Here is a 57671-nt window from a genome sequence, read left to right as displayed (position 1 = left end):
GTTGATTGCTCTGGCGGCCGCGCTGGGGACGAATCGAAGATCCGCAATTGCTTTCTGAACTTTCTCCAGAGTTTCCTTTTTCACAACACCCGGTTCGTTCAGCACCCGGGATACGGTTGCGACCGATACGCCCGCTGCTTTCGCAACATCTCTGAGATTTGTGCGTTTTTTCAACGTCGGGTCTTTTTGTGTCACGTGGTATCGCGCCTATTTTTTCTACCTTCAACGAAAGTGTTGACATATGTAACTAGTTTCATCAACCTCTGTAACTAGTTTCATAAATGAGAATCCTACGGCAACATGCATGGTTCAGCTGTCCTACACGAGTTCACGAATGCCGGGTTTGTTAGCCCGGGACGCAGATTCCCGGGCTTTCCGAAGGCCTCGGGTGTCCGAGAATATGTGCTGGCGCCACGCGACGCGCACCGTGTTGAAGCCGCCGAGGGCGACCTGCTGTCATTTGAGGCGACATCGCAGGGTTATCCGCTGGACATTGTTGCGTTTGCCGATGGGAGGCCTGCACTTGCTCGACTGAAACTGCAAGCGAACGGAGCGGTTGATCAGGGTGCATTCAACAGCGACCCTTATACGGGTTGGATTGGTACAAATGGCGGAGATCCAAGGCAGGAAGTCGCGTGTTTCAGGCTAATGGCCTCATCAGAACCGCTGGTGTTGCGTGTCGAAAAACGCGTGACAGTTTGGTTGATCAGGCCAGCGCTCATTTCTGGCTTGGTTGAGGGAACCGATACCGGATGCGTTACGGTCTCCCATCAATGTGCAGCCTCAAACCAGCCTCAGCTGCCGCCACTTCTGGGAGATGTCCGGGACGAGTTTACTGTACCGAGAGGAACGGCGCTGGCTTACGAATTGAAAGCGGGCGAATTCGTTCAGATCATCGACGTGGAAGGGCAGCAATGCTCGGACTTCATGGTGCTTCGTTCCGATGAGCTGGAACATGGAGTCGAATGGATGATCGACTCGACGGCGACGCGATCAATGGTGCGACGCGCTTATCCTGGCCCGGGGTTGCTGGACAAGTTCTACGATCGTGAGATGCGACCACTTCTCAATGTGGTGCAGGACACCTGTGGGCGCCACGACACTTTCGGTCTGGCCTGCACCGCCCGAGGTTATGAAGAGCGCGGCTTTCCCGGCCACGTGAACTGTTCCGATAACATGTCCAATGCGCTGGCGCCTTACGGTGTCGCGCGTCGTTCGGCCTGGCCGCGATCAATTTTTTCTGGAACACATGGGTTGATCCGGCGACGCATCACATTCTGACCGAGGAGTCCTATTCCCGCCCCGGTGACTATGTCGCCATGCGCGCAATGGAGGACCTAGTGTGCGTTTCGACCGCTTGCCCGGACGACATTGACCCGATCAATGGCTGGAACCCGACAGATGTGCACGTCCGCATCTACCGCCCAGAAACGCCGATCCGCCGTGCGGTTGCCTATCGTGAAAAGGAAGATGCCCCGATGTCGATCAGTCAGGAATCCGCATTTCATGATCGGCTGGCCCCGTTGACCCAACAATTCGTGCCTGCACGTGATCTATGGGCACCAGTCAGCTTTCCGGCGCACGGCACCTTGGGTGAATACTGGGCCTGTCGTGAGGCCGTGACAGTTCAGGACATGAGCGGGTTGCGCAAATTCGATATTGTTGGCCCGGACGCCGAGAAACTGCTGCAGCAGGCAACAACTCGCAACGTGGCGAAGCTGCCGGTCTGGCGTGGGTCTTACACGTTGATGTGTGACGAAGGCGGCTCGGTTATCGATGACGGCACGCTTTTCCGTCTTGCGCCCGAAATCTTCCGTTGGTGCTGCGGATCCGAGGAAAGTGGTCGTTCGCTACAGGCATTGGCGACGGATATGGGCCTGCAGGTTCGGGTGCACGCGATGCGGAACGCGATGCCAAACCTTGCCATTCAGGGGCCAAAATCCCGCGATTTACTGCGCAAGATCGCCTTCACTCAGCCACACGTGCCTTCGCTGGACCACCTGAAGTGGTTCGGGGTCACAATTGCCCGGCTCAATGATCGCGATGGTGCGCCATTCATGCTCTCACGCTCGGGTTATACCGGGGAACTGGGTTACGAAGTCTTCTGTTCCAAGACCGACGCGCTAGCGATCTGGGATGCGGTGATGGAGGCGGGTGAAGAGTTTGGGATCACACCCATGGGCTCGGCTGCGCTGGACATCATCCGGATCGAAGCCGGATTGGCCGCGGCAAATGCCGAGTTTGCGCCAGGCGTCGACGCGTTCGAGGCCGGTTTGGACTTCGCGGTCGATCTGAACAAGGCGAGCTTTACGGGCAAATCTGCGCTTGAGCGAAACGCGCGAGAGCCGCGCCGCGTGCTCAAGGGATTGTTGATCGGGTGCGATGATGTGCCTGCTCATGGCGCTTCGGTCTTTGCTGGCGAACGGCAGGTGGGCGTGGTCACTTCGGCCATCCGATCACCGATGCTTGAACACGCGATCGCCATGGCGCGGCTGTCGGTTGAGCATGCCGAGAACGGCACGCAACTTGAAATTGGGCAACTCGACGGGCGGATGAAACGCCTGGGGGCAACGGTATCGGACATTCCATTCATAGACCCGCAACGCAAGCGGGCGCGCGTCTGATGGCGCATCCAACACAACGCAACGGGAGAATTTGATATGAAGAAACTGACAACACTCACGGCAACACTGGCTTTCGCCTTGGGTGCTACTTCAGCGTTGGCGCAAGACAAGGTCATGGTGGGCGAACCCAGCTGGCCCGGTGCCAAAATCATGAGCCGCGTCATCGGGCAGGTTATCGAAACGCGTTTGGGCGGAGAGGTGGGCTATGCGCCGGGCGCCAACGCCGTGATTTTTGCCGCAATGGATGGCGGGCGAGGGGACATTGATGTGCACCCCGATGTCTGGTTGCCGAACCAGTCTTCCTTCACCGATGAATACGTCGACCAGAAAGGCACCGTCGCGCTGTCTTCAGGCAGCTACGAGGGTCGGGCGGGGATTTGTGTTCCCAACTACATGGTCGATGATCACAGCATCAAATCGATCTATGATCTGGCCACACCTATGGCCCAGGAATTGTTCGACTCTGACGGCGATGGCATGGGCGAAGTTTGGGTTGGCGCGTCGGGCTGGGCCTCAACCAACACCTTTAAGGTGCGTGTGCGCGACTATGGTATCGAAACGTTCCTGACTCCGACAACCGAAGATGAGACGGTGTTCTATTCCCGTCTCAAGGATCAAATCGACCAGAAAAAAGGCGCCGCTTTCTACTGCTACGCGCCGCATTATGTGCACGCGCTGTATGATGTGACAATCCTTGAAGAGCCCGCACACGACGCGGCCACATACAAGATGGTTCAGCCGGATCAGGACGCGGATTGGTACAACAAATCGCATGTCAGCACAGGCGAGCCTGTGAAAACCGTGACGGTTGCCCACTCCAAATCTCTGGAGCAGCGCAATCCGGCCGCCGCTTCTTTTCTGAGCAACATCAACATGAATGCCGATCAACTCAGCGGCCTAACCTACGAAGTTGTCGTTAAAGGGCGCGAAACGGATGAAGTTGTGGCCGAATGGATCGCCGCGAACGGCGATACCGTCGACGGCTGGCTGGGCCTGAAAACCAACTGATACCCAGCGCCCCCGGCCAGGTTGTCGGGGGCACATTCTGAAAGCTAGACCAAGGTGGGGCCAGTATGACAGCGGATATCGCAATCGATGCGCGCGGCGTGTGGAAAGTGTTCGGAGCACGCGCGCGGGACGCACTGAAGGCCATTCACAGTGAAGGGTTGAGCAAGGCCGAGGTGCTGGAGCAGTTCAACTGCGTTGTCGGCGTCGCTGATGCCAGCTTTGAGATCGAGCGCGGCGAGCTGTTTTGCGTCATGGGCCTGTCCGGGTCCGGTAAATCGACCCTTGTGCGCCACGTGAACCGTCTACTGGAACCTACCGACGGCCATATCTACCTGGACGGCGATGACGTGATGGGCCTGAACGACGACGGACTTCGCGATTTGCGGAACCGCCGCGTCGCCATGGTGTTCCAGAACTTTGGCCTGATGCCCCACCGCACGGTGCGCGATAACGTGGCCATGCCTCTGGAAATTCGCGGCACCGGCAAGGCGCGCCGCTGGGAAGAGGCAGATCGCGTTCTCGAACTGGTAGAGCTCAATGGCTGGGAAGACAAATACGCACATGAGTTGTCCGGTGGCATGCAGCAGCGTGTCGGCCTTGCCCGGGCGATCGCTGCAGACCCCGAAATCCTGCTGATGGACGAACCATTCTCGGCCCTCGATCCGCTGATCAGGAAGCAATTGCAAGACCAGTTCATGGAACTCAGCCACAAGCTCAATAAGACCACGATGTTTATCACCCATGACCTTGATGAGGCGATCCGTATCGGCCACCGCATCGCGATCATGAAGGATGGGCGCATCGTTCAGATCGGCACGCCGGAAGAAATCATCCTCAATCCCGCCGACGATTACGTCGCCGATTTCGTCGCCGGGATTTCCAAGCTCAACATGATCTTTGCGCACTCGGTGATGAAACCGGTCGACGAATTCGAGGCCCATCACGGCGAAGTTCCCAATGACGCCAAAGAGGCCCATCCCGACATGGATCTGTCCGACCTGATGAACCTTTGTGTCGAAGGGCACGGAGTGGTCGCAGTCACCCAAGACGGCAAGACCGTGGGCGTGATCAACCGCGCAGCGCTTATCCGCGCCATTCAGAACAGTCAGGCCTAAGGGGACAACGATGAAACACGTTGATGCACAGCAGGTCAAACCCGAAACTGCCGACCATCTGGAAGGTTTGATCGCTGATTTTGTCGGGCAAAGCCAAGCATATTATCAAAAGACCTTTGCCTATATGATGCAGGCGCCGGGTTATCGGTTCACCTTGAACAAGGCTGCCGCCGTTCTCGGCCCGATCTGGTTCGGCGCGCGAGGCCTCTGGTCCTGGTTCCTGGGCTTTCTGGTGCTTGAAACACTGGCTTACATTCAGGTCGGCTTGGGTCTATTCGGTGATCTGGGGCGGGAGTTTCGCGAACGGGCCGATCAGATCGAACAAACTCTGGCGCTGCGTCGACAGCAGATCGAGGCGGCGGAACAATCCGGCGCTGCGTCGCTGGATTCCCTAAAACGCGCGGCAGAGTCGCTGGAAGGCGCCCTGGCCGGAGCGCAGGAAGCCGCACAGAGCGCTGACTCTACCGGTATCACCTATCTGGCGGTCGGGCTTTTCCTGCTGCTGGCGGTCAAACTCCTCGCGGCGTCGTTGGCCAACTGGACGCTGGAAGGTCAGTTCGCGCGCTGGCGATCGGATTCCAGCGTGGCTCATGGATGGTCCGTGACCCGGATGGTCGTCGCGTCCGTGCTGACCCTGGTTGTCGTTGTTCTCTCTGCCATCAAGTTTGCGCAACCTGATGCGCTGTCTGTTCTAAAGACCTTTCCGACAAACCGGGATTGGCGGCTCAACGTGGGTGACGGCGTACAGGCCGTATTCGAGTGGACCAAAACAGCCGGACGCGGTTTCTTCGATGGGCTGACCTACGGAATGCGCACCCTTCTGGACTGGATCGAAGTGGTTCTGGTCGACACCCCTTGGCCGGTCGTGGGGCTGGTCATAATCATGCTGGCTTATCTTTCCGCTGGCCCGCGCGTGGCAATTTTCACCGGCGCGGCATTGGCTTATCTCGGCCTGCTGGATTTCTGGGAGAAGGCGATGACCACTATTGCCCTGCTGGGGGCCGCTGCGCTGATCTCGATCACGCTGGGTATTCCGCTTGGCATTTACTGTGCACGCCGCCCCCGCGCGTTTGCCATCGTGCGGCCAATCCTGGACTTCATGCAATCGATGCCGTCCTTCGTGTATCTGATCCCAGTTGTCGCCTTCATCGGGTCCGGCAAACCTGCCGGAGTCGTTGCGACAATGATCTTTGGAAGCCCACCGGTGATCCGCTTTACCGTTCTGGGTCTGCAGCAAGTGCCGGACACCGTGCGCGAGGCTGCCCTCGCATTTGGCGCAACGCCGCGCTATCTGCTGTGGAAAGTAGATCTGCCGCTGGCGCACAAGACCATCATGGCTGGCGTCAACCAGACCATACTTATGTCACTTGCCATGGTCGTTGTTGCATCACTGATTGGTGCGAAAGGCCTGGGCGAAGATGTGCTGGAGGCTCTGCAATATGCTGCCGCTGGGCAAGGCATACTGGCGGGTCTGGCAATCCTCTTCTGTGCTCTCATTCTGGACCGCATTGTGGCAGGCAAGAAATGACCACGGCTTTCCGGTAGCACCGGTTTGGCTGCTTCCAGTTTTCGGATCTGGTGGTTCGGCATGTAGGAACAGTGATCGGTTCAGGCATTCACGGCAAGATGCTTGGTCAAGTGAAAACGGACCGGTCACCTATGAGCGGCAAAATATTGATTTGTCGTTGATGTTTTCTGTTATTCGTCAAAACCAAAAGCCGTGAAATCCCTCTAAGTACCGCGTGCGCCAGCTTGACGTCGCGGGGCAGACCAGGGTGTGATAGAGTATACTCAGGTTAAAAAATCTGCTGTTACTTATGTTTAGATGCCAAACTCATCAATTCCGTCGCGGCTTGCGGATGGTTCTTTGCTTTTTCTGGGGCCTGGTACTTTGCCTGAGTATTGCGACATCAGCCGAGGCAAAGCGCGTGGCGCTTGTAATCGGCAACGCACAGTATGACCATGTTTCGGACATTCCCAACTCGGCCAATGACGCCAGGGACGTAGCCGCCGCGCTTGGGCGGATCGGGTTTGTTGTCACCCAAAAATACAACCTCGATTACCGAGACAAGCGGCTTACCCTTCGGGATTTTTCCGAGGAAACAGACGCAGATATGGTGCTGGTCTACTTTGCGGGCCACGGAATCGAAATCGACAATACAAACTATCTGATACCCACAAACGCGGAACTCAGAAGTGACAAGGATGTAGAGTTCGAGGCCATCCGGTTGGAGACAATGCTGAATTCAGTTTCAACGGCCAAAGGCTTGAAACTGGTTCTTGTGGACGCCTGCCGGAACAACCCGTTCGTGTCGCAAATGGTCCGAACCACGGCGACCCGGTCGATTGGCCGGGGATTGGGGCGTATCGACCCGGGCGGCGTGCTTGTCGGGTATTCCGCGCGCAGTGGGACGCTGGCATTGGATGGCGTGGGCCGCAACAGCCCTTACGCGCAGGCTTTGCTGGAGCATATCGAAGTGCCCGGTCTGGAATTGGGAAAGCTCTTCCGCAAAGTGCGGGACACAGTTTTTGACCTGACCGAGGGCTATCAGGAGCCGTTCACCTATGGCTCACTGCCCGGGCGCGACATCTTCCTTGTCCCCGCAGCAGTCAAGGCTCCTAAAGCCGAATTAGAGCAAAGCTCTGCGACCACAGAGCCCCTCCCTGCTGACGAGCGCGAAGACGCGGCTCAACGCGTCCTGCGCGAAGCACTGAAGCTGGAAGATGACAGTGTGAAAAACGGCGCATTGGAAATGATCGCGCAACTCTACCCGAACACGAGGGCCGGACAGTACGCTGGCGAGGTCGCTGGCGCGATTGGCAATCAGGCTCAGCCAAAAACGAAGGCCTCGGATGACCAAAGGAATGCAGGCGACCTGTCCTTGATGTCGAAGAATACAGCCGACCAGGGGGTTCGGGAGAATGCGCTACAAGACATGGCGCCGGAAACCGAAACTGCGTTGAACTTAAGCCGAAGCGACTATCGAAGTATTCAGCGCGGTCTGAATGCTCTGGGCTATTCCGCCGGACCAGTTGACGGGATATTCGGTGCGCGGTCTCGCACGGCCTTGCGTCGCTTTCAGGGGCAAAGCGGTTCAGAGGGAACCGGATACCTGACCGAGAAAAGCTATGCTGTTCTGAAAAACATCGCGAAACCCGAACCGCCACTTTATAGCAATGTGCAGCCTGACAGCCGCGTATCAGTGGCGTTGCCAAGTTCCCGTGCCGAGGCGTCCAGCCCGCTATATGGGGATTATGTCATCGATATCAGCCGGCGGGCGAACCCTAACGGCAAGGACGCAGGATCAGGTACAAAGCTGGTCTTGCGATTACACTTCCGCAAGTCCGCCCACGGGTTTCAGTTGATCAGTGCTCAGGAATTCGCCAAGGGCGGAGCGTCGCGGTCCAAGAGCTATAGCGCATCGCTTTCTGATAGCGGTCAATTGCGCGTGTCCGGCCGCACGAATTACTTGTTCAAGAGTTCGATTGTTGTCGGATTCTCGATAAGTCAGAATCTGCCGCCAGATTTTTCGGCGGGAAGATCGCTGAGCAGTACACAGGGCCGATTTGACAAAAACTGGTTTGTGGACGTCAGGATTACGAAAAGATAACGCTCATCATGGCTGGTCGACTTTATTGGCCTGCACTGTCGGAAGACGTATGCAACCGCAGTTGATACGCGGACGGGAAGGCTTTGGTGCGCCCGCTATGACCAGATTTGTTAATCCCAACGGTAATTGAAGCTGACGCTGATCCGTTCGTCCTCGGCCATGTTCATCGGAACCTCATGGCGCAGCCAGCTTTCCCACAGCAACACGTCCCCCACCTTCGGCTTTACATAGATGAACGGCTGCAAGTCGCGCCGACCACCCTTGAGGCGCGTGGGGGCGGCCATCATGCGGCCGGACCGAGGGTCTTCTAGTTTCAGCGCGCTGGCGCCTTCTGGCATCGCGACGTAAGTTGTGCCTGAGATCACGCTGTGAGGGTGCAGGTGGCTGGAATGCATCCCGCCTTCGGGCAGGATGTTGATCCAGAGGTCTTCCAGCTTCAGTTCGCCCTCGCCCAGATCGAACTCCAGATCCTTGGCAAACGCGGCCACATGGCTGTCCAAAACCTTGACCAGATCGGCAAATATTGGGAACCGCCATGGCAGATCGGTCAGGGAGGCGTAGCTGGTATAACCGGGATAGCCGTTTTCCTCACACCAGTCCTGTCCGGCCTCATCATCCTCGGCGATGACCAAGCAGGAATTTTCCAGCTCTTCCGGATCGATCTTCGGATCGAATTCAGAAAGGGCAGCGCGGTAGAGGCGGGTGACGAAGAGTGAAACAATCTGTGGCATGGGCCGGGCATAACCCAGCCCTTGCAGCAAGGCCAGTTAATGTTTCCAGGGTTACGTCTTAAGGGGCCCTTTGCCACAGCGCGGGATAGGGCGGCCACCATCCGCATAGGCAAGGCACAATACCATCTCGTCCGGTTTCGGCGCATCTGCTACATTCAGTGTCATCGTGTCGAAATGATCGAATGACCACGGGTTGTCCTTGTGTCCCAGCGGCAGATCGATCGCGCAACCTGGTGCACCCAGTTTTACATTTGATGGGATCACAGCCTCGCCCCCGCCAGCCGCCGCGCGCATTGGGGCACCTAGCTTGGGGTGAATCACAGCCCCGCCTTGTTCGAGATCTCCGTTCATACCGACGATGGCCGCCTTGCCGTATGAAACCGGATCTCCGTCCAGCTGCCCAATTGCTTCGGCAGCCAGATCGGCACCAAGCGCTCCGCCGATCTCGAACAAGTCCGATAAGTCTTCTTTAAACTTGCCTGCCAGTGGATTTTGAAAGACGGCCATAGCTGCCACGCGAACGATGGGTGGGCATGGCTGGCCCAGTTGATCTGTGGTGATCACTTCTTTGATAAGCACTTTCTTCCGCAACTGAACCATGGGAACCTCCGGCTAACTGACTGACAGCCTAGGGGTGCCTTCGTATTTCGTCGAATCCAATCACGCGACCGCGAATGCAGTGCATCGTTGAAACAGAAAACCCCCGCCGGTGTCCCGGCGGGGGTCTTTTCAGTCACGAACGGGGTTGCCCCCAATCGCTTACCAGTCTTCGCGAACCACGACGCGGGTCTTGATCGGCAGCTTCATCGCGGCCAGGCGCAGGGCCTCGCGGGCGATGTCGTCATTGACGCCGTCGATCTCGAACATCACGCGACCGGGCTTGACCTTGCAAACCCAACGGTCGACGGAACCCTTACCTTTACCCATACGAACTTCGATCGGCTTTGCAGTGACCGGAGTGTCGGGGAAAATGCGGATCCAGACACGACCCTGACGCTTCATGTGACGCGTCATGGCACGACGTGCAGCTTCGATCTGGCGTGCAGTTACACGCTCAGGCTCGATGGCTTTCAGGCCGTAAGTGCCAAAGTTCAGATCAGAGCCGCCCTTGGCTTCGCCCTTGATCCGGCCTTTGTGCATCTTGCGGAATTTTGTACGCTTTGGTTGAAGCATATCTTTCCCTCCTTAGCGACGACCGCCACCAGCACCACGAGGTGCAGGGCCGTCCTGGAGTTCCTGTGCTTTACGGTCACGTGCCTGCGGATCGTGCTCCATGATCTCCCCTTTGAAGATCCAGACCTTGATCCCGATGATCCCGTAGGGGGTCATCGCTTCGGCATGTGCGTAATCGATGTCGGCACGCAGGGTGTGCAGAGGCACGCGGCCTTCGCGGTACCACTCGGTCCGTGCGATTTCGGCGCCGCCCAGACGACCAGCGACGTTCACCCGGATACCCAGGGCGCCCATGCGCATGGCGTTCTGAACCGACCGCTTCATCGCGCGACGGAACGAAACACGACGCTCCAGCTGCTGAGCGATGGACTCGGCAACCAGCTGCGCGTCAAGCTCGGGCTTGCGCACTTCGACGATGTTCAGGTGCAGTTCGCTGTCGGTCATACGAGCAAGCTTTTTGCGCAGAACTTCGATGTCTGCACCTTTCTTGCCGATGATGACACCAGGACGTGCTGTGTGGATCGTAACGCGGCACTTCTTGTGCGGACGTTCGATGATCACACGGGCAACACCGGCCTGCTTGCACTCTTTGTTGATGAACTCACGGATCTTGAGGTCTTCCAGCAGAAGATCACCGTAGTCCTTGGTGTCGGCGTACCAGCGGCTGTCCCAGGTGCGGTTGACCTGCAGGCGCATGCCGATCGGATTTACTTTATGACCCATTAGGCTTGCTCCTCAACTTGACGCACCTTGATGGTGATCTCCGAGAACGGCTTCATGATCTTGCCGAAACGGCCACGGGCACGCGGACGACCGCGCTTCATGACCAGGTTCTTGCCAACCCATGCTTCGGCGACGATCAGTTCGTCAACGTCTAGGTTGTGGTTGTTTTCGGCATTCGCGATTGCGGACTGCAGGCACTTCTTGACATCCTGCGCGACGCGCTTGTTCGAGAAAGTCAGGTCGGTCAGAGCCTTCTCAACTTTCTTGCCGCGGATCATTTGCGCAACCAGGTTCAGTTTCTGCGGGCTGGTGCGAAGCATGCGCGTTTTCGCCATTGCTTCGTTTTCAGCCACGCGGCGGGGGTTCTTTTCCTTGCCCATGACTTACTTCCGCTTCGCTTTTTTGTCTGCGGCGTGGCCATAATAGGTACGGGTCGGCGAGTATTCACCGAACTTCTGACCGATCATGTCTTCCGAGACGTTGACGGGGATATGCTTCTGGCCGTTGTACACACCAAAGGTCAGACCCACGAACTGGGGCAGAATGGTGGAACGACGCGACCAGATCTTGATGACTTCGTTGCGGCCCGACTCGCGCGCTGCTTCGGCTTTTTTCAGCACGTAAGCATCGACGAAAGGACCCTTCCAAACAGAGCGAGACATAGATTAACGTCCCTTCTTCTTGGCGTGCCGCGAGCGGATGATCAGCTTCTGGGACGCTTTGTTCTTGTTGCGGGTACGCTTACCCTTGGTGTCCTTACCCCACGGTGTAACCGGCGTACGGCCACCCGAGGTACGACCTTCACCACCACCGTGCGGGTGATCGATCGGGTTCATTGCAACACCACGAACCGACGGACGAACGCCTTTGTGGCGCATACGACCGGCTTTACCGAGGTTCTGGTTCGAGTTGTCGGGGTTGGACACGGCACCAACGGTGGCCATGCATTCCTGACGGACCATGCGCAGCTCGCCCGAGCTCAGACGGATCTGAGCGTAGCCGCCATCGCGACCAACGAACTGAGCGTAAGTACCGGCCGCACGTGCGATCTGACCGCCTTTGCCAGGCTTCATCTCGATGTTGTGGACGATGGTACCAATGGGCATGCCCGAGAACGGCATTGCGTTGCCCGGCTTGATGTCAGCTTTTGCCGACGCGATGACTTTGTCACCAACAGCCAGACGCTGCGGAGCCAGGATATATGCCTGCTCGCCGTCTTCGTATTTTACCAGTGCGATGAATGCGGTCCGGTTCGGGTCATATTCGATCCGCTCGACGGTTGCCGCGACATCAAATTTGTTCCGTTTGAAGTCAACGATCCGGTAGAGACGCTTTGCGCCACCGCCGCGGCGGCGTGAAGTGATCCGTCCGGTGTTGTTCCGGCCGCCCGATTTGGTCAAACCCTCTGTAAGAGACTTGACCGGACGTCCTTTCCAAAGCTCCGAACGGTCGATCAGCACCAGCCCGCGCTGGCCCGGCGTCGTCGGCTTGTACGACTTAAGTGCCATGCTTTCTGTCTTCCGTTTAGCAAGTGCAGGGGGTTTCCCTGCTATGTGATAGGCCCCCGTAGGTGCCAAGGGTGTAGGGCCCCGAAGGTCCCCGGTTACAAATATCAGAGGCCCCGGAACGAATCCGAGGCCGTAAGATTGGGTGCATGTAGCAGTGTTGGGGGTAGGTGTCTATAGGGCCCTGCTGATTTTCTGGCACTCGAATTCGGAACCAACTCAGCAGTCAGGGGGCACAGTAAAAACGACGCGGTTGTTTCGCGAGACCAACAATCTCTCGTTATGGATGAATGTCGCGTGCCGTACAACTTGAAGCTAGGACAACCGCGATCCAATTGACGTCCAGCGAAAGGTCGCGCTCGGCCAGCCAGGCCTGCTGCAAACCATAGGCGACCTGTTCCTTGGCGGCCTCACAGTAATAATGCTCACCCTCCTGACGATGATGAATAAGTTCGTGCAGCAGGACAGAAATGTCCTGCGGGTCTTCTGCGCTCCAAGGAAGGACCAGCGTTATCCTCCTCGTTTCAGGATCATAGATCCCGCGGGGCGTGCCGCCAATCATCGAAGCCATCTCACTCGGTTCAGCCAAATCCTTGGTATCAGCAAAAAAGATGCTTGCTGGTGAAGGCGCCCTTGGGAGGTCCGTGGCGGTATCTATCCAGCGGTGAAGCTCTTCCGTCAAATCGTCTGGAACCGTCGGGGTCTCTGCCGCAACCGCGTAGGAAAAGGCAAAAAGAAACTGTGCGGCCACGGCGAGCGTGACACGTCTGAGGAACAGCATTGTTCCCTCCTTCCGACAGATGAGGAATTGCCCCGAGCCTAGTCGACAGGTATTATTGACCGCAAAAGATCGTTTTTCATTGCTTGATGAGGGAAATTCACGCGTGAAGAAACGGCAATTACCCCCGTTCTCGGCCGTGAAAGCATTTGAGGCCGCAGCCCGGCATCTGAGCTTCAAAGATGCTGCGGACGAACTTTGCTTAAGCCCTTCAGCAATTTCGCACCAAATCCGCGCATTGGAGGATTATCTCGCAACTGCTCTTTTTCGCCGGGAAGGTAACAGGATCAGTTTGACCGGCACCGGTCGAGACTACGCAGGCCGGCTGACGCAATTGCTGGACAACCTCGAAGACGGCACCAGCGCGGCGAAGGCTGACGCACATGGTCAAACATTGCGGGTCTTGTCCACTCCGGGATTTGCCGCCCGATGGCTTGTGCCACGGATGGGGCGATTTGAGCACACGAAAGCGGTCAGGCTGCGCATTGCCGAGGGCGCGCCCTCAACAGATTTTGCAACCAACGATGCCGATGTCGTAATCAAGTGGCGCGATGACCCCGAGGTAGGTGTCGATGTCGTGCCATTCCTGAACTCGGCGCGCTACCCGGTCGCTTCACCATCGCTGTTGGAACGCGAAAACATCTCTCATCCAAGGGACCTGTTGCGCTTGACGCTGTTTCGTGACGAAGTTGACGACCAGTGGGCTGAATGGTTCCGTGCCGCAGGCGTTGTTGCCGAGCTTCCGCATGGTGACCCGATTTATCCAAACTGCGAATATGCTTCCACTGCGGCAGAGGCTGGTCTGGGTGTATCGCTTGCCTATGAAGCCGTCATAGGCAGTTCGGTCAACGATGGTCGCCTCGTACGATTGTTCGAGGCCACAACGATTCCATTCACCATCTATGCAATCGCAACGCAACAGGAAAAGCGCGACGACCCACTCGTCAACAGTTTCCGCGAATGGCTGCTCTCTGAGGCCAGGGAAAACGTCGCAAGATCACAACCGATCGAAGCTGCTGAGTAAGAATCCGAGCTCAAGACTTTTTCATTTATTCAGCGTTTTGCCCCATTGTGCAAATTCACAAAATGACTGCAGCTCTGCAAACTTCCCGTAAACCAGAAAACAATACCCCCGCTTTGGCGGGGGCTTTCACCTCTCTCCAAAAACCGGTTCGATCAGAGACCGGAGGGCACGACGATGGTGTTACCTATTTCCAGGGTCACACAGGCTATCTTAAGTCTTTCCGCTTGCCCAACTGTCCGCGGTAACTACCGCTCACCCATACAGCGCCCGCGCCTCGGCAAAGGACAACAGGCGACGGCTCTTTTCATCCCACAAATGCAAACGCGCGTTGGCGAGGCTCTCACGGATGGTCATCCGGTTGCTATTTGCCAGTTCATCATGGTCGCGCAGCACTTCGGTCAGACGGTAGAACGGGATGCGGCTGTACAGGTGGTGGACGTGGTGGATGCCAATATTGGCCGTGAACCACTGCAATATGGATGGCAGGATGTAATGCGAACTTCCGTGCAGGGCGGCCTCGTGCAATTGCCAGTCCTTGTCGGGATCCCATTGCGTCTCTTCAAACTGGTGCTGAACGTAAAAAAGCCAAACGCCGGCCGCAGCGGCAACCAGCGTTGACGGCAGAAAGATCAGCACCATCGGCATCAGGCCACCAAAATAGTAGATCGCCCCCAGCACGGTCAGAATGGCAAGGTTTGTCACCATCGCGCTGACCCAGAATTTCGGAATTCCTGTCAGGCCTAGCGGCAGGCGGTTCTGCAACAGGAACAGATAGCCGGGACCAAAGCCAAACAGGGTGATCGGATGACGATACACGCGGTACCAAAACTGGCTCATCGGCTTCAGTGCGCGGTATTCGTCCACCGTCAGCGTATGGACGTCGCCCATCCCGCGCTTGTCCAGATTACCGGAAGAGTTGTGATGCGTGGAATGCGTACGACGCCAGACGTCATAGGGCGTCAGGGTCAGCACACCGATCCCCCGCCCGACCCAGTCACTGACCGTCCGGTTCGTGAAAAACGCCCCGTGCCCACAATCATGCTGTATGGCAAACAGGCGTAGCAGGAACGCCGCATTTATAACCGAGATTGCAAAAGCCAGCCAATAGCTGACCGACAAAGACGCCCACGCCAACGCCCAAAGCGCGATGAAAGGGATTATGGTGGCTCCAAGCTCGAACCAACTGCGCGGCTGGCTCGGTTCCCGATATTTTGCCAGTGTCGACACCCAATCCCGCGCAACGGTCATATCCGGGTTGTCCCGGGTCGAGAAAGAGGATTGGGTCATGCGCCTGCCATATCTTTTGTTTGTTGCATCCCAGATAGACGACCCTACAGGCATAGCAATCCATTTCTTGTCGAGACGCTGGGTTTGGCGCTCAATTTTTGGTGTCGCCACCTAAAGAAAAACCCCCGCTTTCGCGGGGGTCTTATTGGTTTGTCCAAAGACAGTTCCGATCAGAGACCGGTAGAGATATCGATGGTGTTGCCCTCTTCCAGGGTCACGTATGCTTTCTTGACGTCTTTCCGACGGCCCAGCTGGCCGCGGAACCGCTTGACCTTGCCTTTGGTCACGGTGGTGTTCACCGCCTTGACCTTCACACCAAACAGCGCCTCGACGGCCTCTTTGATCTGCGGCTTGTTGCTGTCGATCGCCACTTCAAAGACAACCGCGCCGTTTTCGGACGCCATGGTCGACTTTTCGGTGATGACCGGCTTGCGGATCACGTCGTAGTGTTCTGCCTTCGCGCTCATTTCAGACGAGCCTCCAGTGCTTCGACAGCCGCTTTGGTGAGCACCAGGGTGTCACGCTTGAGGATGTCATAAACGTTTGCACCCATCGACGGCAGGATATCCAGACCTTCGATGTTGCGCGACGCCTTCAGGAAACCTTCGTTCACGGTCGCGCCGTCGATGACCAGAGCGCGTTTCCAGCCCAGGTTTGCAACCTGTTTGGCCAGAGCGGCGGTCTTGCCTTCGGCTTCGGCGTTCTCGATCACAACCAGTTCACCTGCCTTGGCTTTGGCCGACAGAGCGTGGCGCAGGCCAAGCTTGCGGAACTTCTTCGGCAGGTCGTGGCCGTGCGAACGAGGGGTCGGGCCCTTGTAGATACCACCCTTGCGGAAGATCGGCGCGTTACGGTCACCATGGCGTGCGCCACCGGTGCCCTTCTGGCGATAGATCTTCTTGGTCGAGTAGCTGGTTTCCGAGCGGGTCTTCACCTTGTGGGTGCCGGCCTGCGCGTTGTTGCGCTGCCAACGGACCACACGGTGCAGGATGTCCGCGCGCGGCTCGAGACCGAACAGATCGGCGTTCAGCTCGATGTCGCCGGCTTTGCCGCCGTCCAGTTTGATTACATCAAGTTTCATGCTTCACCACCTTCCGCGGGAGCTTCTTCCGCAGGTGCTTCGGTTGCAGCCGATTTCACAGCAGCCGGGAAAGGCAGGCCTTCCGGTGCTTTCTTCTTGACGGCGTCCTTGACGGTGACCCAGCCCGATTTCGGTCCGGGAACGGCGCCTTTGATGAAGACCAGACCACGGTCGGCGTCGGTTTTGACGACTTCCAGGTTCTGGGTGGTTACACGGGCAGCACCCATGTGACCGGCCATCTTCTTGCCTTTGAACACCTTGCCCGGGTCCTGACACTGACCGGTCGAACCGTGCGAACGGTGGCTGATCGAAACACCGTGCGAGGCGCGCAGACCACCGAAGTTGTGGCGCTTCATCGCACCGGCAAAGCCTTTACCGATCGAGGTACCCGAAACGTCAACCTTCTGACCTGCCAGGAAGTGTTCTGCCGAAATTTCGGCACCCACTTCGATCAGGCCATCTTCAGAGACGCGGAACTCGGCCAGCTTGCGCTTGGGCTCGACCTTGGCAGCGGCATAGTGACCGCGCATGGCTTTCGAGGTGCGTTTTGCCTTGGCAGCACCTGCGCCCAGCTGAACGGCGGTGTAGCCGTCTTTGTCAGCGGTACGCTGTGCAACGACCTGCAGGTTGTCCAGGTGAAGAACGGTCACAGGGATCTGCTTGCCGTCTTCCATGAACAGGCGGGTCATGCCAACTTTTTTTGCGATAATACCAGAGCGCATTCTCATACCCTCCGATTACGACTGCAGCTTGATCTCGACGTCCACACCAGCAGCCAGGTCGAGCTTCATCAGCGCGTCCACGGTCTGGGGGGTCGGATCAACGATGTCGAGCAGACGCTTGTGCGTGCGGATCTCGAACTGGTCGCGGGATTTCTTGTCAACGTGAGGGCCACGGAGAACCGTGAACTTCTCGATCTTGTTCGGCAGCGGGATCGGGCCGCGCACGTTCGCGCCGGTCCGCTTGGCAGTGTTGACGATCTCTTGCGTGCTGGCATCCAGAACGCGATAGTCAAATGCCTTCAGCCGAATACGGATGTTTTGGCTTTGCATATTAACAGCCTTTTATCAGGCGTTGAGGTTGAGAGGAGGACAGACGCGCATCGCCAACCCTCATCGAACCCAAAAGGCGGGAATCACCCCGCCTTGATGTTCTTGTTGAGAACTCGCGCGATCTACAGGGGTGTGAGGAGTTTGGCAAGGGGGAATTGATATCGGCTTGGCTATGGCCGTACCCACTCCGTTGCTTGACAGCAGTCAGCCGAAAAGGTCGTATTTTGGGATTGGTACAATATGATCATATTCGAGTTATTCGTTTGGAGAGGTTGCAATGACCAGACTACTTGTTTCGGCTATCGCCATTTTTGCCAGTACATCCCCGGCATTCGCGCAGTCCAATCGAAGTAACCCAACTGCTGATTACGCTCTGATCAACGGAGAGATCCACACGATGGACGCAGGCAGAAGCGTTGCAACCGCCGTGGGAATAGAAGGCGATGAAATCGTCTATGTGGGCGATGCGGCCGGTTTGAAGGACGTCATCGGCATCGGTACCGAAGTCATCGACCTCAAGGGTAGAATGGCCCTTCCAGGTTTCGTTGATGGGCATATACATGCGGCCGCAGGCGGTTTGATTATGCTTGGCGTGGATCTGCAGACAGATGACAAGGACGAGCTGTTTTCCCGTATCCGCCAGGAAGCCGAAACCAACGACCACGACATAATTCTGGGCTACGGGGTCCGTTTCAACCCATGGACGGACGGAAATCCGACGGCCGCCATGCTCGATGAAATTGAATCTGATCGACCTGTGTTTTTGTGGGCAATCGACGGCCACGCGGCTTGGGTGAATTCCAAGGCGTTGGAAATGGCCGGTGTCGACAAGGACACGCCTGACACAGCGCCGGGTTTTTCGTTTTTTGAACGTGACACCGACGGCAACCCGACCGGGTGGATCGTTGAGGTGCCAGCCCAGATGCAGGTTCTGACATCGCTGATAGACATCAACCCCGAGTTCTTGGCGGATGGCGTTTCGAACTGGCTAAAGCGCTTCGCTGCTGCCGGAATCACCGCAGTTCATGACCATGGCATTCAGGGGATGAGCCAGGAAGAAGGCTTTCAGATGATGGCCGATTTCGAGAAAAACGGAGATCTGCCAATACGCTTCATCGGCTCATTCTACTGGAACGACGGGGCGATTGACCCCCTTCCCGGCACTCAAGAGCTCAGCGAAAAGTTCGACTCCGAATTGGTCAAGGCTCGCTATCTGAAGATCAATATTGATGGTGGGGACGACAAATGGAATGCGCTCTATGTGGATCCATATGCCGACAAACCCGAACTCGAGGTCGAACCGATTATTCCGATCAGATTGGTCAAAGACGCGGTGATCCGCGCCGACGCCGCAGGCTTCAACGTCACGTGTCACTGCTTTGGAGATCTGGCGGTACGAACTCTTCTGGACGCCATTGAAGCAGCAATCGAAGTGAACCCTGACCGTGAACGTGCACACAAGATAACGCATGGCACCCTGGTTCATCCCGAGGATTACGCCCGGTTCGGAGAGCTGGGCGTCATATATGACACGACCGGCGCGTGGATGACCTTTGATCCGCTCATGCAGTCCATTTCAACCTCCAGACTGGGTGAAGAACGCGTGCAGGCGATGTTCCCGGTGAACAGGGTCGCGGACGAGGGTGGTATATTCTCATTCGGTTCGGACTGGCCTGTGTCCGGGTACGTTTCCGAGTATCGCCCGCTTGCCGCCATTGAGGCAGGGGTCACTCGCCAGTTGCGCGGGCGCTCGGATGTTCCGCCGCTGGGCGGAGAAGAGGCCAAAATCCCGCTGCAACTTGCATTGGAAGCACATACGATCAACGCGGCAAAAGGTATGGCATTGGACGGCGAGATCGGAAGCATCGAAGTCGGAAAGAAGGCCGATATTGTAGTGCTTGGGGAAAACCTGTTCGAAGTCGAACCATCAGCCATCTCGGATGTCGAAGTTGTCTACACGATCATGGGTGGCGCACTGACGCACCAGAAATCGGATTGAACCGGAGACTTCCTGAACTGCCTTAATTTCGACGACACGTCGCGGGCCGCCCCATTTGGGGCGGATGCTTCAGCTTGACGATGTGCCGAGTTCAAGCCCGGACTGTCTTTGGTCTTCGGAGAAATTCTGCCAAACGCGGGTGCCGACAGCGTGACCATCATCGCGCTTGGCGACGCACGAAAACTATCCTCAAACTTCAAGCCGGCGCACGTTCGAACCCGACCGTGGCCTCGCCTCCGGTTTCGGGCTGTAAGGTCTCGCAACTCGCCTTGCCGTTTTCTGCCAGGGCGCAACTGATCTGGCGCTGATGGATGTAGCCGTTGTCCTGGCAGGCAAGATTTCCAGGCTCGATCAGGTTCAGCTGACCTTGCGCGAATTGCGCCTGAACCGGACCTTCGCATGTGATCCCATCGTTCGACCGCATGACCTGCTTGCCGTTGCCATTGGTGTCGAAACACATCTGCCAGTCCCGATAGGTGCGGATTTCACCGGAATCGACGTCACGGGTGCGATAGGTGGTGTCAAGCGACCAGCATCCATAGAGCATTTCCAGATCCGCCTCGTTCCACCCCTCATCGTGCAGCGGTCCGGTGGCATCGGGTGGGGCCTTGACGCATTGCAGCGCGGCCAGTTCTCTCTCCAACTGAAAGATACGGCGTTCCAACTCCAGACCGGCTGCTTTCGACACACTCAGTTGCTGCTGCGCGACCAGTTGCGTTTGCGGCTTACAGCCTGTCAGGTCCCGCAGTATCGGGATCTGCAACGCACATGCCTGCAGGATCAGTGCCGCGGAAACACCGGCGAGGCCGACGATGCCGACACTGGCAATCATGACTGGCAGGGTTGATCTGACCGGCATATTCCTTAGCGATACCTAATAACTATCTCAAAAACTCCTCTGGCAGAGTTGCGGATATTAGGCCGTTGGTCAATCCGCCCCTTGCCTGAGCAGAATGACAGTTTTCGTTATTTTGCGGGGCGGGGAAGTCGGATAAACTGAAGCCTGTATTGGTGGAGTTGGGTCGTGACTGTTTTGAGCCGTCTATTTCGAATTTGGTTTGTCTTGTTTCTTTTTGCCGGCACACCGGCCCACGCCCAGCATCAGGGGCACAACAAAACCCGCAGCGTATTGTGGTTCAACGCGATGCCCGATTACAGCCCCGAGGCTGTATCGCGGCACCGTCAGCAAATGGCCCAGTTCCTCGATCAGTATCGCGAAGGCAAGGTTTTCAATGTCACATACGAACGGAACCTGCAGGGTGGTGGCCTGGCGGCGGCTTTGCGGGGCGGGCAATACGATATTCTGATCCTGGACACAGCCAATCAACGCAAGCGGATGAATGCTGAAGACGTGCAGGCCCTGCAGCAGTTTTACGGGGCAGGGCGCCGAACGCTGATGCTGGACGGATCTTTCGCGATCCGGAACATCAATCATAACCCGACCACGAAGTTTCCGGGCCGGAACGGATCAAGCGGGGCCATTCTGATCAATCAGCTGTCGGCGCTGGCCGAGCGGGGCGGCGGCGTTCTGATCGGGACGGACCATAATATCTGGCAGGTCAACGCCAACGCGGCGCTGGGCGCACTGGTGCCAGGCGCGCGCTTCAAGGGGACCACCAACCCGTCAACGGACGGCGACTTCATCGGCACAACGCTGATCGGTGGGCGCGAGTCCGTGAAGGCACTGGATTTGCTGCGGCATTGGGAATCCGTGCCCAATCAGGGTGAGGCCCCGGTCGGCACGTTTCAAGATTTCAGCGGGCAGCAGATCGTGCTGTATTCGCTTGTCGAAACAGCTGACAAACCCGGTGGCGGGCGCAAGCGGCCTTATATCTCTGCCAGCTATTACCCCGGCGACAACCGTATCCCGATCGACAGCGACGAAGAGATTTTCGACAACCTGCCTACACACAAAAGCGGCAGTTGATCAGGTCGCCCCTTCGCGCAGCACTTCAGCGGGGTCCACACGCGCAGCACTGCGAGCCGCAAAAAAGGCGGCGGCCATCACAAACATCAGTGTCAGAACGATGATGACCAGGCTTTGAAGGAACCCCAGAACGACAAGACCGTTTTCTTCGGTCAGACCGCTGTCAAACAAACGCTCGGCCAGATTGCCCGCGATCCAGAACAGTAAGAAACTGACCAGCAAGCCGATCAATCCGCTGACAAATGCCTGAACGACGGGAAACATCCACAGCCTGCGGGGACCGATCCCCAACAACGCCAACGAGGCGAGGGTCTGACGCTTGCGCGCGACCTCACCCCAGAACCCGAAGACCAGCGCGGCGGCCAGACCCAGACTGGCAACCCCGGCTGTCAGCAGCAGTGCCAGATTCAGATTGCGTCCCAGGCTGAGGACGCCGCTGACCTCCGCCGTGCGGGCTTCGGTCTGCACGCCAAACCGCTGTTCCAGCCTTGATTGCAAGGCCGCCAGTTCGGTGATGTCGCGGGCAAAGACGCGCATTCCTTCGAATTCGGGCTTGCGTGCAGCGATGTCGCGCCCTTCGGTTATTCCATGTTCGGGCAGGGCGTATTCGTCATAAAAGGCTTCGACCAGATCCAGCACCTCGATATTGGCCAGAACGGACCGGCCGGACAGCGCGGAATCCGGAAGGATCACGACAAGTTCCAGCGGCAGCATCAGTTGCCGCTTCCGTTCTGTTGCCTGCGTGAAAATCTGCACGGTGTCGCCAACGGAGAACTCGAGCTGACGTGCCAGACTGGCGCTGAGGACCACCTGGTCTGCGCCCAGTTCAAGGTCCTTTGGCAAGGTCGGGTCACCTGAGCCCGACGGAACCAGAACCGCGTCCCTCTTGGCGACGGCCCCTTCCTTTCGGACATTGACGAAATCAAAGATCGACCGGGTTTTGGCCGTGGCAAAGGCCGTCTGTTCCCAGCCCGCCACCTCGGCTACGTCGCTTTCAACAAACGCGCTGTTTCCGGTGGTTTCGATCCGCAAGGTCGCCGGGTCGTTCAACAGCCGCCCGATCAATGCGTCATAAACCCCGTTCTTGACGCCGAAGATCACCATGAGCGGTACCAGGACCCCGGCAAGAATTGCGACATTGCAGATCAAATGTACGCGTTGGCGCAACAGGTCGCGCAGGGCCAGCTCGATCATCAATCTCATGCCGCGTCCCCCGCTGTCGCCACTCCGGTCTGGCCGTGTAGTTGGCTGATGACGTTGGACTGGTTCGCCGGATCCACCAATCCAAGGGCGATCCGGCGGAGCGAAAACTGGTCCAGAAGGTCCAGATCATGGGACGAGATGATTACACCGGCCCCGCCCGAAATGGCCATATCGATCAGCAACCCCATCGCGGTCGAGGCCGCCCCGGGGTCCAGCGCTGCGGTGGGTTCGTCCGCGATCACAAAGGCAGGGCGATGCGCCAGCGCACGGCAGATGGCAACACGCTGACGCTGACCGATGGACAACGCGCCGGGATAGAGCGCGGAAATTTCCGAGATGCCCAATCTTTGCAGCAACTCGCTGCACCATCCCGGATCATCCATACCGACAATCTTTTGCGACAGCGCAACATTGTCAGCCACGGTCAGAAACGGCAAAAGGCCGCCGCTTTGTGGAACGAACCCAAACATCGTCCCGCGAATTTCCGCGGGCGACATGCTGGGATTGTTCCAGACGCCGCCAAAATCCAGCCCATCCTCACCAACTCCGATCAGAAATTTCTTCGCCGTTGATGGACGCCGCAGCAACCCGAGTGTCTCAAGCAACAGGGTCTTGCCCGTGCCGCTGGGGCCGGTCAGGCCTATCGCTTCTCCCGAGGTCAGGCTTAGACCCGGAACATCCAGCGTAAACCGACGTTCCTGATCGCTCAGGCTGACCGAGACACCTTCAAGAAGCAGCTGAGCCGACACGGGTCAGGGCAACACGTCAAAGGGCATGGCAAAGACATGCTCGCCGTCAGGCGCGCCCTCGTAAAGTGCAGTCCAGACGGTGCTGTCAAACAGCCACTTCCGATATTGGGTCAGTTTCTGGCGCATGCCATCGATCACGCTGCGGCGGAACATGGCGCTTTCGGCCCAGCGTTGCTCGCTCATGCCCAGAACCTGGCTTTGATAGGGCAGACGGTCCAGAAACTCCATCGCGCCGCCCAGCGTGTCGGCGTTTGCGTTGACCAGCAGGTCCGGGTTCTGCGCCATATCCGCGATCAGGCCCCGAACCTGCGAGAAGAAATCAAGCGACTGTTCCGAGCTTTGCGCGGTTTCGCCAAAGCGAACCAGATTGTCCAGAAACTCGGCCATGCTGGCCATCTCGTTCTTGGTCACCAGCAGGCGCGGTTCGATGGCAAGCCGGTCGGGTGCTTCGACAGCGCGATTGGACAGCCAGCCCTTGATCACGTCAGGGGCTTGCGTGCCTTTCTGTTCGCCCAGCCAGGCCAGTTGCATGGCGCGGCCCAGTTCGACCAGGCCTTCGCCAGCCTCTTCCGGGTTGAGCACTGTTTTTTCGCCCCGGACGATACGGACATGGTCGGTCAGTGCGGTCACCAGCCGGGTGACGACGCCTTCGAATGCCTGTTCCGAGCCGCCTTCGATGGGGAAATAGTACTCCCGTCCGGCAAAGCGCGAAAGCTCACGGTATTTGGCGGCGGCATAAGCGTGATTGCCCTGCCCGTTGGGGGTTTTGAGGTGCAGCGTCATGACGACGATATTGCGGCCTTCGGCGTCTTTCTGCAGTTCGACGGTTCCGATCTCGGACCGCGCGTTCGGATCCCGCGGGTCCTTCGGCCCAGCGTCGGTCACCAGAATGACATAGCGCGCATCGATCTTGTCGCCGTCACCCTTGGACAATTCCCAATCAATCGTATCAATCGCATCCTCGACGCCAGCAAGGCTGTCTTCGTTGAAACCGGGCGAATTGGCGCGGGCCACATAGGTTGCCTCGCCAATCGCAGACAGAACCGGGCTCTGATCCTGACGCCGTTCCACATCCATCAGAGTTTTGGTGCGGTATTCCAGTTCTGGTACAGCTTCGGTGTTGTCGCGAAATCCGATCACTCCGAAGTTGACCAGCTTGCCGATTTCAGTGCCCTCAATCTGGCGCACTGTGTTCTGCAGAACGCGCTGTGTGGCCGCGATGTAAGGCTCCATGGACTGTGTCGTGTCCAGAACAAAGACGATGCCCACGTCAAAGGCCGCCGGATCGCCCTGCAGTTCCTGTGCGCCAGCCGTATCCTCTTGTTTCGGGACCGAGGCCACCTGCATCAGCAGCACCTCGTCATAGGTCAGCGGATGCAACGCTTCGGTGAAATCGAGGATCGGCATCAGATACAGTTCGTCGCGGATATTGACGAATTCCTGTGGTTCGACCGAGACGACACCATTCTGACCGTCAACAACACCGGCCGAGGCTTCGGCGACCAGACGTTCCTGCACATCGCGCAGCGCTTCGTGGTTCATCAGCCAATCCAAGTTCTGCTGCGTATCGAACAGCAGTTGACGGCTGCGACCGGCGGAATTGGTAAAGGCACCGACAATGTTCTGCTTCCAGGGTACGGTGCCGGGCTCCTGCACCCAGCCTTCGGGCGCGATATTCGGGCTTGGGCCAACTTCAAGCCAACCGTCTTGCCGTGCAAAGACATAAAGCGGCTGAAAGGCCGGATAGGTCGATTGCGCAGGGCCGTTTGCCGACGGGTGAAGCGTGGTGCCGGGGCGGGTCAGGACCCGTTCATAGATTGTTTGGGTTCCTTCAAGCAGCAGGGGTTTGCGTTGCTGTGCGTCCGCACCAACCGCCCCAAACGCCCATAGCAATGCAAAGAGGGCAACGAACCGGAGTATCAGGGCAGGGTGCATGGTTTTCAGGATCCTCTGGGTCACTGGCAATAATCTTCAAACGCGCTTTTCGACAGGGAATCGGACTTGATCCGCAGACGTGTACAGACCGCTGCCAGTCGATCTGCTGCCTCCTGGGACCCGGCCTTGACGGCCCTGTCGTAATACTCGGCCGCCAGGGACGGCTTATCAGGGAATGTCAGGCCGATCTGACCTTCGATGACGTCATCCGTGACGCCACTGTCGTAAATCGAGCCGAACAGGGCAAGCGCTTCGGCGTCTCCGGCAAGGGCCGCTTTTTCGACAAGACCCAGTGCGTCATCGGCCGACAAACTGCCACCGCATTCGCGCATTTTGCCTGCTACCGCGTCGAAACCTTGCGACGAGAGTTCGGCAAACTGAGACATGGCGCAGGCATTCTGTACCGGGGCCGGTTCAGGGTCGGGCGCGGCTTCCGGTTCTGGCTCGGTCACTTCGACCGGGTCTTCTTCCGGCGTAGTGCCCGGCATCAGAAACAGATAGGCCAGCGCGCCAAGGACCGCTGCAACCACGACCCCGCCAATAATCAATCCGGACTTGCTGGATTTTCCTTCGGATTCTTCCTCTGACGTACCTGACGGGGCGACGCTGCCCTTGCCTTCCAGATTGCTTTCAGGTGACTTTGCGTCCCCATCATCGCCCACGTCGACACCACTTTCGGCATCGTCTGTCTGCGGTTGCGCCACCATTACGGTTGGTGCCCTGACTTCGGGTGCCGTGCCGGTGCCGCCGATGCCACCAATGACGGCCTCGTCCGGGCCTGCATTGATATCGTCAGGCCAATAGGTGTCCCAACTGCCGCCGCCCACTTCGATCCGAACGGGTGTATCTTCTTCGATGTGGTTTACAACCTCGGGTCCGACGACCAGTCGCAGCGAGTCGCCGCCCTGTTCGGCGGTGCGCGCCGGGATACTCGCTCGGTTCGGCTGCCAGCCATCCGCGCCCAGCCATTTCTGCTGATAGCTGTTGAACACCGCAACGCTGACCGGATCATCATCGGCGGTCGCACCGGATATGGTGATTTCGGCAAAGCCACCGCGAGGATGTTTGGGATCTGGTTTGATCTCGATCACGAGGGTTGCTCCGCGTTGACTGTCAGCTCGTTGAGGACGCCGCCCAGTTTGATGTTCTGTTCAATATTCACCGTGCCGGCATCACCATCCTTGGCGTTTTCTACAAACAGCGCGTCCAATGCGAATACCCAATCCGTCCAGGTATCTGTCGCGGCTGCGCGCGGCACTTCCGGCAGGCTTTCGGCAGTATCTGCGCCCTTGTGTTTTTCGAACGCTTTCCTGCTTGCTCCTTCGCCAAGATCAATGTCCAGACCCTGTCCATTAAACATGTCGCGGGCGCCAAGCGTAGTGACAAAATTATTAATTCGTTCCGAGCAGACAATGGCGGCAGACGGCGCCTGCTTGTCGACGGTCAGGCTGTAAGAAATGCTTCGCAGCAGTTCCATAATGCCGCTCTGGACATTGGTGCGCGAGAAACCGTGCACCATTTCATTCACCAGATCGCCGGCTTTTTCCGGCGTCAGTTGGAAGATGGCCAGCCGTTCTTCATCCTCACGGAACCGGTTAAGGCCCTCGACCCAGACGGAAATCGCGGTATCTGCCTGAAAGGTTTCGGGTGTCATGGTGCGGATTGACTTTGTCTTTGGCTTGTCATCCTCGGCCTCGGGCGTTTCAGGCGGTGCTGCATTGGCCTGCGAGGTCGGGGCCGATGGTCTGGCCGGTGCGCCGGGACGTAACGGTGCGCCGGGGCGCGCCGGGCTTGCTGCGCTGGTCGCGGCCGCCGGCGTTACTGCGGCAGGTTTGTGCGCTTCGTTTGCAACCGCGTTCGTGATGCGGATTGACGAAGGCACCCGCGAAATCCGGTCCTGCACCGCATCCTGATCCACCGACAACGCATTCAGGAAGGCACCGAACCGGTGGTTGGACAAGGTCAGTTCAAGACTGTCGATGATACCGGCGGCGGCCAGCCTCTTTTCCTCGATCCGTTTTTCGACGTCATCGGAAATGTAGAACTGGGCCAGTTCCTGAGACAGATTGGCGGCGACCGCTTCGATCTGATTGCTGATCTGGCGCAGTTTGCTTTCGGGTTTGCAGACTTTCGTCAGTTCTTCGATCAGATAGCTGACGCCACCATCGTTCAGGCCCAAGGCCGCTTCCCATGCCCGTTCGGGATCCTTGAAGTGCTTTTGCACCGGTTCCGCCTGAAGACAGCCCGCCTTGAGTTCGGCAAGACGGTTGACCTTGTCGGGGATGATCTCGACCTCGCGCTCATCCTCGTATTTGATCAGCGCTTCGATCGGATAATAGGGGTTTCGCAACCAGTAGCAGTTGGTGAACGGTTCGGTCCCGGCCCATTTGTGAACCCAAGACGTTGGCACCTTGCCGAACCCTTTCAGCAAGGACGCATCCATGCGCCGCTCGAACCGCTCGTAATCCTCGGCGCCCGAGGCGCTGTCGATCAGGTGTTTGTCGAACTTGGTCATCACGAAGAACAGAATACAGTCGTTCTTTGCCCGTTCATCCGGGGTCGCGCCGTGGGTCAGCTCGATCCACTGCTCGACCAGTCCCGGCAAGCTGAGCGTTTCCATGTTGCTGTCAGGCACACACAGCAGCATCGAGGTGATTTCCTGGTTCGAAACGTAGCGGTCGAACAGATAGGCCACCTTGCCGCGCAACAGCATGTTGGTCACGGCTTCTTCGGGAGTGCGAAGGGTGACTGACAGCGGTGCCTCAAACCGGTTGCGGGCACCGGGAAAGTCCAGCAGATCGGTTTCGGCAAACAGGGGTGATGGCTGTTCTTCCATCGGAAAGACCAGTTCCGCCGCCAGCGCGGTTGTCACCGCCCGGTTCAGCTGACCGTTTTGCCCGGCGGCGGTCTGGATATTCAGCATGTCCTCGCCCTCCGGTCCAAACAGACCCGACAGGGTGTTGACGTCGATGATTGAGGTCTCGCGCGGCTGCAGCGAATCCAGTGAGGCGTAGATCACCTCGGCATGGTTGATCGTCGCCAGCGCTTTAGACAGTTTGATGTACAGGTTGGTCAGCGGCTCGTACCCGCCCCACAGAATTGACAGGAACTGACCCCGGTCTTCGGGTGTCAGGCGCGGTGCCAGTTCGGCCGCTTCGTCCCAGAACCCGCCCAGATTGAAGGCGTATGACGATTTGCTGACCCATTTCTGGACGTAATCGGCAATCTCGTAGACTTCTTCATAGTCGATCCCGCCGGTGGGTGCTGGCTGCGCCTTGCCCGAATGAGTCGAAATATGAGCCCCCAGCGAATCCGGTGTCGGCGGCTCTTCGGACAGGTCGCCATCCTCGTAAAAGCTGTTGATCAGCGTGCGCGCGATGTCAGCCTCGGTCAGCAGGTTGAGCTGGATCGGATACCCGTCCGGCGTCGGGGCCTTGGTCATGGTGAACCGCGTCACCAGCCCGGTGGACTCGCCGTCACCTGCCGGATTCACCTGGCTGATATAGTCAAGCTTGCCGCCCGGGCCGTTGAAATCGGCCACCAGACGCCCCTCGTTCGGGCGGGCCAGAACCGAGACCAGAAAGGACTTGCCGGCCTGCGAGGGACCGAAGACACTGACGCTCATCTTGGTTTGCGAAGCGCGCCCCAGTCGTTCGGCCCGCCTTGCAGCTTTGCGCAGAACCTTGGGCAGATGGGCGACGCGGCCCTCGACGGTCTGCGCGTTCTCGGGATCATTGATCCATTCCAGCGCGGCGCGGGACAGGCGGGCGACATCGGTGCAGCGGTTGGTAAGGGCGTCTTGTTGGCTCATATCATCGTCTCACATCTTCAAACCGGTTCAGACCTGGAACACGCCAGTGTCGATCCAGTATTCATCTTCGAACCCAAGGGTGTGCAGGCGCAGTATGACATCACTTGATTTCATCGCGCCGCCTTCGCCGTCTTCGACCTGATCGATCTCGAAGGCCTCGCGCATGGATTCCCGGCGCAGCTTGTCTTCGCTGGTTTCCCCATCGCTGTCGTCAAAGTCCGTCTTGCGCAGTTCGACCCGGATCGGCAGCGGGCGCGACTGGTTGCCGGTATCCGCAAAATCCAGCCGGAACAGCGGCGTGGTTGTCCAGCGGTCCAACGGCAACTGCCGTGATCCGATGTAGACTGGCGAATAGAGGTTCACGGTCGCGGTGTCATTGCTGGACCCATCCGTGTCCAGATCGACATCCGAGAACAGGATGCGTTCGTCCGGGATCTGGCCGTTGATGTCCATCTCACCGACAAACCGCGCGGTCGAGCGCATCTGGAACGCGCCGGTCGTGACCTTGAAATTCGGGATACGGTTTTCCGACAGCGCAATCAGCATACCGCCGACCGCAACGGTCGATTTCGGATCGCCGATCTTTTGCGAAACCGGATCCCGGAACGGGTACCAGCGCCCGGTCTTGTACTGGTGCATCGAGATCAGCCGGTGCGGTGACACAACCAGCATTTCCTCGACGATCGAGCGGATGGCCGGCAGGCGCGAGGGCCGTCCGGTCAGCAGCACGACGTCAACGCCCAGATGGTCGATCACCTCGCACATGTTGCCCAGAACGCGCTGGAACACCTCGCGGCTGATCGCGTCCACATCTTCGCGCGAGCTGGTCAGGACCAGATCGGCCAGCTTCCAGTCGCGTGCACCAAGGGCCGCCGCCGCGTCTTCGACATATGACAGGATGTCAGAACCGACTTCGCGGCCGCCATTCGCATCGGGTGTCGGCTCGGTTGTTGGTGCTTCCGCTACCTCTTCTTCACCGTCGGGCCGATCTTCGGGATCAACCGGCTCGGGCATACCCAGAATGCGCGCTACGGGCAGGTCGAACCGGTCGAACTCTTCCGAGGTTTCGCAGTGGGCCAGCGTTGCCTCGGCCAGTGGCACAAGCACGCGCAGCGAGAATTGTCGGCGTCGCTGAACGGCCTGCTGATCCTGTCCGCCGATGTCGCCGCCGAACAGCTCGCGCAGCTTCTCGGCCACGTAGACGCCGCCTGCAGCTTCGATGGATTCCTGAATGCGCGGAATGATGATGGCGCTGACCACTCGGTGAACTAGGTCATCACCCGCGATGCGGAACCCCTCGCGGAACGTCTGTTCGGGGTGCAGAACCCGGTTGGCTTCATTCCGGTAGGTGGTGATCATCAGGTCGGTTGTGCCACCACCCACATCAATGCTGGCCAGTCTCAACGACGGCTCCTCGGCCCCCGACGGGGACATGCGGGGCTTGCCCTTGAGGTTGATGAACGTATCGATGCGCCCGTCGAATTTCTGTGTCAGCTCGCTGTAAAGGTAAACAAGCTGGGTACACGACGCTTCGTCCCAGTCCACCATCACCTCGGGCTTGGTCGAATAGGGCTTCTGAGCGCTGTCCAAACCCAATTGCTGCCAGATCAGGCCAAGCGCACCTTGCGTGCGCGACCGGATGATGGCCTGTTCCTTGATCGGTGTGGCGGTTGGCAGGCTCAGGATGATGCGGTTCAGACGGCGTGGCAGATCCGATTGCGCCCGGCGGGATCGCCCGGCGGGATCGTTGATCTGGATCAGCGCGTGCGCAATGATCTCGCCCATCATGAACCCGAACAGCGAACTGCGCGAAAAGCGCGGCCGGATGGCCGGAGTGCTGGGTGTTTCGCCCCGGCGGCGCAGGCGTTGTTCTTCCTCATACCGGACCTGCTTCATCACGTCGCCCGCCTCATTGAGGTGGCGCATGGCAGATCGCACCGCCTTGGGCAGGTTGTTTGGGTCCATGTGATTGTGGAACCGCCAGTCCTGCTGAACGGCGGCGCTGTCCCATAGGTATCGTTTCGGTGACGAGAGACCGGACAGGGTTTCCGTCCCTTCCTCGCCCTGAACCAGCCGCACCGCTTCGGGGCCGATGCGCACGAAGCTGGGCCACAGGAACGCGTTGCGCCGTCCCGAACGACTGGCATAGCGATCATCGCCGAACCGGACATCGGAAAACTCGACCCGGCTGGGGAACAGACCGCTGTAGTAGAATTCCGGCTTGCTGAGATCGCGGATTTCCAGCGGGAAGGACCGCGCCAGATCGACACGTGTTTCACCCGGAAACTGCTCGATCAGAATGCCGCAGGTCCGGCTGTTGCCGACGTCCAGAACCAGATCGACATTCACCGGTGTAACAGCGTCCCGCTCGCTGACGGTATTGGCAAAACGGACGGTCGGCGGGTTCGCGGTATTCTGTACGACCTGCAGATAAGCCAGGTATCGTGCCCAATGTTCGAACCGGTGCGGCAGGTCCTCTTCCGCGAAACGGCGTCCGGGCCGTTCAGCGCGCTTGAAGTTAATGAACAGCTCTTTCAGCCACTCCGACACCCAGCGCTGATGATCCAGCATGTTGCCGTCTTCGTCCGTTTCGGGACGGCGCAGGAACCATCTCATGTCGTTGGGTTCGGTCACCAGTTTGAAATCGCGGGCCTTTTCGGCATCCGATTTCTCAGGCGCGACGTAATTCATGTCCTGCTGATGATCCACCAACGTGGTGTCCAGCGCGATCTGGATCCTGTGGGTATGCCCGGTTTCGGCGTCCGGTTCGGCCAGTTCGACGGTTCGCATACGCGCCCAGCTGGACGGGCCGGGGTCGAACTGCAATTCACCGGCATGGCCGCGCTGGCTTTTCTGGCGCAGGAAAGGCACCGGCACCCATTTGTCCAGAAACGGGTCCAGCGCCGCAGTTGGCCGAACCGAATATTCGTCGTCATCGTCTCGCCGCGCGTCCAGGATTTCGGCGTCGCGCGTGTCATCGCCGGACAGCGGGAACAGGGTCAGAATGTTCTCACCATCCTGCTCGCCCGTGACCCTTTCAATATACCGCAGAGGGCGCATTTCGAGCTTGGAAATGTCAAAGCCGAAATCCAGCATTTGAATTCCCGAGAACGGAATCAGAGTGAATTCTTCGCGCAAATTCGCGAGTTTGCGAATTTGTGGTTTCCGATCCCTGAGCATCAGTTTCCCTTTCCAACTTCGTATTGTTTGGTCCACGCGGGTTGGCCGCTTGTGACGGAACCATTGAATATTTTGGTCTCGACCCCGTCCTTGATACGCAATCGGAAGGATTGCGTGGTGCTTTGACCATGGGGGTCAAACAACGAGACTGCGATATTGTACGGTCCATTGGCCGGGGCGTCGAAGTACATGCTTTCGATTGCGTTGGGCACGGCCGTACGAATGTCGTGATTACCGCCGATATCCAGGTTGCCACCGCAAGCCGCGCGGTTGTCGTAATTGATGATCTGATTGCCCGGGCACCGAACATCCATATGCAAGTCCGCAACCGAGTCCCACAGCAACGAAATCGTCAGTTTTCCTTCCCTTGCACCGCGTTCAGCCAGTCTTTCGCTGTCGATATCCGGAACCAGTTGCGCCCGGTCTTTCGGGTCGGGGATCGGCGCTGTTGCCTTGTCAGGCTGACAGGCGCGGTCGGCAATGCCGATGTCTTTCTCGAGGCTGGCGATCCGGTCGCGCAGCCAAAGTGTTCTGCGTTCTTCTTCGGATGCCTCCACACCCGGCGGCGGGCAGTAACCGGGCAAGCCCGGAATGCGCAGGGCGCAGGCTTCGACCATCAGATACAGGATAGCTGCGATCATCAGCATCAGCAGCAGCCAGCCAAACCACATCAGCCACCACAGGTTTAACGGACCACGATCAGCCGCCGTGGCCTGCGCTTCTCCGGCGGATGCCGGTGCCGCTGCAGCACTGGCCGCAGCAACCGCTGCCGCCTTTTCCGTGGCTTTCTTCTGTGCTCTTGCAGCCCCCTCCTTGCCACTCAGGTCGCCTGCAACCGCGGCCTGACTGTCCGAGACCCAGGCCCAGTTCAACAGCACGGGCTGACGTGTTTCGCCATCCGTCAGCACGTAGACGCAATCGTCATCGGGATAACGTGTTGCGTTGGTCAGGGCTTCGCCAAGCCGCTGCTGGTCTGGGTCGTTGCTGTCCAGCAGGGATTGGCCCAATTCGCGGATGTCCGACAACAGGCCCTGAAGGTCCGCGTCGATGGCGGCGCGCTCCTCCTCTTCGAATGTGTCCAGCCTGTGGGGTTTGCCGCCCGTCACGGCATACCAGTCGAACCGATCTCCGTACTGGGTCGCCACCGGTTCGGCAAACAGGGCGGCGTGACGTTCGCCCAATTTGTCCCGAACTGTGCCCGAAATCAGTTCGAATGACCGCTGCGGTGCCGTTCCCAGCGGGGAAAGCCCTTGCGTCGACGTATTTGCGAGGAAAGCTTCAAACATCGTTGCGGCTCACTCGGATTTGGGCGTCAGCGCCGGCAGTTTCGGAAGCGCGTTGGTTTCCGGGGCGGGGCTTTCAGGTGCCGCCCCCGACGCCTGTGCGGTTTCCGGCGGCAGCGGGCGCTGAACCTGCGGGGCGCAGGTCTGTGTCACCACGGCGGGAAGCGCGCCTGTGTCGGCAAGAAAACGCATCAGGTCGCCGGTAGACAGCGCGAAATTCAGGCTGCGCATCGGGCCGACTTTGACAAAGGTATTCACGCCAACCAACCGGCCGCACATATCAACCAGCGGACCGCCCGAATTACCCTTGGAAATCGGCGCTGAATGCACAACCACTTTGGTTTGCGGCGGCAGTGTCTGTTCGGCCGATACAGTGCCGTCTGTGACCGCCAATTCCGGAACGGCGGTTCTGTCACCGGACCGGAGTTGTTGGAAATTCGCGTCACTTTGCAGCAGATCACCCGGGTAGCCCGCGGCGATAACGGATTGCAGGCGCAGCGATTCCGCGGAATCCAGCACGTTGAACGAAGGCTGTTGTGCGCCTTGAACACGCAGCAGCGCAAAATCGCCACCCGTGGACTGGAACGGGCCAAATGTCTTGAGAACCTGCGCTTCTCTCAGTGAACCGAGCGCATTGTTGGTTACATAAATCGTCGCGCCCGGCGACGCGATAACGTGGTGATTGGTGACCAGAAGGTCCGGACCCACAAAGAAACCTGTCCCGCTGCCCAACCCTTCGGGCGACGGGGCGAGGACCATGGCTGTCCGCTCCTCGATATAGGCAAGCAGCGATTTGGTGTCCTTGGGGTTATCGGAATCCTGAATTTTCACGCGCTCCGGATTGGGTGGCAGAATAGAGGTTCTGTCAGCGGGGCGCACTGCGCCGGGTATGTCGGCGCGGTCATTCGGATCGGGCGGCAGCAACCCTTCGATCGTGCGACCGTTGGGCATCAGCAAGGTGCCATCCGCTTCGCAAACCGCGCCATCCAGCGCAAACTGCAGGTCTGCCAGACGCTGTTCCAGCGACTTGTTGGTGCTAAGAACCGCCGCAAGTGCAGCCTCGTCAGTAACCGCGCGGTCTTTGGCAAGGTCCGGGAAAATGCGATTTCCGGGGATCAGCAGCCAGATCAGGACGCCGCCGGCCAGCAGAAGCAGCAACAGTAACGGCAGCCAGGCCCAAAGCGGCACCCGCTGCGGTGTTGCCGATGCCTGAGAAGGCGGAGGCGGCGGTGTTGGATCGGCCGTTGCGGCTGCTGCTGCGACCGGAGCCGCCGTGGCTGCCGCTGCTGTCGCTACCGCCGCGTCTGGCGCAGGAGTTGCCGGGGCAGCAGCCTGTTTCTGCGCGGCCATTTCCTGCGCTTCGACTGATGACAAAGGCGGTGCAGAAGGCAGGGGAAGAAAACGCCCAAGAGTTTGCGCATAGTGTTTCGCGCGGGTCTCGGTCTCGCGGCTGGCTCCGGCGGGCAACATGCCCCAGTTGATGATGACCGGTGTTCCGTCCACGGACCAGACATCGTTCATGTCAGGGATATGAAGGGCGCTGCCAATCAGGCTTCCGGTCTGCTCGTTGCCCAAGGCGGCCTGAAGTGGCGCCAGCCTGCGGGTCAGCTCCTGCCCCAGCGCGTTCTGCGCGGCGTCATCCAGACGATTGAACGGAGTCGCATTTCCCTTGACGTCGGTATACCACGACACCGACGGAGCCACCTGATCGTTTCCCCGGCTAAGCAGCGGTTCGGCAAAAAGATGCGCCGTTTCCTCACCCCCATGCGCGGTGAGCGCGTCCAGCAGAGCCGGATAGGCCTCAATCGCAAGCTCGTCTCCAGCCTCAAGGCACTGGCCCAGTTCGATTTGCGTCTTAGTCAGAAAGTGTTCAGCCATCAGTTGCCCCTTGCGGGTCGGCGGAATTCGACGGTTGTCGAACTGCCGACTTCTGGTTGTGTCACGACACAGCTGGCCGTGCCGGATTCATTCAGTTTACAGCTGCTGCTCAGGCGGTAGATGTATCCGCCGTCGCTGCATTGCAGGTTGCCGGGTTCGTCGATAATCAGCGATCCATCAGCTGCGAACGCGCCGGTCACCGGACCGGCGCAGCTGTTGCCGTTATCGGCACGCATTTCTTCGCGACCATTGCCACTGGCGTCGAAACACATGGTCCACTGGTTGTAATCAGTCTTCACGCCGGTCCGTCTGTTGGTGGTCACAAACCGGGAATCCAGTTCCCAGCACCCTTCCAGCAATCCGATACGCTGATTGTCCCAGTCCTGAGGGTCGATCTTGTCGGGTACGGGGGCCAAATCAGGCAGCGCGGCCTGTTGCGGGGCCTTGGGTTCGCACTGCAACAATGCAAGCTCGCGTTCGTGCCGCAAAATGCGATCGACCAGTTCCTGGTTTTGTCGTTCGAGTGCCGCCAGCCTCTGTTCAGCCTGCTCGGCCTTGTTGACCGGGCACCAATCCAACCAGGTTCCTGCGACCCGATCATTTGCGCCGCATGCAGGAACAAGCGCGGCGGCAGACCAGGCAACAATCGCGATCAACACACCAGTCGTCAAAAATGCCAACACAGCCCGAAACAAAAGAAAAATAGCCCCCTACAAATTGAAGATAAGTAAACGTGACTCATAACTCATGGTCAACGCAAATCTCAGAATTTGGCCAGTTACAGAACTTGTCACACAGCCGCGCTTACAAAAGCTGTCATTTCAAACTTCTAACCGCAGAGCCTACCATTTTAGGCAATGGCAAAATCGTCCGGAGAGTTCGAGATGTTTGACTTTGAAAACACCGCAGGACCAGTTACCGAAAGTTCACTGTTGTCCGTTTCCGGAGGCGGTTTGCTGGGCGTTATCCCGGCCGCCATGTTGCTGCGTATCGAGGCCCTGGGGAAAGAGAAATATGGCCCCCATTATCGCCTGTCCGACAGCTTCGATTCCGTGTCCGGATCCTCGACTGGAGCAGTGATTGCCGCCGGCGTCGCGCTGGGCCTTTCCGCTCAGGATATCGCGGATTTTTATTTGCAGGATGTGCCGCGCGGTTTCAAAAGGCGCAAGCGGGCTGTACCGCTCTTGCAGGACATCTTCGACGGCGATCTGCTGCACAGCTTCTTCGAACAGCGCACGCAGGGGCGGCTGCTGGACCGCAACGATCTGGAATGCGACCTGACATTGCTGGCCAAAGACCTGCAGCGCGGGAATTCGATCGCGTTTACAACGATTGACTACGGTGTGGACCGCGTATTGTCCGCCGAAATCCGATGCGAAAAACTGCCTCTGTCCGACCTCTTGCGCGCCAGCACTGCAGCCCCCGGTCTGTTCTCGCCGGTGTCCATGACATTGCGCGGCGTGGGCGAGACCCGTCTGGTGGATGGCGGCTTTAGCCTGTTCAATGATCCGTCTTACCTGCTGACCCGTCTGACCCGGGCTCATGGTGTGCAGCGCATTGCATTGACCTCATTGGGTACGGGCAGTTCGCGCCCTGTTTATTCGGGCAATTCCCTGACAGACAAAGTGTCAGTCTTCAGGGCCTTCCGTGGCCTCTTCGGCCTGATCAAGGATGGTGAGGCGCTGTCTCGGGAGCTGATGCGTGATATGGCAGACATGTTAGGTTCGGGATTGCAACACACCCATTACGACATGAGCCTGACCCGCGACACCTTCGATGCGCTTGGTTTTGAACTTGAGCCCGGTGAACTGCGCAACATGCGCAAAATCGCGGATTTTTCAGGGAAGGAAAGGCTATTTGAAGCAGCGCAACTGTTGGCCGAAGCAACTATTGTTGAGCCTCTGCCGTTGGTTGGAAACCTGCAGGCGGCCTAGGGAATTGACAGTTCAAATCATATCGTCCCCAATCGGAGAAAACGGATAGTACATCATGAATACTGTAGATGTTTCATATTTGGACGGTGTTCCGGAAAAGAAAGCTTCACGCGTTGCCATTCTGGATGCGCAAAAGCTGATCATCGGCGACGAGGGTGCGACAGTCACTGTTCTGGACGTTGAAACCTTGACGGATGACCAGGCGAATGAGCGTCTGAAACAGGTTGCACAGAACGCGGCGCGGGTTCTAGTACTTTTTTCTCTGTCCCACGGGGTCAGTTTTCGCAATCGCCGGGACGAGCTGATCGCGCTTGGCGCGGATGACGTCATGTCGGCCACCGGGGCGGATGAAGAGTTTCTGACCCGGGTGCAGGCGCTTCGGCATCAGGCGCAGCCTCCGCGCGTACTGATTGTGGAAGATGAAGAGGAAATCGGAGACTGGGCGGTGGATGTCCTGCGCGAGGCCGGTATGGACGCCATGCGTGTACGCACCCTGAAGGATGCGCAGAACAGGTTCGAAGCCGGACCGGTTGACGCGCTGGTCGTGGACCGGGGCCTGCCGGATGGGGACGGGCTGACCTTCATCTCGCGTCTGCGTGACCTCGGCATCCGAATTCCGGCCCTGTTGTTCACCGCACTGGATTCCATCGAGGAACGTATCCGCGGGCTCGAGACCGCGCGGGCAGATGACTACATCTGCAAGCCGGTTCACGAGGGCGAGTTGCGCGCGCGCGTTCAGGTGCTATTGCGTCCCTTGGTTTCGGAAGAAACGATGGTGTTTGGTCCGCTTGAGATCAGCCGTAAGGACAGGATCGTCCGGTGGCGCGGCGCGCGTGTCGAACTGCGGCCGAAAGAATGCGAAATGCTGATCTACCTGGCCGAGCGCGACGGCCTGCCGATCCCCAAGCGGATGATCTATCTGGACGTTTGGCAAAAGACGTTCATGGATGTCGGCTCGAACCCGGTGACGGCGGCCCGGCACCGGCTGGTGCGCGATTTCAAGTCCGCCCTGGATTCGCGCGGCGAAACGTACCCGGAATTCCTGGAAACCGATGGGGATGCCTATGTTTTCCGGTCCGAGGCATTGCTGCGCATTCCCGCTGATGAAAGCCCGGATCAGTGATCCACCTGATCGGAGAAAACCCGAAACTGTCCCGCATGGTAACGGGACAAGGGCTGTTTTACGCGGCGCTTGGTGTTTTCCTGACATTGGCGGCAATATTCTGTCTGTCCGTATTCTCGGCGGCAGACAGGGCGGACCGGCAGACCCTAAAAAGCGTCGAAGCGCAGATGCTGCGTATTCTCGAAGACAGTGGCGTCAGTGGGCTGGCCACCGCGTTCGATCGGTCACGCAACATAGTTCTGCCGGGCACCGACCGGCTGGAACTGGCGATCTGGCAGATCAGCGGAGATCGCAGGCGCGTTCTGCTGGAAACAACACCGGGCGCAGCCAGCGCCCTTGAGCACGGGCAGGGACATGCGTCGCTGGATGGGGCCGACTTTGAAACCAGATCGGTTGATGTTGCAGCGGCCTCACAGGACTGGGCGCTGCCCGTTGGGGATGTGGCGCTTGTCTTTGGAATTGAATCGCCCAGTTTCGAAACCCAACGCGCACGTTGGCTGGCGCTTGCCATTGCCGGTGTCTCACTTGTCGTGTGCGGTTTGATGATCCTGTTGCAGATCGCCCATTGGCAACGGTACCGACGCAGTCTGCAACGGGTGAACCGGTTGCTTGAGCGGTATTCTTCGGGCGAGACCGGCATTCGGTTTGAAGATGAAACGCCCGCGCCGGAATTGCGCGAGCTGGGTCGCCAGTTGAACGAAGCGCTGCCCAAGATTGACGGGCTGTTCGCAGATTTGCGTGCCCTGTCCGCCCATCTGGCGCATGAGTTGCGGACACCGCTTCAGAATATTCGCAGCGGCATGCGGAAGCTGCTGAATGCACAAAACGCGCAGGATAGGCAGATGCACGCACAGCGTATCGACATGGGAATAGATGCCGCTGACGCCCGCCTGCAATCCATCATGCAATTGTTCCGGCTTCAGGCCGATGCGGATATCCGGCTGGAACCTGACGTCCCGTTGGGGGATCTGCTGGAAGACCTTGTTTACGATTTCGAAGAAGACCTGCAGGCAAACGGGCGAAGTCTGGTTCAGCACATAGACAAGTCGCTACGTGTCACCGGCAACTCGCATCTTCTGGAACTCATGCTGTCGAACCTCTTGTCCAACGCCGTAAAATACGCTGCCGCAAACAGCGAAATCCGGGTCGAGCTGACCGGGGATGCGAAACGGTTCGACCTGAAAATTTCCAATGCCGGGGCCTTGTCGCAAGGCTTTACCGAGCACGCGTTCGAGCGTTTCGCGCAAGGTGCCGAGCATTCCGGTATTACCGGGTATGGGTTGGGTCTGGGGTTGGTGAAGGCGATTGTGCAGAAACATGGTTTTTCGGCCAGCCTTGTGGAAGATGCAGAAGGCGGGCGGGTCGTTGCATCGGTATCCGGCGCGGCATCGGGCGGGGGAGGGTAGGCCATGATGAAGGCAAAAGTGTTTTCAGCCTTTCTTGTGATCGTCCTGCCAACGGGAATGCAGGCACAACCAGACAGTGCGGCGGCCCGGGTCTCTGCCGGTCTGGTTCTTGCCGACTGGGCCGTATCAACTGAAAACGCGCCCCTGTTGCTAACCGCGCTCGAGATTGTTTCCGCACACGCCCCCAAAGGCGAAACCGCAACGCAACTGCAAAACCGCTATCAGGCCGAGGCGCGGTTTTTGATGCGAGGGGACAAAGAACTGGGTGAGCGGTTTGATCGTTTGATTAGCAATACCTCGCCTGAGTCTTTGCGAAACACGGTTTGGATTGTCCCAGGCGGCAGTCGGTTCGCCCCCCCACAGGGGCAGGGTGTTGCGTCCTTTGCTTCCGCAACAGGCGTCTCAGCGCGGCAGGTGTTTGGTCTGTCGGGGGCGTCCTGCCGACGTGAGGCGCAGAACTGGAACTGTGTGCCTGCAGGCCTGCAAGGTGAGATACACATCAATCATGTGCCGGGTGGCCCTGACTGGGTCGTCATTGAAACCCGGCCTGTAGACCCATGATCCGCGTTTTTCTGTTAGCGGGATGTATTCTGTCGGCCGGTGCGGCCGTCGCTAATCCCGACCGCAAAGCGCTGTTGATTGGCGTGATGAATTACACTGCTGATCTGGCCCGCCTGGGTGGAGCCCTGACCGGACCGGGCCCGGACGTGGCGCTGATGACGCAGGTTTTTGCTGGCAAAGGTGTTCCAATAGAAAAGATTTCAGTGCTGTCGGATTCTCCGGAACTGACTGAAACTGAGGGTGTTTCTATCGAAACTCCAACGCGCGCCAATATTCTGGCCGCGCTGGATCGGTTGGCGGCAGAGGCGCAGGCGGGCGACAAGATAGCGATCTACATGGCGGGCCACGGTGCGCAGATTGCGTCCGGTTCGGACACATCCGAGGTGGACGGGCTGGATGAGGTTTTCTTGCCCTCGGATTTTGCATTTGATGCCGATGACGCGCCGGTCAATGTTGTCCGGGACGATGAGATCGGGGCCAGAATAGACCGGATGATCGCCGCCGGGGCGAATGTGTGGCTGATTGCGGATACCTGTCATTCCGGCAGCTTTCGGCGGGGTGAGACAGCCGTTGCGCGCTTTGTCGATCTGAGGCCCGTCAAGACAGTCAGCCCGGTTGCCGAACCACTCGTGGACCTGTCGAAAGCCAGTACTCTCGCACCCGGTCACTTTACCGGCTTCTATGCCGCCGAGGCTGGATCATTGGCCTACGAGTTGAAACCGCCGGGTTCGCCAACGGTTCATGGTCTGATGACATGGGCGCTGGCCAGTGCGTTGCGAAGTGCCGAAGCCCCCACATATTCAGAACTGGCCAGACAGGTTTCCGCGACGCTCTGGGATATTGGCTGGGGGCGTGCAGATCCGCGGTTTGAGGGGGCTTTGGGTACAAAGCCCATGCTTTCTGAGGGTGCCGGAGAGCCGAACCGGTTTGCCGTTTTCATCTCGGACCTCGTTGTTGTCGAGGCTGGTGTCATCGATGGCGTTACGACAGATACGGTGTTTTCAGTCGAGGACAGCGATGGCGCCTTGCTTTTCGATGTGTCGCCAACCGAAGTGACGCTGACCCAAGCCACCGCACCGCTTCCGGAAACCACCCGCGCCACACTGGATGAGAAGATCAAAGCCGAGGGTCTGGACCCCGAACAGTTCCGAATGCGCTGGCTTCAGCACCGCGCGCCCCGCCTGGCCGCAAAGGTTTCTTCGCGCCCGACAGATCTTTCGCTGGCAGTAGGGCTGTCGCTGCTATCTGCTGGCTCGCAATTTGAGGAGCAGATTGCTCAGATGATCTCGGACCTGCAGCCACGGTTGCGCCTTGATCAGAACGATCCGGACATTCAAATCGTCGCCGATAAGGACCGGCTGGTGCTGCACCCCGTTCCCGACGGTGCGCGCGATGCGCTGTCTGTTCCGTTTGATGCGACCCAATTGCCTCTGCTGGAGCAGATGTTGCAGCAGGCCGCAAAGTCGCGCGCGTTGATCTCGGTTGCGGCGATATTGCAGACCAGCCCCTTGTCGCACGGAATCACTGCCAGTGCCCGTCGCATCCCCGGTGAAGCAGACGAAGAATTTGTATGTCAGGAGGCTTTGGCGGTTCAGGTTGAGCCGAAGTTCGCACCTCAGGGCATCCTGCAGGTTGGCCACTGCGACACAGTGTTTGTCTCCGTTCACAATCGTAATCCTTGGCCGGTTGATCTAACGCCCCTTTATGTCGCGCCGGACAATCAGGTGTATTTCCTGTCGGGATACAGGGATGCCGAAAAAGGCGGTTGGCGCATAGGGTCCGGAGAGGCCGATACCCTGCGCTATACCGAAGCCACGCGTGGGCCGGATGGGGCAGTGCTGGCTACTGGTCAGATGCGTGTTTTGCTCTTGGCCGAACGCGGCATGCCCGGGTCGGACCCGGTCGATTTTCGTTATTTACAAGACGAACGCGCGCCGCCCGCAACACGGTCTGCGCCTGCCAACTCGTTATCCTCGCTTTTGACCGAAGCCGGATTCGGGCTGGCCAAAACCCGTTCCGTCGGTGAAACTGTTATCAAGCAAAGCGGTGCCGTTATTATTCCGCTGAAAACCGTTGCAGAGGTGGGGGCCGAACGCGGTGCGCAGTAAAGTCAACATTGCGGTTCTGACTGTTTTGAGCCTGATGTTCCTTGGTCAGGGTGGATCGGCCGAGGCGGCCGACCTGCGCAAAAGCGCCCTGGTTGTGGCAGAATGGGCCGTTGAGGCAAACGAACCGCAGGCCCTTGCCAGCAGTCTGGCTGTGTTGCTTGAGGAAGGCGGCACTCTGGACCCGGAGGATCCGTTCTCGGTCTTGCCTTTGGCCGATGCGCTGCGTGACATGCCCGGAGGAGCGGATTTGCTGGGCACTGTTCTCGAAACCGGATCCCGGGGTCAGCTTGGTGGCGCCGCCCGTCTGGACCTGCTGCTTGCGCCCGGACAAACTCATGAAACGGACGTTTTTCTTGTCGGCTCGGAAGTAACGTGGATCGAGGCCCGCTTGTGGCGCGGGTCTGGTGGGGCTGATATCGACGTTGAACTCTTGGGCTCGGACGGAACCAGCATCGCCGCAGACATCAGCCCGCAGACCGGCATTGAAGGGATTGCAGCGCTGGTGGATGTCTGGATCGACAGTTGCGTCAACGCGACGTTGCGGATCACGAATGCCGGCGGCAGTCAGGGGCGCGTCGCGTTGTTTGTTCCACAGTCGCCCCATCAGGATTGCGAGGCGCCGGGTTGACTGGCATCCGCCTGCCCGGCGCTGTTTTCGCGCTATTGCTGGCTCTGGCCCTGCCGGTCGCCGCCCAGAACCAGAACTCTGCCGAATTGGAAGCGCTGCAAAACAGAGCCGGTCAGGCCTTCGTTGCACAGGATCATGCCACGGTCCGGGAACTTGTCAGGCAGATGGAACCCATGATCGACCGGGGCCTGCGCACCGAAGGACGGAACGGGGTCGCGCAATATGGGATACTAGGAGAAATCCTGTTCGGCATCGGCGACAGGGAAGACGCATTGCGCGCCTACACCAAATCGGTCGACGCAGCCCGGATTGAGGGTCTGTGGCTTCAGCGAGACGGGCTGTATGTCCGCTATGAATACGGAAGTCTTCTGCAACTGCTCGGACACCACGAAAAAGCGCTGAGTGTCAGCTCAGAGCTGCTGCGGGATCTTGAACAACTGGGTTTGTTAAACAGCGCTGCAGGTTTGGATACCGGTATTCTGGTTGGCGCAATTCTTCTGGATACAAACCAGCTGGATGGCGCCCGGCAAATGTTTGAAAACATGGTCGGGATCGCGCGGGAACACGACACGGAAGGCCGCAAGCTGCAAGTGGCATTGAACGGTTTGGCCAATACCTTGAACGCGATGGAAGCCTATGAAGCAGCGCTTGAACCTACACGTGAAGCGTCTGAACTGGGCAAAAGATTAAACGCGGTTGACAGCGAGTCCCACCTTTACGCGCGGCTGCGATACGGAATTGCGCTGGAGCGTGTTGGCAGACTGGATGAGGCGCGATCCGTTACTGAGGACGTTCTTGCCTCGGCGCAGGGCAAACTGCCTCAGGGGCACGAGATTATTCAATGGGCGCGCCGAACGCTGGAGGATATCGAACGCGCGGAGGGGCGGAAGTTCGCAGCCCGCGAGTTGAACCGGCAAATTGCGGATGATGCCTTGTCCAGCGAGGATCCTGCTCAGCGTCTTGCTGCGCTGCTGGCGCTGGCCGGACATGATTTGGCGAATCTCGAGTTCGAGAGTTATGAGGCCAAAATGATGGCGGCGCTTGAACTGATCGTCTCGGATCCGGGTGCGGTCCCTGAACGGCAGCAGGCCCAAGTCTATTTCGCAGTGGCCGATCACCTGGTGAATTTCCGCCAGAACTTCAAAGGGGCCAAGCCGCTATATGCCCGATCCATCGATATCCTGACGCGTGAACTGGGACCGGATCACCGTGAAACCCTGCAAGTCCAGGCCCGCAGGTTGCAGGCCAAGGACAAGGAAATTCAGGCCAATGTCGCCTTGGGCCGGCCCAAGGAGGAGCTTGCGTTCTGGGATGGAACAGAGGCGGGAAAGAAACCCACGGCCTCTGATCTGGAAATGCTGCACCGACTGGCCGCCGCAGAGGAGGCGCAAGGCACGCGGCTTGAGGCTTATGCATCACAACTCAACTATGCCTTTTTCCTGCAAGAAGCCGGACAAATTGAAACCGCGCTGGCAGTCATAAGAAACCAGATCGAAAAGCGGGAAGGAGAACAGCGGACGGGTTCCATACCCGATCTGGACATCAACTACCGATTGGTGGACGCGCATGGGTCGGCACTGCTCAAAGGCGGGCAATTCTCTGCTGCGGCAGCCGTCTTCCAGAATGGAACAGTCGACCTGTTGAACTATCTGCGCGGGTTTCAATGGCTGGAAGGGATAGCGGGCGGGGCAAAAGTATACCTGATTGGCCAGGTGTATGGTGAGTTGTTCGCCTCATCAGCGCTCAAGGCTGCCGAAACCGGCAGTGAGCAGGAGAAGAACCTCTATGTTCAGATGGCCTTTGAGGCCATGCAACTGGCGGGTTACGGCCCCGCCTCTGTCGCTGTGGCCCGTGCGGCGATCCGGGACAAGGCGCAAAACCCCGATCTGGTTCAACTTGCGGCGCAATGGCAGAAAGCGACTTTGGCCCAGCGGGTCGGGAACGATGTTCAGAATTCGGATCTGGACCGTCTGCGGTCCCGGATGTCGGCACAGTTTTCCGAGTACTTCGAATGGCAAATCCCTGCGCCGCTGACGATGGGCCATATCCAGCGCGAGGTAATCGCGCCGGATGAGGCTGTGATCATGATCCTGACAGCCACAACCCAGAGCGCGCATAAGAAAGGGATCAAAGGGCTGGTTCTTGCCGTGACCCGGGACGGCGCGGCGATGGTTGAATTGCCTCAGAAGTGGAACGTTCTGGTGCAGGACATACTTGATCTCCAGCGTACGCTTGACCCGAAGTCGCCAGAGCATATGGCCCAATTGCGGGCGCCGCTTGCCAACGTGCAGGGCGCGTCGGGCGCCGCAGCGACGCGGTATGCCGCCCCGTTTGCTTTCGATGCCGCAGAACGACTGCACAAGACGTTTTTCGGATCGCCGGAAATAGCTGATCTGATTGGTTCCAAGTCGACCTGGACGTTGGTCCCCTACGGTGAAACGCTGAGCATACCTTTCGCGGCCCTGATCGTGGATGACCCGGGCCGACATTTGCAGGACCGTCGCACCGCAAGGGACCTGCGCGAAATACGCTGGTTGGGGCATGAGCGCGCGCTGCGGGTTGTGCCGTCCGTCGCGGCCCTTGAAAACCTGCGAAAACGTCCCCGGGTCCCCGAGCAACCAGCCTCCAGGCTGGCATATGTCGGATTTGGCGACCCTGCGTTTCAGGGGGCGGAACTGGCGGCCTTGCCTCAGACAGACATCGTTATGCGCGGATCGATCTCGCAACGAGCAACCGCAGTACGCGCGCTTCCGCGTTTGCCGGGCACCCGGCGCGAAGTTGAAACGCTGGCAGGGTTGTTCGGAGAGACCCGCAGCGACATTCGGTTGGGTTCCTCAGCAAGCGAAGCGGAAATCGTTGCGCTCAACAGCCAAGGCAAACTGGCGCAGGCGCAAATTCTGCATTTTGCGACGCATGGGTTGTTGTCGGGCGCGTTCGAAGGGTTGGCCGAACCCGCATTGGCGCTGACGCCAGACGCGACTGCCCCGGCGCAAGGAAGTTTCACTGGCGATGGCCTGTTGACCGCCTCCGAGGCCGCGCAGCTCGATATTGGTGCCGACTGGGTCATTCTGTCGGCCTGCGACACGGCAGGGGAAGATTCGATCGGCGGCGAAGGTCTGGGGGGGTTGGTTCAGGGCTTTTTCTCGGCTGGCGCGCGCAATATGCTTGTTTCGCATTGGCGCGTAGATGATCGCGCCGCCGAGGCGCTGATTACCCGCACCGTGACCGCCTCGCAAAATCAGACCAGCAAGGCCGAGTCGCTGAGGCAGGCGATGAAATCTCTTTTTGACGACCCGAGCCGCGATCAGACCCAACTGCCGAATTCCCACCCGTCGATCTGGGCCCCGTTCCTGATGATTGGCGCAGGCTGACGGGTGACCTGCGCCACAAAAGCAAACGGGCCACCTGATCAGGCGGCCCGTTTGCTTTTTCTGGCAGTTGTAGCTTAGTCCTTGGGCGTCAGTAGCGGCAGCGTATTTGCAACCGGAACCACCCTGGGCAAGCTTTGCCCGTTGTTTCCTGCACGCTGATTCTGTACCTGCAGTGCAGAACGGATGACCTGAACCCGTTCGGTTGTCGTGCTGGGGACGAAAACAGGCGTTGCACCGCTTTCCAGTGAATCCATCGCGTTCACATACCACGGAACCGCTGCCGCAGGGGTCGCCGGCACACCGAACCCTTCACGCAGGTGGTGCCCAATCAGCTCTCCGTAAGGAGCCTGACCCGCAGCCATCATTGTCAATGCGCCAGCCAGAGCCATTTCGGCATCATCCAGACGATAACCGATGCCCAGGCAGATCTGGCCATAGACGCCCATTGTTGCGGCGTCGCTCAGACCCAACTGGGTGGCGGTCGATTGCACCGCCGGCATGACCTGTGCCTGATCCGTTGTGGGCAGGCCGGACATGACGTCGGAGTACCCGCCTGCAATCTGGCTGCACAGCTCCGTCATCTCGTTTTCGGACACCGCGTATTGCGACGCGAGCGATCCACCTTGCGTGATGGCAAATCCACGTGCTTCGCAGAACTTTTCGCTTAGTGCCTGGTTCGGATCTGTCATGTTCGACGCCTGAACCACACCGCCCTGAATGCGCGTTGTCTGGTCAACCAGTTCGCACCGTGCGGCAGCGGATACAGTGGGCTGACCAACCGGCTTCAGGGGCTTGAGCTTTGGCACCGTGCCGCCATTGCCGATAACCTGACCGCCACCCTGCTGGGGCTGGTCGGGAATGACAGCCTGCGGGACCTGCTGGCGTGGTACCTGGTTCAGGGGCTGCGCCGCCGCGGCCTGAGTGCCGTTGTTGGCCCACGGGTCAACAATGCCGTTGTTGTTGGTGCCATAATTGGGAGTATTTGCACCGTAGTTTGGCCCGGCATTGTCGCCATAACGTGCGGCATAGTTGGGGTCACGACCGATGTTCAGCAATCCGCGCGGGCCTTCAGCAGCCATCGTACGGGGATAGGCGCCACCGGCACCTGACTGATACTGCCGCCATCCGTTGACCAGGTTCTGACGTTCCCAATCCGAAAGCTGGCCGGTCTGGGGGTATCCCATGTAACCTTGATAATCACGGATCGCACCGCGGCTGCGGTTTCCCATCACGCCGTCGACCGTTCCCGCGTTCCAGCCGAAGCCGTTGAGCGCGCTCTGAACCTCACGGTTTTGCTGCCGCTGGGCAGAATTCACCGTCGAGCGGCGCGTTGTCGTCGTTTGGCTGCGTTTTTTGTTTTTGTTGCAGTTGATTGCGCCTGTAGCGCACCCAAGGATCACAGCGGCACCGCCGCCGATAATCACATCTGCCAGATCTGCACTTGCGCGGCTGACGCCCGTGGTAATCATCAGGGAGACCAGCAATGCGCCGCCGACGGATTTATTTAAAATATGACGTGGCATCTTTAAGTCACCTCCTTACCCAAAATCTATATCGCTATTCTTACTTAAACATGTGATTCAGTGCATGTTACAAAAAATGTCACCTGTTTGCACCCATGCAATTGAGCATTGAAAACAAATAATTTTAGGACGCCGAGGGTGGGTATGGCGCCCTAAAACTTCGACAATTCAGGCGTAATGACCCTTAATGTCGAAACAGTATCTCGATAAATCGTCAATTACCTGCCGACCATTGGGCATTTACGGGAACACCGTGAAGTGCAGCCTGCGTTTCCGCGATTTGCATTGCCTTGCGGATTACGCTGACGCGATCCTGTGTGGCGCTGGCCATGAAAACGGCAGGCGCACCATTTTCCAGTGCCGTCATCGCGTTCGCGTACCACTCGACCGACGCCTTCGGAGCTTCGGCGGTGCCGAAACCTTCTCGCAGGTGGTGGCCAACCAGTTCGCCATATGCAGCGTGGCCGGATGCGGTCAGTGAAAGGGCACCGGCCAGCGCCATCTCGGCGTCGTCCATGCGATACCCCATTCCGGTGCAGATCTCGCCATAGTCCCGGGCAATCTGGGGCATATTCAGCCCAAGCGTAGCATTCGCATTCCGCGCGCTGTCCAGGGTGGACTGCACCGGCGTTCCGGGAAGAGCACTGATCGTGCCCGAGAATGTGGCTTTGATGTGATTGCAGATTTCCGTCATTTCGGTTTCGGAAACCGCGAAATGGGACTGCGAGGACTGTCCCAAAGTGATGACAAGCCCGCGTGCCTCGCACAGTTTTTCACTCAGCGCCTGATGGTGATCGGTCACATTGTCCGCGTGGATTAGCCCGCCCTGGATTTTCGAGGTGGCACCCACCAGTTCGCAGCGCCCGGCCACAGATTTGACGGGTGTTCCTATGCGTTTGGGCAGTTCGCCGACGATGGGTGGCGGGGATGGATTGTTCGGATCGACAATGCCACCGTCTAAGGGTTGTGGCGATGGGTAGGGCTGCGGTTGCTGCCCGTCGTAATGCCCGGCGTAGCTGGGGTTGCGTTCAACCTTAAGCAGGCCACGGGGGCCTTCGGCGGCCATCAGTCGTGGATATGCGTTGCCCGCGCCTGCCTGATACTTGCGCCATGCGTTGATCAATGTATCCCGTTCCCACTGGGAAAGGCGTCCGTTGGCGGGATCACCCATGAAGTACTGATAGTCGCGAATGGCTGCGCGGCTCCGGCGGCCCAATACACCGTCAGCGTTTCCGACCGGAAAGCCGAATGTGTTCAAGGCGTTCTGCACGTCGCGGTTTTGTTGACGTTCTTCCTCGCTTAGAACGGGCGTTGGGACCGGCTTTCTGCCGGGAGGTCTTGGTTTGTTTCTTGGGCAGATGTTTGGATTGGCGAGACATAACAGCATCGCTGTACCGATCACTTCCTTCGCGCCCGCGTTTGCGCGTTCAACCGATGCTGTCATCAACATGGATGCGGCCAATGCGCCGCCCAGCGTGTGTTTGAAAATACTGCGTGCCATTGTCGACCCCCTAAGCAAAAAACTATCTGGGACCAACGCTAGCCAGCGCCGTTCAAAATAGCCCGTTACAAAAATTGTTATCGCTCAGGGTCGGAGAGATGGTCGATTTTTACGATTTCTTTTTAAAGAGTTGGTTTTAGTCTTCGGTTTTTTTGGCCGCAAGTCTGACCTATAGCGCAAACATGCATTAGGGCGCCAAGGGACGGAGCGTGCCCGGATTTTTGCCCGAAACAGCTTTTTGTCATTCAGATTTGCGGGGGGCCGCTCAGCCAAATGAATGGGTCCACAAACCGCCCAGGTTCACCCTACTGAATAGCGATCAGCAGCAGTTGATCTTTCTCCATGTCCGGTTCTTCAAGATAAAGCCCCATATCCGTCCAGAACCGGTTGAGCATTGCCAAAAGCTGCGCCTGTTCCGCCTGGGCCAGATCCTGCGTCAGCCCTTCATAGGCGCGTTCACGGATTTCTGTTTCGACGTCGGAACCCAAGGTCTCAAGCGTTGCCCGGTAAGACAGCAAGTACGTATCCCGGCTTGCCCGCAAGGCATCCAGCCGGTCGAGGTTCAGGTTCAATGTCTGCATCAGTTGGGTGCGTTGATTGCCGACCGAGACCTTGATCGTGTCCAGCAGGCGCAGGCTGTCCCGTTCCAGTTGCTGAATTTCGCGGCTGCCTTCGATCAAGGTCTCTACGAAAGCTGCCCCGCTCAGGAGCGTGGATTTTGCGGCTTGAAACAGGGATTCCGCAGCCTGTTCCCGCGCGATGCGAAATTCCAGCTGAAGATCGCCCAAGGCAGATTTGCGGCGGGGGTCCACTTCCTCTTCCAGCAGCGCGTTCAGGGTTGCCAGTGGGTCAGATTGCTCTTCCGAGGACCGATCAGCCTCTTGCGTCCAGCCATCCCGGATCGCGTCATAGCGGTCTTCGGATACCACGGCGGCACTGATGACCAGCCTGACACCAAAGTATTCGCCGGCTAGAGCCTGACCATTCAGGCTGCTGTACATCGGGTATTCATTGCGGCGCGCGGTGTAGATTTGCGCGTCTTCCTGATCGACCGAACCGCCACGCGTGACCAGTCCGCCAGACTGGCCGTGACTGCGCCCGATGGCATTCAGGCGGAACGGTTCAAGCATCAACTCCTCAACATTGCCATAGATATCCAGAAGGCCCAGCGGGTTGGGTTTCCGTCGCGCTCCGATGATGCTGAGCTTGGTGCTGCCGCTGCCAGGCGCCAGATAGGCGGCGTAATCGGACAACGTCCCTTCGGAGAAGAACCTGCGGGCGGCAAATACCGCGGCGTCGGCTTTTGCGCCACCGCGGGCGGCATATTCCCATTCAGGTTCGGTCGGCAGCCGCAGAAAGCCGGTGCGGTCACCTTGCCGGGGCAGGCTGTCGCGGGCGTTCTGCATCAGCCATTCGGAATAGGCGCGCGAGAGATCAACGGCTTCGAACCAACTTAATCCGCCTTTGGCCCGGGCTTCGACCGGTTTGAAGCCGCTGTCGCAATTCATGTTGATGGCGCGGTACTGAGCCTCATTCAATTCGTACCGGGCAATATAATAGTAGCTGACACTGTTTTCGGGGTCGTCGAATGCCCCGCGCAGATAGGTGGGCTTGAGGTAGTCCGAAAAAGCGGTATCGGCGTCAGACTGCCCCATACGAAAGGGTCGGTCCGACAACGGGCGGGCGATATCGACCGGCACGTTGACTTTCTGAAAGGCCATGCCACCGCCACAAGGCATCGGCAAGACCAGATCCGCAGGGCCGTGCAACTGGCTGGAAGGATCGATCAGAATGGGGGGCCATGGGGCGTCGCTTGCCCAAGCCGAAGACAGCCAAGCCATGAAAAAACACAGGCTCAGTCGAGCAGATACGGGCAAAATCGGAACTCCCCAAAATTCTGTAACCACCCTGCATCGGGCAGGAGACAGTTTTGCACAGATGAAACAGATTGCAACTGAGGCAGTCTGGTGGTTCTTGCCGAAATCACGTTCGCGTGGTGGTAATTCCACATCAGGCGGGTTAGAGGGTGGGCAACCGACAAACCGAACATTTGCGATTGAAACGGCAGGAAGTTTTTTGATGCAGATAGAAGATACTTCATTAGAAGGTGTGAAAATCCTCACGCCAGCACGCTTTGGCGACAACCGTGGCTTCTTTTCCGAAAGCTGGAACCGGAAACGCATGGAGGATGCAGGGCTGAACTTCGAGTTTGTTCAGGACAATCATTCGGTGTCTGCAACGGTGGGAACGCTGCGCGGGCTGCATATGCAAACTCCGCCTCACGCGCAGGACAAGCTGGTGCGCTGTGGGCGCGGACGGTTGTTTGATGTGGCGGTCGATATTCGCAAGGGCAGCCCGACCTATGGGAAATGGGTGGGCGTTGAACTGAGTGCCGAGAACGGCAAGCAACTGCTGATTCCGGCCGGGTTTTTGCATGGTTTCGTCACCCGTGAGCCGGACACCGAGATCGTCTACAAATGTTCGGACTACTACGCCCCGGACTGCGACCGCTCGGTCCGGTTCGACGATGCCGATATCGGTATCGACTGGGAGCTGGAAATTGATCCTGTGCTGAGCGCCAAGGATGAAGCGGCCGTGACACTGGCGGCTTTGGACAATCCGTTTGTATATGAAGGTCAGAAATGAAAATTCTCGTGACCGGCGGGGCCGGGTTCATTGGATCCGCAGTTGTTCGTCAGGCCATTCGTGACGGGCACAGCGTGGTCAACCTGGATGCGCTGACATACGCGGCGTGTCTTGAAAACGTGGCCAGTGTGACCAACCACCCCAATTACAGTTTTGTGCAGGCCGATATTCGTGATCGCGCAGCCCTGGACAAGGTGTTTGCAGATCATGAGCCGGACGCGGTCATGCATCTGGCGGCGGAAAGCCATGTTGACCGGTCGATCGACGGGCCGGGCGATTTCATCGAAACCAACATCACGGGCACCTATCAGATGCTCGAAGCTGCAAGAGCATACTGGACACGTATGGGTCAGCCCGAGGCGTTCCGGTTTCACCACATCTCGACGGATGAGGTTTATGGCTCGCTGCCCGCCGACCCGCAGGTTCAGTTCACCGAAGAGACGTCCTACGATCCCCGTTCGCCCTATTCCGCTTCGAAAGCGGCAAGCGATCACCTTGTTCGCGCCTGGGCCGAAACATACGGCCTGCCGGTCGTGCTGACCAATTGTTCTAACAATTACGGACCGTTCCATTTTCCTGAAAAGCTGATCCCCGTGATCATCCTCAATGCTCTGGCGGGCAAGCCGCTGCCGATCTACGGGGATGGTTCGAACATCCGTGACTGGCTGTACGTGGAAGATCACGCGGATGCGCTTCTGCTGGTCGTGCAAAAGGGGCAGGTTGGTCGCACCTACAACATCGGTGGGGAAAACGAGCGCACCAATCTGGAACTGGTCAAAACCCTTTGCGAAATCCTTGACCGCAAACGTCCAAAAGACAGCGGGTCTTACGCAGATCAGATCACCTTTGTAACCGATCGTCCCGGCCATGACGCACGGTATGCCATAGACCCGACCCGCATTCGCAATGAGTTGGGTTGGAGCCCGTCCGTAACCGTCGAGGAAGGGCTGGAAAAAACCGTCCAGTGGTATCTGGACAACGAAGACTGGTGGCGCGCGCTGCAAAACCGCGACGGTGTTGGTCAGCGACTGGGGACGGGAAAATGATCCTTGTCTTTGGAAAAACCGGGCAGGTCGCCCAGGAAATCGCCCTGAATGCGGGCCAGCGCGAGATCGTGTTTCTTGGCCGCGATGCAGCGGATTTGACCAACCCGGAACAGTGCCAGGCCGCCATCGAAACGCACCGGCCGCAAGCGGTGATCAATGCCGCAGCCTATACCGCCGTGGATCGGGCTGAAGATGAGGCCGAGACAGCAATGGCCGTCAACGGCACAACGGTTGGGGCCATTGCCAGGACCTGTTCCGCGCTGGGCATTCCGTTGGTGCATATTTCGACCGATTACGTATTTGACGGCTCGGGTGAGGCCCCGCACCGGCCGGAAGATGCCACGCACCCGATCAACACCTATGGCCGCACAAAGCTGGCTGGTGAAACGGCGATCGGGGCCAGCACCTGCCGTCACGCCATAATGCGCACCTCGTGGGTGTTCTCGGCCCATGGCAACAACTTTGTCAAAACCATGCTGCGCCTGTCTGAAACCCGGGATGCGCTGAACGTTGTAGACGATCAGATTGGCGGCCCGACCCCGGCTGCGGACATCGCGCGGGCCTGCCTGCATCTGGCCGACCGCCTGATGGCTGGTGAGATGGACAGCGCAACCCTGCATTTTGGCGGTTCACCGGACGTCAGCTGGGCCGGATTTGCGCGCGAGATTTTCTCGCAAGCCGGTCGGTCCGTGACTGTTACGGGTATTCCGACCTCTGACTATCCTACTCCGGCCAAACGGCCCCTGAATTCGCGAATGGACTGCAGCAGCCTGTCTGCCTGCGGTCTGGAACGCCCCGATTGGCGGGCCGGCCTGCGCGACGTATTGAACAGCAAAGAGATTTCATCATGACGAACCGTAAAGGTATCATTCTGGCCGGCGGCTCGGGCACCCGTCTGTACCCGATCACGATGGGTGTGTCCAAACAGCTTCTGCCGATCTACGACAAGCCGATGATCTATTATCCGCTGTCGGTACTGATGCTGACGGGAATCCGCGAGATCTGCATCATCACCACGCCCCAGGATCAGGACCAGTTTCAGCGCACGCTGGGGGATGGCAGCCAGTGGGGTCTGGAACTGACCTACATCACCCAGCCGTCGCCGGACGGTCTGGCGCAAGCCTATCTGCTGGCCGAAGAGTTTCTGAACGGCGCGCCGTCGGCGATGGTGCTGGGGGACAACATCTTCTTTGGCCATGGTCTACCGACCCAACTGCAAAAGGCCGATGCGCAAAGCACAGGCGGAACCGTTTTTGGTTATCGCGTGGCCGACCCGGAACGTTATGGCGTGGTTGGCTTTGATGCGACCGGCGCAGTGCAGAGCATCGTTGAAAAGCCCAAAGTGCCACCGTCGAACTATGCCGTGACGGGACTGTATTTTCTGGACGGAACCGCGCCAGAGCGTGCTCGGCGGGTCAAGCCGTCGGAACGCGGAGAACTTGAAATCACGTCCCTGCTTGAGACGTACCTGGACGACGGAACATTACGCGTCAGGCAGATGGGGCGCGGTTATGCCTGGCTGGACACCGGCACACATGCGTCATTGCTTGAAGCCGGAAACTTCGTGCACACACTATCGAACCGGCAAGGTCAGCAGGTCGGGTGCCCAGAAGAAATCGCGTTCGAACACGGCTGGATTTCGCAGGAGCAGCTTCTGAAACGCGCGGAATTGTTCCGGAAAACGGCATACGGAAGATACCTGCGCAATCTGGTGGACTAGTCCCATCGCGTTCTGATCTGCGGTTTTTTTTTAGACTGGTGAGTATTGCGCGGGCAGGGCTACCGGTCCGTGCTGAAATACTCGTCCGGGAAATACTTGCGCCAGAACTTACTGCCGTATCTTTGGAAGGCGTGGCAGCCAAATGGCAGCTTCCCGTCGTTGCATTCCAGCAGGTATTCCGGCGCGGCTTCAAACGCGAACCGCGACGCCTGCATCGGCGTGGGAATTGTAAACCCGCTGAAATAACGCGGCACCAGGTTTGTCCAGATCACATCCTCGTTCACGCCGGGTTTTACGGGAATGATTGTTTTTCCGAACAGACGAAGCACTAGGTTTGCCAGGGCCACGGCACCAACCTTGTTGGCTATTCTGACGGCACCTGCGCAAGTCAGGAAAAGCGCCTCATGCGTCACCCTACGGCAATCGCTGATCTTGCGAAGGGACAATCCACCGTTCAGTTCACCGGTGAAGTCATACGGCAGGTTTGGTTGGCTGTACCCGTCAAAAACCGGCGCTCCGACAAAGGAATATCCATGCGCGGTCCAGGAATCGAGATGATCCTGAATGATCAGACAATCGACCTGGCAAATCAGGATGTAGGAAAAATCAGCAAATTGGTCATAAAACTCCTGACTGATCATCAGTTGGTTGTACGAGTCGATGCTGACAAAATGGGAATCGGACAGGCAAAGGGACCGCGCTGTTCCTTCCGTTTCCCGCAGGACGTTTTTTGTGACCGTGTTGTCAAGGTAATCGCACAGAGCGTCTGGCCCCAGAATGGTGACATCGTGTGACTTCAGTATCCTGACATTGTGCAGAAGGGCCGCCATTTCCGTGTCCGTCAGTACCCGGTGAACGGGCACGACAACGTTGCAGCAGCCAGAAGTGTTTTCTGCGTCTGAACTGTGCGGCACTTTCATGAATTCGCCCCTTCATAGGCCAACTATTTGTAATCTTGCAATATTAGCTGGCCGATACAGGAGTCAGCCAAACTGTCAGGTTGAGCGAAATTTTCTTCATTTCTGCTCTCAATCTAACAGCACCGCAATTGATTGCCAACGATACTCGGCGCTTGTCCTGCCGTAACAGGTGATGCTGACGCCATGACCCTCAGGTTGTCTAGTAACCCCGTGGCACATTGATGATTTGGGCTGAAGTGTCAATCCGATCTTTGCCCCCGGGATGCATCCGGCCAATCCAGTGGGGCAATCCAGGCCAGATACACTCAAGTATCTGCGGCATTGGCCACCAATCCTCGAGCCGCATTCTGTCAGGAAAATCGGTGTTCATGGGCGTGAAAACTGGGTCCTACGGGCATCCCCCAATATCGCTGTCAGCCGCGAATCGTTAATTATGTATTTCAGATACCGGGTCTAAACAGACCAAACCACTTTTCCCCCAAGAAGGGGCTGGCTACTTACCCCCTCGGCCGGCCCCTTACCCCTTTTAGGAAAGTTTACAGATCTCCGGCCTGACCAGTCGCCAACCGCGCGACAAGCGCGGGCAGTTCCAATGCATCGTTGTACACGACATCATGGTGAATGTCCGAAATGGCCGATTTCCGGTAACCATTGGTGAAAAGCAAAAAAGGCACCTGCGCGCGGCGCGCCGTTTCAGCGTCAACTTCGCTGTCTCCGACAAACAGCCGCGGTCCTGTGTCGGGCAGGGCTTCGAAGCAGGCATTAAGATGGGCCGGATTGGGCTTGCGTATGTTCAATGTATCGCCACCGAAAACAGCATCAAAGAAACCTGACATTCCCTGCGCTTCCAGGATGTGCCGGGCGGGCCGTTCGGGTTTGTTGGTGCATACACCCATCGCACAGCCCATTTCGCTAAGCGCATGCAGCGCCTGGATCATGCCGGGATACGCAACGGTGTGGACGCTGCTGGCGGCGTTGTAGTGGGCCAGGGTTCTCTGTGTCAGGTCGGAATGCTGTTCAAGGGGAAGGCCGCAATGGTGGATGACCCGCTCGACCAGTTTGGGAAGGCCGTTTCCAACGAATTGCCGGATGGTATTCTGTTCCAACGGTGGATGACCGACATCATCCAGCATTCGGTTTGCCGCCGCCGCAATGTCGGCGAGGCTGTCGAGCAGGGTTCCATCCAGATCGAATACAAGGGTTGCAGTCACAGAAATGTCCACCGGTATCAATGCGTTCCAAGACCTACCCGGTGTCCCGGCCCGACGCAATCAAACAGTTATTCGGAAATGTGAAGGCACATGCTTGACAAACCTGAGTAAAATAATCAGATTAAGGCGCAGACAGTCAGCCAACCCGGCTTCGGGTCAGCCAGATCGTTGAAAAACGCAATCAGATCAAGACGATTTGCCAAAACCTATCCGGAGTTGCCCGATGAACATGCAGAACCCGAATCCAAGCCAGGCCTATGCCGTTTCCATGTTGCCAGCTCATAAGGCGGAAGACC

General features: G+C 58.3%; 50 protein-coding genes (2 of these 50 running past the window's edge). 21 read left to right on the top strand and 29 right to left on the bottom strand.

Translation table 11 applies throughout. The features are described 5' to 3' along the window. Positions 1-195 carry the 5' portion of a LacI family DNA-binding transcriptional regulator gene (locus tag AC2FIR_RS13615; protein WP_496762515.1) on the bottom strand. Its footprint begins 840 nt before the window's first position, so the window shows 195 of its 1035 coding nt (coding positions 1-195); the start codon lies at positions 193-195; the stop codon falls past the left edge of the window. Positions 196-402: 207 nt separating this feature from the next. Here AC2FIR_RS13615 and AC2FIR_RS13610 point away from each other — a divergent pair, with 207 nt between their 5' ends. The 6 genes from AC2FIR_RS13610 to AC2FIR_RS13585 all read left to right on the top strand — a co-directional run bounded on the left by AC2FIR_RS13610 (position 403) and on the right by AC2FIR_RS13585 (position 8358). Next, a complete protein-coding gene (locus AC2FIR_RS13610; protein ID WP_496762512.1) occupies positions 403-1281 on the top strand; it encodes a DUF1989 domain-containing protein in 879 nt (292 codons plus the stop codon). 47 nt (positions 1282-1328) lie between these two features. Beyond that, positions 1329-2624, top strand: coding sequence for an aminomethyl transferase family protein (locus AC2FIR_RS13605; protein ID WP_496762509.1), 1296 nt, complete (start codon positions 1329-1331; stop codon positions 2622-2624). A 36-nt stretch (positions 2625-2660) separates the two neighbouring features. Then, complete coding sequence (locus AC2FIR_RS13600) at positions 2661-3632, top strand: ABC transporter substrate-binding protein (RefSeq protein ID WP_170615789.1); 972 nt, start codon at positions 2661-2663, stop codon at positions 3630-3632. Positions 3633-3697: 65 nt separating this feature from the next. Next, on the top strand, positions 3698-4747 hold the full coding sequence (locus AC2FIR_RS13595; RefSeq protein WP_496746563.1) for a quaternary amine ABC transporter ATP-binding protein: 1050 nt from the start codon (positions 3698-3700) through the stop codon (positions 4745-4747). A 10-nt stretch (positions 4748-4757) separates the two neighbouring features. Next, a complete protein-coding gene (locus AC2FIR_RS13590) occupies positions 4758-6275 on the top strand; it encodes an ABC transporter permease (protein WP_496746565.1) in 1518 nt (505 codons plus the stop codon). Positions 6276-6675: 400 nt separating this feature from the next. Beyond that, positions 6676-8358 carry a caspase family protein gene (locus AC2FIR_RS13585; RefSeq protein ID WP_496746567.1) on the top strand — a complete coding sequence of 561 codons (1683 nt, stop codon included), beginning with the start codon at positions 6676-6678 and terminating at the stop codon, positions 8356-8358. A gap of 110 nt (positions 8359-8468) precedes the next feature. On the opposite strand, the gene AC2FIR_RS13580 is transcribed toward AC2FIR_RS13585, so the two are convergent. The 8 genes from AC2FIR_RS13580 to AC2FIR_RS13545 all read right to left on the bottom strand — a co-directional run bounded on the left by AC2FIR_RS13580 (position 8469) and on the right by AC2FIR_RS13545 (position 13271). After that, the gene (locus AC2FIR_RS13580; protein ID WP_496746569.1) at positions 8469-9089 is read right to left on the bottom strand and encodes a 2OG-Fe(II) oxygenase family protein; all 621 of its coding nucleotides are present in this window, start codon (positions 9087-9089) and stop codon (positions 8469-8471) included. 51 nt (positions 9090-9140) lie between these two features. Next, positions 9141-9689: an amino acid synthesis family protein gene (locus AC2FIR_RS13575; RefSeq protein ID WP_496746571.1), complete on the bottom strand. Its 549-nt coding sequence runs from the start codon at positions 9687-9689 to the stop codon at positions 9141-9143. Positions 9690-9848: 159 nt separating this feature from the next. After that, positions 9849-10262: a 50S ribosomal protein L16 gene (gene rplP / locus AC2FIR_RS13570; protein WP_170615802.1), complete on the bottom strand. Its 414-nt coding sequence runs from the start codon at positions 10260-10262 to the stop codon at positions 9849-9851. Positions 10263-10274: 12 nt separating this feature from the next. Further along, entirely contained in the window at positions 10275-10985 is a 711-nt protein-coding gene (gene rpsC, locus AC2FIR_RS13565) for a 30S ribosomal protein S3 (RefSeq protein ID WP_008758042.1), read from the bottom strand. Then, positions 10985-11365: a 50S ribosomal protein L22 gene (rplV, locus tag AC2FIR_RS13560; protein WP_039538267.1), complete on the bottom strand. Its 381-nt coding sequence runs from the start codon at positions 11363-11365 to the stop codon at positions 10985-10987. The genes rpsC and rplV overlap by 1 nt, the downstream gene beginning before the upstream one ends. A gap of 3 nt (positions 11366-11368) precedes the next feature. Continuing rightward, complete coding sequence (rpsS, locus tag AC2FIR_RS13555; protein ID WP_005980699.1) at positions 11369-11647, bottom strand: 30S ribosomal protein S19; 279 nt, start codon at positions 11645-11647, stop codon at positions 11369-11371. A 3-nt stretch (positions 11648-11650) separates the two neighbouring features. Further along, entirely contained in the window at positions 11651-12493 is an 843-nt protein-coding gene (gene rplB, locus AC2FIR_RS13550; protein ID WP_170356688.1) for a 50S ribosomal protein L2, read from the bottom strand. A gap of 277 nt (positions 12494-12770) precedes the next feature. Continuing rightward, on the bottom strand, positions 12771-13271 hold the full coding sequence (locus AC2FIR_RS13545; RefSeq protein ID WP_496746573.1) for a DUF6647 family protein: 501 nt from the start codon (positions 13269-13271) through the stop codon (positions 12771-12773). Between the two features lie 103 nt (positions 13272-13374). Here AC2FIR_RS13545 and AC2FIR_RS13540 point away from each other — a divergent pair, with 103 nt between their 5' ends. Next, positions 13375-14292: a LysR substrate-binding domain-containing protein gene (locus tag AC2FIR_RS13540; protein WP_496746575.1), complete on the top strand. Its 918-nt coding sequence runs from the start codon at positions 13375-13377 to the stop codon at positions 14290-14292. 252 nt (positions 14293-14544) lie between these two features. Here AC2FIR_RS13540 and AC2FIR_RS13535 read toward each other — a convergent pair whose 3' ends face one another. From AC2FIR_RS13535 to rpsJ, 5 genes are all read right to left on the bottom strand, one after another. After that, a complete protein-coding gene (locus AC2FIR_RS13535; protein WP_170615808.1) occupies positions 14545-15579 on the bottom strand; it encodes a fatty acid desaturase in 1035 nt (344 codons plus the stop codon). Positions 15580-15749: 170 nt separating this feature from the next. After that, positions 15750-16046, bottom strand: a complete 297-nt coding sequence (locus AC2FIR_RS13530) for a 50S ribosomal protein L23 (RefSeq protein ID WP_170615810.1) — start codon at positions 16044-16046, stop codon at positions 15750-15752. Continuing rightward, positions 16043-16660, bottom strand: a complete 618-nt coding sequence (gene rplD, locus AC2FIR_RS13525; RefSeq protein WP_155148664.1) for a 50S ribosomal protein L4 — start codon at positions 16658-16660, stop codon at positions 16043-16045. The genes AC2FIR_RS13530 and rplD overlap by 4 nt, the downstream gene beginning before the upstream one ends. Next, positions 16657-17382: a 50S ribosomal protein L3 gene (rplC, locus tag AC2FIR_RS13520; RefSeq protein ID WP_170682218.1), complete on the bottom strand. Its 726-nt coding sequence runs from the start codon at positions 17380-17382 to the stop codon at positions 16657-16659. Before rplC ends, rplD begins: the two co-directional genes overlap by 4 nt. Before the next feature lie 15 nt (positions 17383-17397). Beyond that, positions 17398-17712, bottom strand: a complete 315-nt coding sequence (rpsJ, locus tag AC2FIR_RS13515; RefSeq protein ID WP_008756422.1) for a 30S ribosomal protein S10 — start codon at positions 17710-17712, stop codon at positions 17398-17400. Positions 17713-17989: 277 nt separating this feature from the next. Between rpsJ and AC2FIR_RS13510 the strand changes: the two genes are divergently transcribed. Further along, positions 17990-19711 (top strand): amidohydrolase, encoded by a 1722-nt coding sequence (locus AC2FIR_RS13510; RefSeq protein ID WP_496762506.1) that lies wholly within the window; start codon positions 17990-17992, stop codon positions 19709-19711. 196 nt (positions 19712-19907) lie between these two features. Here AC2FIR_RS13510 and AC2FIR_RS13505 read toward each other — a convergent pair whose 3' ends face one another. Next, a complete protein-coding gene (locus AC2FIR_RS13505; RefSeq protein ID WP_496746580.1) occupies positions 19908-20570 on the bottom strand; it encodes a hypothetical protein in 663 nt (220 codons plus the stop codon). A gap of 165 nt (positions 20571-20735) precedes the next feature. Here AC2FIR_RS13505 and AC2FIR_RS13500 point away from each other — a divergent pair, with 165 nt between their 5' ends. Next, positions 20736-21638: a DUF2059 domain-containing protein gene (locus AC2FIR_RS13500; RefSeq protein WP_496746582.1), complete on the top strand. Its 903-nt coding sequence runs from the start codon at positions 20736-20738 to the stop codon at positions 21636-21638. Here AC2FIR_RS13500 and AC2FIR_RS13495 read toward each other — a convergent pair whose 3' ends face one another. The 9 genes from AC2FIR_RS13495 to AC2FIR_RS13455 all read right to left on the bottom strand — a co-directional run bounded on the left by AC2FIR_RS13495 (position 21639) and on the right by AC2FIR_RS13455 (position 36333). Beyond that, complete coding sequence (locus AC2FIR_RS13495; protein WP_496762504.1) at positions 21639-22841, bottom strand: ABC transporter permease family protein; 1203 nt, start codon at positions 22839-22841, stop codon at positions 21639-21641. It lies immediately after the preceding gene. After that, complete coding sequence (locus AC2FIR_RS13490) at positions 22838-23590, bottom strand: ABC transporter ATP-binding protein (RefSeq protein WP_496746585.1); 753 nt, start codon at positions 23588-23590, stop codon at positions 22838-22840. Before AC2FIR_RS13490 ends, AC2FIR_RS13495 begins: the two co-directional genes overlap by 4 nt. Positions 23591-23593: 3 nt before the next feature. Next, entirely contained in the window at positions 23594-25549 is a 1956-nt protein-coding gene (locus AC2FIR_RS13485) for a vWA domain-containing protein (protein ID WP_496746586.1), read from the bottom strand. After that, a complete protein-coding gene (locus AC2FIR_RS13480) occupies positions 25546-26616 on the bottom strand; it encodes a hypothetical protein (RefSeq protein WP_496746587.1) in 1071 nt (356 codons plus the stop codon). Before AC2FIR_RS13480 ends, AC2FIR_RS13485 begins: the two co-directional genes overlap by 4 nt. Beyond that, positions 26613-29336 carry a virulence factor SrfC family protein gene (locus AC2FIR_RS13475; protein ID WP_496762502.1) on the bottom strand — a complete coding sequence of 908 codons (2724 nt, stop codon included), beginning with the start codon at positions 29334-29336 and terminating at the stop codon, positions 26613-26615. Before AC2FIR_RS13475 ends, AC2FIR_RS13480 begins: the two co-directional genes overlap by 4 nt. Before the next feature lie 27 nt (positions 29337-29363). Then, entirely contained in the window at positions 29364-32432 is a 3069-nt protein-coding gene (locus tag AC2FIR_RS13470) for a virulence factor SrfB (RefSeq protein ID WP_496746590.1), read from the bottom strand. Between the two features lie 83 nt (positions 32433-32515). After that, positions 32516-33802: a hypothetical protein gene (locus AC2FIR_RS13465; RefSeq protein ID WP_496746592.1), complete on the bottom strand. Its 1287-nt coding sequence runs from the start codon at positions 33800-33802 to the stop codon at positions 32516-32518. Positions 33803-33811: 9 nt separating this feature from the next. Beyond that, complete coding sequence (locus AC2FIR_RS13460) at positions 33812-35677, bottom strand: S1C family serine protease (protein ID WP_496746594.1); 1866 nt, start codon at positions 35675-35677, stop codon at positions 33812-33814. Continuing rightward, positions 35677-36333, bottom strand: a complete 657-nt coding sequence (locus AC2FIR_RS13455) for a hypothetical protein (protein WP_170806944.1) — start codon at positions 36331-36333, stop codon at positions 35677-35679. Before AC2FIR_RS13455 ends, AC2FIR_RS13460 begins: the two co-directional genes overlap by 1 nt. Positions 36334-36561: 228 nt before the next feature. Here AC2FIR_RS13455 and AC2FIR_RS13450 point away from each other — a divergent pair, with 228 nt between their 5' ends. From AC2FIR_RS13450 to AC2FIR_RS13420, 7 genes are read left to right on the top strand one after another with little or no spacing between them, the layout of a single operon-like run. Further along, positions 36562-37611, top strand: a complete 1050-nt coding sequence (locus AC2FIR_RS13450; protein WP_496746596.1) for a patatin-like phospholipase family protein — start codon at positions 36562-36564, stop codon at positions 37609-37611. A 55-nt stretch (positions 37612-37666) separates the two neighbouring features. Next, complete coding sequence (locus AC2FIR_RS13445) at positions 37667-38734, top strand: response regulator (RefSeq protein WP_321249133.1); 1068 nt, start codon at positions 37667-37669, stop codon at positions 38732-38734. Next, positions 38731-40140, top strand: a complete 1410-nt coding sequence (locus tag AC2FIR_RS13440) for a sensor histidine kinase (RefSeq protein WP_170619718.1) — start codon at positions 38731-38733, stop codon at positions 40138-40140. The genes AC2FIR_RS13445 and AC2FIR_RS13440 overlap by 4 nt, the downstream gene beginning before the upstream one ends. A 3-nt stretch (positions 40141-40143) precedes the next feature. Next, positions 40144-40701, top strand: coding sequence for a hypothetical protein (locus AC2FIR_RS13435; RefSeq protein WP_170615840.1), 558 nt, complete (start codon positions 40144-40146; stop codon positions 40699-40701). Beyond that, positions 40698-42809, top strand: a complete 2112-nt coding sequence (locus AC2FIR_RS13430) for a caspase family protein (protein WP_496746598.1) — start codon at positions 40698-40700, stop codon at positions 42807-42809. Before AC2FIR_RS13435 ends, AC2FIR_RS13430 begins: the two co-directional genes overlap by 4 nt. Further along, positions 42799-43437 carry a hypothetical protein gene (locus AC2FIR_RS13425; RefSeq protein ID WP_496746600.1) on the top strand — a complete coding sequence of 213 codons (639 nt, stop codon included), beginning with the start codon at positions 42799-42801 and terminating at the stop codon, positions 43435-43437. Before AC2FIR_RS13430 ends, AC2FIR_RS13425 begins: the two co-directional genes overlap by 11 nt. Continuing rightward, a complete protein-coding gene (locus AC2FIR_RS13420) occupies positions 43434-46808 on the top strand; it encodes a CHAT domain-containing tetratricopeptide repeat protein (protein ID WP_496762499.1) in 3375 nt (1124 codons plus the stop codon). The genes AC2FIR_RS13425 and AC2FIR_RS13420 overlap by 4 nt, the downstream gene beginning before the upstream one ends. 74 nt (positions 46809-46882) lie before the next feature. Here AC2FIR_RS13420 and AC2FIR_RS13415 read toward each other — a convergent pair whose 3' ends face one another. The 3 genes from AC2FIR_RS13415 to AC2FIR_RS13405 all read right to left on the bottom strand — a co-directional run bounded on the left by AC2FIR_RS13415 (position 46883) and on the right by AC2FIR_RS13405 (position 51673). Beyond that, complete coding sequence (locus AC2FIR_RS13415) at positions 46883-48331, bottom strand: peptidoglycan-binding domain-containing protein (protein WP_170806936.1); 1449 nt, start codon at positions 48329-48331, stop codon at positions 46883-46885. Positions 48332-48545: 214 nt separating this feature from the next. Continuing rightward, positions 48546-49832 (bottom strand): peptidoglycan-binding domain-containing protein, encoded by a 1287-nt coding sequence (locus AC2FIR_RS13410; protein WP_496746604.1) that lies wholly within the window; start codon positions 49830-49832, stop codon positions 48546-48548. Between the two features lie 305 nt (positions 49833-50137). Then, the gene (locus AC2FIR_RS13405) at positions 50138-51673 is read right to left on the bottom strand and encodes a formylglycine-generating enzyme family protein (RefSeq protein WP_496746606.1); all 1536 of its coding nucleotides are present in this window, start codon (positions 51671-51673) and stop codon (positions 50138-50140) included. A gap of 238 nt (positions 51674-51911) precedes the next feature. Between AC2FIR_RS13405 and rfbC the strand changes: the two genes are divergently transcribed. The 4 genes from rfbC to rfbA are packed head-to-tail and all read left to right on the top strand — an operon-like array spanning position 51912 to position 55244. Then, entirely contained in the window at positions 51912-52478 is a 567-nt protein-coding gene (gene rfbC, locus AC2FIR_RS13400) for a dTDP-4-dehydrorhamnose 3,5-epimerase (RefSeq protein WP_170615854.1), read from the top strand. Continuing rightward, positions 52475-53524 carry a dTDP-glucose 4,6-dehydratase gene (rfbB, locus tag AC2FIR_RS13395; RefSeq protein WP_480913898.1) on the top strand — a complete coding sequence of 350 codons (1050 nt, stop codon included), beginning with the start codon at positions 52475-52477 and terminating at the stop codon, positions 53522-53524. Before rfbC ends, rfbB begins: the two co-directional genes overlap by 4 nt. Continuing rightward, positions 53521-54375 (top strand): dTDP-4-dehydrorhamnose reductase, encoded by an 855-nt coding sequence (gene rfbD, locus AC2FIR_RS13390; protein ID WP_496746609.1) that lies wholly within the window; start codon positions 53521-53523, stop codon positions 54373-54375. The genes rfbB and rfbD overlap by 4 nt, the downstream gene beginning before the upstream one ends. After that, positions 54372-55244 (top strand): glucose-1-phosphate thymidylyltransferase RfbA, encoded by an 873-nt coding sequence (gene rfbA / locus AC2FIR_RS13385; RefSeq protein WP_321249111.1) that lies wholly within the window; start codon positions 54372-54374, stop codon positions 55242-55244. Before rfbD ends, rfbA begins: the two co-directional genes overlap by 4 nt. A gap of 59 nt (positions 55245-55303) precedes the next feature. Here rfbA and AC2FIR_RS13380 read toward each other — a convergent pair whose 3' ends face one another. Together AC2FIR_RS13380 and gph are read right to left on the bottom strand one after the other, a co-directional pair. Further along, a complete protein-coding gene (locus AC2FIR_RS13380; RefSeq protein ID WP_496762497.1) occupies positions 55304-56164 on the bottom strand; it encodes a DUF5672 family protein in 861 nt (286 codons plus the stop codon). 536 nt (positions 56165-56700) lie between these two features. Beyond that, a complete protein-coding gene (gene gph, locus AC2FIR_RS13375; protein ID WP_496746613.1) occupies positions 56701-57375 on the bottom strand; it encodes a phosphoglycolate phosphatase in 675 nt (224 codons plus the stop codon). A 223-nt stretch (positions 57376-57598) separates the two neighbouring features. On the opposite strand from gph, the gene hemP reads away from it, so the two are divergent. Then, positions 57599-57671, top strand: partial view of a hemin uptake protein HemP gene (gene hemP / locus AC2FIR_RS13370; protein WP_170615874.1) — the start only. 95 nt of this gene lie beyond the right edge of the window; only the first 73 of its 168 coding nucleotides appear in the window; the start codon lies at positions 57599-57601; its stop codon lies beyond the right edge, outside the window.

The organism is Ruegeria sp. CDSB136, assembly GCF_059610965.1.
Note: the sequence above shows the minus strand (reverse complement) of the source record. Positions and strands in the feature narration are given on the sequence as shown.

Coding starts and splice junctions, on each gene's coding strand:
- AC2FIR_RS13605 (WP_496762509.1), top strand. CDS start 1,329: ATGGAGGACCTAGTGTGCGTTTCGACCGCTTGCCCGGACGACATTGAC.
- AC2FIR_RS13600 (WP_170615789.1), top strand. CDS start 2,661: ATGAAGAAACTGACAACACTCACGGCAACACTGGCTTTCGCCTTGGGT.
- AC2FIR_RS13595 (WP_496746563.1), top strand. CDS start 3,698: ATGACAGCGGATATCGCAATCGATGCGCGCGGCGTGTGGAAAGTGTTC.
- AC2FIR_RS13590 (WP_496746565.1), top strand. CDS start 4,758: ATGAAACACGTTGATGCACAGCAGGTCAAACCCGAAACTGCCGACCAT.
- AC2FIR_RS13580 (WP_496746569.1), bottom strand. CDS start 9,089: ATGCCACAGATTGTTTCACTCTTCGTCACCCGCCTCTACCGCGCTGCC.
- AC2FIR_RS13575 (WP_496746571.1), bottom strand. CDS start 9,689: ATGGTTCAGTTGCGGAAGAAAGTGCTTATCAAAGAAGTGATCACCACA.
- rplP (WP_170615802.1), bottom strand. CDS start 10,262: ATGCTTCAACCAAAGCGTACAAAATTCCGCAAGATGCACAAAGGCCGG.
- rpsC (WP_008758042.1), bottom strand. CDS start 10,985: ATGGGTCATAAAGTAAATCCGATCGGCATGCGCCTGCAGGTCAACCGC.
- rplV (WP_039538267.1), bottom strand. CDS start 11,365: ATGGGCAAGGAAAAGAACCCCCGCCGCGTGGCTGAAAACGAAGCAATG.
- rpsS (WP_005980699.1), bottom strand. CDS start 11,647: ATGTCTCGCTCTGTTTGGAAGGGTCCTTTCGTCGATGCTTACGTGCTG.
- rplB (WP_170356688.1), bottom strand. CDS start 12,493: ATGGCACTTAAGTCGTACAAGCCGACGACGCCGGGCCAGCGCGGGCTG.
- AC2FIR_RS13545 (WP_496746573.1), bottom strand. CDS start 13,271: ATGCTGTTCCTCAGACGTGTCACGCTCGCCGTGGCCGCACAGTTTCTT.
- AC2FIR_RS13535 (WP_170615808.1), bottom strand. CDS start 15,579: ATGACCCAATCCTCTTTCTCGACCCGGGACAACCCGGATATGACCGTT.
- AC2FIR_RS13530 (WP_170615810.1), bottom strand. CDS start 16,046: ATGAGCGCGAAGGCAGAACACTACGACGTGATCCGCAAGCCGGTCATC.
- rplD (WP_155148664.1), bottom strand. CDS start 16,660: ATGAAACTTGATGTAATCAAACTGGACGGCGGCAAAGCCGGCGACATC.
- rplC (WP_170682218.1), bottom strand. CDS start 17,382: ATGCGCTCTGGTATTATCGCAAAAAAAGTTGGCATGACCCGCCTGTTC.
- rpsJ (WP_008756422.1), bottom strand. CDS start 17,712: ATGCAAAGCCAAAACATCCGTATTCGGCTGAAGGCATTTGACTATCGC.
- AC2FIR_RS13510 (WP_496762506.1), top strand. CDS start 17,990: ATGACCAGACTACTTGTTTCGGCTATCGCCATTTTTGCCAGTACATCC.
- AC2FIR_RS13505 (WP_496746580.1), bottom strand. CDS start 20,570: ATGCCGGTCAGATCAACCCTGCCAGTCATGATTGCCAGTGTCGGCATC.
- AC2FIR_RS13495 (WP_496762504.1), bottom strand. CDS start 22,841: ATGAGATTGATGATCGAGCTGGCCCTGCGCGACCTGTTGCGCCAACGC.
- AC2FIR_RS13475 (WP_496762502.1), bottom strand. CDS start 29,336: ATGAGCCAACAAGACGCCCTTACCAACCGCTGCACCGATGTCGCCCGC.
- AC2FIR_RS13470 (WP_496746590.1), bottom strand. CDS start 32,432: ATGCTGGATTTCGGCTTTGACATTTCCAAGCTCGAAATGCGCCCTCTG.
- AC2FIR_RS13465 (WP_496746592.1), bottom strand. CDS start 33,802: ATGTTTGAAGCTTTCCTCGCAAATACGTCGACGCAAGGGCTTTCCCCG.
- AC2FIR_RS13460 (WP_496746594.1), bottom strand. CDS start 35,677: ATGGCTGAACACTTTCTGACTAAGACGCAAATCGAACTGGGCCAGTGC.
- AC2FIR_RS13450 (WP_496746596.1), top strand. CDS start 36,562: ATGTTTGACTTTGAAAACACCGCAGGACCAGTTACCGAAAGTTCACTG.
- AC2FIR_RS13445 (WP_321249133.1), top strand. CDS start 37,667: ATGAATACTGTAGATGTTTCATATTTGGACGGTGTTCCGGAAAAGAAA.
- AC2FIR_RS13435 (WP_170615840.1), top strand. CDS start 40,144: ATGATGAAGGCAAAAGTGTTTTCAGCCTTTCTTGTGATCGTCCTGCCA.
- AC2FIR_RS13430 (WP_496746598.1), top strand. CDS start 40,698: ATGATCCGCGTTTTTCTGTTAGCGGGATGTATTCTGTCGGCCGGTGCG.
- AC2FIR_RS13415 (WP_170806936.1), bottom strand. CDS start 48,331: ATGCCACGTCATATTTTAAATAAATCCGTCGGCGGCGCATTGCTGGTC.
- AC2FIR_RS13410 (WP_496746604.1), bottom strand. CDS start 49,832: ATGGCACGCAGTATTTTCAAACACACGCTGGGCGGCGCATTGGCCGCA.
- AC2FIR_RS13405 (WP_496746606.1), bottom strand. CDS start 51,673: ATGGCTTGGCTGTCTTCGGCTTGGGCAAGCGACGCCCCATGGCCCCCC.
- rfbC (WP_170615854.1), top strand. CDS start 51,912: ATGCAGATAGAAGATACTTCATTAGAAGGTGTGAAAATCCTCACGCCA.
- rfbB (WP_480913898.1), top strand. CDS start 52,475: ATGAAAATTCTCGTGACCGGCGGGGCCGGGTTCATTGGATCCGCAGTT.
- rfbD (WP_496746609.1), top strand. CDS start 53,521: ATGATCCTTGTCTTTGGAAAAACCGGGCAGGTCGCCCAGGAAATCGCC.
- rfbA (WP_321249111.1), top strand. CDS start 54,372: ATGACGAACCGTAAAGGTATCATTCTGGCCGGCGGCTCGGGCACCCGT.
- AC2FIR_RS13380 (WP_496762497.1), bottom strand. CDS start 56,164: ATGAAAGTGCCGCACAGTTCAGACGCAGAAAACACTTCTGGCTGCTGC.